The organism is Agarivorans sp. Z349TD_8, from assembly GCF_050870825.2.
Classification (GTDB): Bacteria; Pseudomonadota; Gammaproteobacteria; order Enterobacterales; family Celerinatantimonadaceae; genus Agarivorans.
Genome location: NZ_CP194037.2, coordinates 3,860,950 through 3,918,620 on the forward strand (window position 1 = coordinate 3,860,950; position 57,671 = coordinate 3,918,620).

56 protein-coding genes and 1 pseudogene (2 of these 57 only partly in view) are annotated in these 57,671 nt (G+C 45.1%); 38 read left to right on the plus strand and 19 right to left on the minus strand.

The features are described 5' to 3' along the window. Together ACRRS1_RS17335 and ACRRS1_RS17340 are read left to right on the plus strand one after the other, a co-directional pair. Positions 1-2,831: the 3' portion of a transporter substrate-binding domain-containing protein gene (locus ACRRS1_RS17335; protein ID WP_432467269.1), read on the plus strand. 1,810 nt of this gene lie to the left of the window's left edge; the window shows 2,831 of its 4,641 coding nt (coding positions 1,811-4,641); the start codon falls outside the window, past its left edge; it ends in the stop codon at positions 2,829-2,831. Positions 2,832-2,842: 11 nt separating this feature from the next. Continuing rightward, entirely contained in the window at positions 2,843-3,937 is a 1,095-nt protein-coding gene (locus tag ACRRS1_RS17340) for an HD-GYP domain-containing protein (RefSeq protein WP_432451941.1), read from the plus strand. Positions 3,938-4,205: 268 nt separating this feature from the next. Here the strand turns inward: ACRRS1_RS17340 and ACRRS1_RS17345 are convergent, their stop codons facing one another. From ACRRS1_RS17345 to ltnD, 5 genes are all read right to left on the minus strand, one after another. Continuing rightward, positions 4,206-5,657, minus strand: coding sequence for a GntP family permease (locus ACRRS1_RS17345; RefSeq protein ID WP_432451940.1), 1,452 nt, complete (start codon positions 5,655-5,657; stop codon positions 4,206-4,208). A gap of 102 nt (positions 5,658-5,759) precedes the next feature. Beyond that, positions 5,760-6,536 (minus strand): 2-oxo-tetronate isomerase, encoded by a 777-nt coding sequence (gene otnI, locus ACRRS1_RS17350; protein ID WP_432460007.1) that lies wholly within the window; start codon positions 6,534-6,536, stop codon positions 5,760-5,762. Then, on the minus strand, positions 6,536-7,168 hold the full coding sequence (gene otnC, locus ACRRS1_RS17355; protein WP_432451938.1) for a 3-oxo-tetronate 4-phosphate decarboxylase: 633 nt from the start codon (positions 7,166-7,168) through the stop codon (positions 6,536-6,538). The genes otnI and otnC overlap by 1 nt, the downstream gene beginning before the upstream one ends. Beyond that, positions 7,165-8,421 (minus strand): 3-oxo-tetronate kinase, encoded by a 1,257-nt coding sequence (gene otnK, locus ACRRS1_RS17360; RefSeq protein ID WP_432467268.1) that lies wholly within the window; start codon positions 8,419-8,421, stop codon positions 7,165-7,167. Before otnK ends, otnC begins: the two co-directional genes overlap by 4 nt. Then, positions 8,421-9,329, minus strand: coding sequence for an L-threonate dehydrogenase (ltnD, locus tag ACRRS1_RS17365; protein ID WP_432467267.1), 909 nt, complete (start codon positions 9,327-9,329; stop codon positions 8,421-8,423). Before ltnD ends, otnK begins: the two co-directional genes overlap by 1 nt. A 270-nt stretch (positions 9,330-9,599) precedes the next feature. Here ltnD and ACRRS1_RS17370 point away from each other — a divergent pair, with 270 nt between their 5' ends. The 10 genes from ACRRS1_RS17370 to ACRRS1_RS17415 all read left to right on the plus strand — a co-directional run bounded on the left by ACRRS1_RS17370 (position 9,600) and on the right by ACRRS1_RS17415 (position 20,584). Then, the gene (locus ACRRS1_RS17370) at positions 9,600-10,361 is read left to right on the plus strand and encodes a DeoR family transcriptional regulator (protein WP_432463735.1); all 762 of its coding nucleotides are present in this window, start codon (positions 9,600-9,602) and stop codon (positions 10,359-10,361) included. A 589-nt stretch (positions 10,362-10,950) separates the two neighbouring features. Then, complete coding sequence (locus ACRRS1_RS17375) at positions 10,951-11,697, plus strand: FadR/GntR family transcriptional regulator (RefSeq protein WP_432467266.1); 747 nt, start codon at positions 10,951-10,953, stop codon at positions 11,695-11,697. A 69-nt stretch (positions 11,698-11,766) separates the two neighbouring features. Continuing rightward, the gene (locus tag ACRRS1_RS17380; protein WP_432467265.1) at positions 11,767-12,960 is read left to right on the plus strand and encodes an ABC transporter substrate-binding protein; all 1,194 of its coding nucleotides are present in this window, start codon (positions 11,767-11,769) and stop codon (positions 12,958-12,960) included. A 61-nt stretch (positions 12,961-13,021) separates the two neighbouring features. Next, the gene (locus tag ACRRS1_RS17385; protein WP_432451932.1) at positions 13,022-13,879 is read left to right on the plus strand and encodes a branched-chain amino acid ABC transporter permease; all 858 of its coding nucleotides are present in this window, start codon (positions 13,022-13,024) and stop codon (positions 13,877-13,879) included. 64 nt (positions 13,880-13,943) lie between these two features. After that, positions 13,944-14,876: a branched-chain amino acid ABC transporter permease gene (locus ACRRS1_RS17390; RefSeq protein ID WP_432467264.1), complete on the plus strand. Its 933-nt coding sequence runs from the start codon at positions 13,944-13,946 to the stop codon at positions 14,874-14,876. Further along, a complete protein-coding gene (locus tag ACRRS1_RS17395; protein ID WP_432451930.1) occupies positions 14,873-15,634 on the plus strand; it encodes an ABC transporter ATP-binding protein in 762 nt (253 codons plus the stop codon). Before ACRRS1_RS17390 ends, ACRRS1_RS17395 begins: the two co-directional genes overlap by 4 nt. Continuing rightward, positions 15,627-16,322 carry an ABC transporter ATP-binding protein gene (locus ACRRS1_RS17400; protein WP_432451929.1) on the plus strand — a complete coding sequence of 232 codons (696 nt, stop codon included), beginning with the start codon at positions 15,627-15,629 and terminating at the stop codon, positions 16,320-16,322. Before ACRRS1_RS17395 ends, ACRRS1_RS17400 begins: the two co-directional genes overlap by 8 nt. Positions 16,323-16,343: 21 nt before the next feature. Then, on the plus strand, positions 16,344-17,609 hold the full coding sequence (locus ACRRS1_RS17405; protein ID WP_432467263.1) for a Zn-dependent hydrolase: 1,266 nt from the start codon (positions 16,344-16,346) through the stop codon (positions 17,607-17,609). Then, the gene (locus tag ACRRS1_RS17410; RefSeq protein ID WP_432467262.1) at positions 17,602-19,011 is read left to right on the plus strand and encodes an amidase; all 1,410 of its coding nucleotides are present in this window, start codon (positions 17,602-17,604) and stop codon (positions 19,009-19,011) included. The genes ACRRS1_RS17405 and ACRRS1_RS17410 overlap by 8 nt, the downstream gene beginning before the upstream one ends. Before the next feature lie 544 nt (positions 19,012-19,555). Further along, positions 19,556-20,584, plus strand: a complete 1,029-nt coding sequence (locus tag ACRRS1_RS17415) for a YiiX/YebB-like N1pC/P60 family cysteine hydrolase (RefSeq protein WP_432451926.1) — start codon at positions 19,556-19,558, stop codon at positions 20,582-20,584. 92 nt (positions 20,585-20,676) lie between these two features. Here ACRRS1_RS17415 and ACRRS1_RS17420 read toward each other — a convergent pair whose 3' ends face one another. The 5 genes from ACRRS1_RS17420 to ACRRS1_RS17440 all read right to left on the minus strand — a co-directional run bounded on the left by ACRRS1_RS17420 (position 20,677) and on the right by ACRRS1_RS17440 (position 29,233). Further along, a complete protein-coding gene (locus tag ACRRS1_RS17420; protein WP_432467261.1) occupies positions 20,677-22,287 on the minus strand; it encodes a hypothetical protein in 1,611 nt (536 codons plus the stop codon). Positions 22,288-22,784: 497 nt separating this feature from the next. Beyond that, positions 22,785-24,782 carry a methyl-accepting chemotaxis protein gene (locus ACRRS1_RS17425; RefSeq protein ID WP_432451924.1) on the minus strand — a complete coding sequence of 666 codons (1,998 nt, stop codon included), beginning with the start codon at positions 24,780-24,782 and terminating at the stop codon, positions 22,785-22,787. 402 nt (positions 24,783-25,184) lie between these two features. Further along, positions 25,185-25,571, minus strand: a complete 387-nt coding sequence (locus tag ACRRS1_RS17430) for a DUF2799 domain-containing protein (RefSeq protein ID WP_432451923.1) — start codon at positions 25,569-25,571, stop codon at positions 25,185-25,187. A 523-nt stretch (positions 25,572-26,094) separates the two neighbouring features. Then, positions 26,095-26,508 (minus strand): alternative ribosome rescue aminoacyl-tRNA hydrolase ArfB, encoded by a 414-nt coding sequence (gene arfB, locus ACRRS1_RS17435; RefSeq protein WP_432451922.1) that lies wholly within the window; start codon positions 26,506-26,508, stop codon positions 26,095-26,097. A gap of 241 nt (positions 26,509-26,749) precedes the next feature. Further along, complete coding sequence (locus ACRRS1_RS17440; protein ID WP_432460013.1) at positions 26,750-29,233, minus strand: EAL domain-containing protein; 2,484 nt, start codon at positions 29,231-29,233, stop codon at positions 26,750-26,752. Between the two features lie 522 nt (positions 29,234-29,755). Between ACRRS1_RS17440 and ACRRS1_RS17445 the strand changes: the two genes are divergently transcribed. From ACRRS1_RS17445 to ACRRS1_RS17490, 10 genes and pseudogenes are all read left to right on the plus strand, one after another. After that, complete coding sequence (locus ACRRS1_RS17445) at positions 29,756-30,280, plus strand: DUF3450 family protein (RefSeq protein ID WP_432451920.1); 525 nt, start codon at positions 29,756-29,758, stop codon at positions 30,278-30,280. A gap of 51 nt (positions 30,281-30,331) precedes the next feature. Next, positions 30,332-30,997 carry a hypothetical protein gene (locus tag ACRRS1_RS17450; RefSeq protein WP_432467258.1) on the plus strand — a complete coding sequence of 222 codons (666 nt, stop codon included), beginning with the start codon at positions 30,332-30,334 and terminating at the stop codon, positions 30,995-30,997. Further along, positions 30,922-31,566, plus strand: a complete 645-nt coding sequence (locus ACRRS1_RS17455; protein ID WP_432451918.1) for a MotA/TolQ/ExbB proton channel family protein — start codon at positions 30,922-30,924, stop codon at positions 31,564-31,566. Before ACRRS1_RS17450 ends, ACRRS1_RS17455 begins: the two co-directional genes overlap by 76 nt. Next, entirely contained in the window at positions 31,567-31,782 is a 216-nt protein-coding gene (locus ACRRS1_RS17460) for a hypothetical protein (protein WP_432451917.1), read from the plus strand. Between the two features lie 18 nt (positions 31,783-31,800). Beyond that, positions 31,801-32,100 carry a MotA/TolQ/ExbB proton channel family protein gene (locus ACRRS1_RS17465; RefSeq protein WP_432451916.1) on the plus strand — a complete coding sequence of 100 codons (300 nt, stop codon included), beginning with the start codon at positions 31,801-31,803 and terminating at the stop codon, positions 32,098-32,100. After that, a pseudogene (locus ACRRS1_RS17470) lies at positions 32,101-32,511 on the plus strand (ExbD/TolR family protein). Continuing rightward, positions 32,511-32,897 (plus strand): hypothetical protein, encoded by a 387-nt coding sequence (locus ACRRS1_RS17475; RefSeq protein ID WP_432451915.1) that lies wholly within the window; start codon positions 32,511-32,513, stop codon positions 32,895-32,897. Before ACRRS1_RS17470 ends, ACRRS1_RS17475 begins: the two are co-directional and overlap by 1 nt. Positions 32,898-32,929: 32 nt before the next feature. After that, positions 32,930-33,202 carry an energy transducer TonB gene (locus ACRRS1_RS17480; RefSeq protein ID WP_439036017.1) on the plus strand — a complete coding sequence of 91 codons (273 nt, stop codon included), beginning with the start codon at positions 32,930-32,932 and terminating at the stop codon, positions 33,200-33,202. Next, on the plus strand, positions 33,192-33,653 hold the full coding sequence (locus ACRRS1_RS17485; RefSeq protein ID WP_432467257.1) for a hypothetical protein: 462 nt from the start codon (positions 33,192-33,194) through the stop codon (positions 33,651-33,653). The genes ACRRS1_RS17480 and ACRRS1_RS17485 overlap by 11 nt, the downstream gene beginning before the upstream one ends. Then, positions 33,629-34,399 (plus strand): tetratricopeptide repeat protein, encoded by a 771-nt coding sequence (locus ACRRS1_RS17490; RefSeq protein ID WP_432467256.1) that lies wholly within the window; start codon positions 33,629-33,631, stop codon positions 34,397-34,399. Before ACRRS1_RS17485 ends, ACRRS1_RS17490 begins: the two co-directional genes overlap by 25 nt. On the opposite strand, the gene focA is transcribed toward ACRRS1_RS17490, so the two are convergent. Further along, positions 34,396-35,937, minus strand: coding sequence for a formate transporter FocA (gene focA, locus ACRRS1_RS17495; RefSeq protein WP_432467255.1), 1,542 nt, complete (start codon positions 35,935-35,937; stop codon positions 34,396-34,398). The two genes, ACRRS1_RS17490 and focA, sit on opposite strands and share 4 nt — an antisense overlap. A 188-nt stretch (positions 35,938-36,125) precedes the next feature. On the opposite strand from focA, the gene ACRRS1_RS17500 reads away from it, so the two are divergent. Further along, positions 36,126-37,031, plus strand: a complete 906-nt coding sequence (locus ACRRS1_RS17500; RefSeq protein WP_432451912.1) for a LysR substrate-binding domain-containing protein — start codon at positions 36,126-36,128, stop codon at positions 37,029-37,031. Positions 37,032-37,416: 385 nt separating this feature from the next. Here the strand turns inward: ACRRS1_RS17500 and ACRRS1_RS17505 are convergent, their stop codons facing one another. The 3 genes from ACRRS1_RS17505 to ACRRS1_RS17515 form a co-directional block, all read right to left on the minus strand. Continuing rightward, positions 37,417-37,752, minus strand: coding sequence for a DUF3634 family protein (locus ACRRS1_RS17505; RefSeq protein WP_432451911.1), 336 nt, complete (start codon positions 37,750-37,752; stop codon positions 37,417-37,419). 330 nt (positions 37,753-38,082) lie between these two features. Then, positions 38,083-38,655 carry a YceI family protein gene (locus tag ACRRS1_RS17510; protein ID WP_432463749.1) on the minus strand — a complete coding sequence of 191 codons (573 nt, stop codon included), beginning with the start codon at positions 38,653-38,655 and terminating at the stop codon, positions 38,083-38,085. Continuing rightward, the gene (locus ACRRS1_RS17515; RefSeq protein WP_432460021.1) at positions 38,652-39,227 is read right to left on the minus strand and encodes a cytochrome b; all 576 of its coding nucleotides are present in this window, start codon (positions 39,225-39,227) and stop codon (positions 38,652-38,654) included. Before ACRRS1_RS17515 ends, ACRRS1_RS17510 begins: the two co-directional genes overlap by 4 nt. A gap of 323 nt (positions 39,228-39,550) precedes the next feature. Between ACRRS1_RS17515 and ACRRS1_RS17520 the strand changes: the two genes are divergently transcribed. Both ACRRS1_RS17520 and nhaD read left to right on the plus strand, forming a co-directional pair. Next, positions 39,551-39,727: a PA3496 family putative envelope integrity protein gene (locus ACRRS1_RS17520; RefSeq protein ID WP_432451908.1), complete on the plus strand. Its 177-nt coding sequence runs from the start codon at positions 39,551-39,553 to the stop codon at positions 39,725-39,727. Positions 39,728-40,164: 437 nt separating this feature from the next. After that, positions 40,165-41,412 (plus strand): sodium:proton antiporter NhaD, encoded by a 1,248-nt coding sequence (nhaD, locus tag ACRRS1_RS17525; protein ID WP_432456146.1) that lies wholly within the window; start codon positions 40,165-40,167, stop codon positions 41,410-41,412. Between the two features lie 159 nt (positions 41,413-41,571). Here the strand turns inward: nhaD and ACRRS1_RS17530 are convergent, their stop codons facing one another. Next, a complete protein-coding gene (locus tag ACRRS1_RS17530) occupies positions 41,572-42,459 on the minus strand; it encodes a LysR substrate-binding domain-containing protein (RefSeq protein WP_432463750.1) in 888 nt (295 codons plus the stop codon). A gap of 118 nt (positions 42,460-42,577) precedes the next feature. On the opposite strand from ACRRS1_RS17530, the gene ACRRS1_RS17535 reads away from it, so the two are divergent. The 4 genes from ACRRS1_RS17535 to ACRRS1_RS17550 all read left to right on the plus strand — a co-directional run bounded on the left by ACRRS1_RS17535 (position 42,578) and on the right by ACRRS1_RS17550 (position 44,641). Then, positions 42,578-42,874 carry a carboxymuconolactone decarboxylase family protein gene (locus ACRRS1_RS17535; RefSeq protein WP_432463751.1) on the plus strand — a complete coding sequence of 99 codons (297 nt, stop codon included), beginning with the start codon at positions 42,578-42,580 and terminating at the stop codon, positions 42,872-42,874. 5 nt (positions 42,875-42,879) lie between these two features. Next, positions 42,880-43,269, plus strand: a complete 390-nt coding sequence (locus ACRRS1_RS17540; protein ID WP_432451905.1) for a tautomerase family protein — start codon at positions 42,880-42,882, stop codon at positions 43,267-43,269. Then, entirely contained in the window at positions 43,266-43,748 is a 483-nt protein-coding gene (locus ACRRS1_RS17545; protein ID WP_432467254.1) for a DUF4865 family protein, read from the plus strand. Before ACRRS1_RS17540 ends, ACRRS1_RS17545 begins: the two co-directional genes overlap by 4 nt. Positions 43,749-44,041: 293 nt before the next feature. After that, the gene (locus ACRRS1_RS17550) at positions 44,042-44,641 is read left to right on the plus strand and encodes a glutathione S-transferase family protein (RefSeq protein ID WP_432463753.1); all 600 of its coding nucleotides are present in this window, start codon (positions 44,042-44,044) and stop codon (positions 44,639-44,641) included. A 77-nt stretch (positions 44,642-44,718) separates the two neighbouring features. Here ACRRS1_RS17550 and ACRRS1_RS17555 read toward each other — a convergent pair whose 3' ends face one another. Continuing rightward, positions 44,719-44,994 carry a DUF1330 domain-containing protein gene (locus ACRRS1_RS17555; RefSeq protein WP_432451902.1) on the minus strand — a complete coding sequence of 92 codons (276 nt, stop codon included), beginning with the start codon at positions 44,992-44,994 and terminating at the stop codon, positions 44,719-44,721. 91 nt (positions 44,995-45,085) lie between these two features. On the opposite strand from ACRRS1_RS17555, the gene ACRRS1_RS17560 reads away from it, so the two are divergent. Further along, the gene (locus tag ACRRS1_RS17560; RefSeq protein WP_432467253.1) at positions 45,086-45,988 is read left to right on the plus strand and encodes a LysR family transcriptional regulator; all 903 of its coding nucleotides are present in this window, start codon (positions 45,086-45,088) and stop codon (positions 45,986-45,988) included. Positions 45,989-46,141: 153 nt separating this feature from the next. On the opposite strand, the gene ACRRS1_RS17565 is transcribed toward ACRRS1_RS17560, so the two are convergent. Further along, on the minus strand, positions 46,142-46,573 hold the full coding sequence (locus ACRRS1_RS17565; protein WP_432451900.1) for a DUF3859 domain-containing protein: 432 nt from the start codon (positions 46,571-46,573) through the stop codon (positions 46,142-46,144). 159 nt (positions 46,574-46,732) lie between these two features. Here ACRRS1_RS17565 and ACRRS1_RS17570 point away from each other — a divergent pair, with 159 nt between their 5' ends. Beyond that, on the plus strand, positions 46,733-47,173 hold the full coding sequence (locus ACRRS1_RS17570; protein WP_432451899.1) for a DUF2059 domain-containing protein: 441 nt from the start codon (positions 46,733-46,735) through the stop codon (positions 47,171-47,173). A 130-nt stretch (positions 47,174-47,303) separates the two neighbouring features. On the opposite strand, the gene ACRRS1_RS17575 is transcribed toward ACRRS1_RS17570, so the two are convergent. After that, complete coding sequence (locus tag ACRRS1_RS17575) at positions 47,304-47,954, minus strand: 7-cyano-7-deazaguanine/7-aminomethyl-7-deazaguanine transporter (protein ID WP_432456145.1); 651 nt, start codon at positions 47,952-47,954, stop codon at positions 47,304-47,306. A gap of 276 nt (positions 47,955-48,230) precedes the next feature. Here ACRRS1_RS17575 and ACRRS1_RS17580 point away from each other — a divergent pair, with 276 nt between their 5' ends. From ACRRS1_RS17580 to ACRRS1_RS17600, 5 genes are all read left to right on the plus strand, one after another. After that, positions 48,231-51,938, plus strand: a complete 3,708-nt coding sequence (locus tag ACRRS1_RS17580) for an ATP-binding protein (RefSeq protein WP_432467252.1) — start codon at positions 48,231-48,233, stop codon at positions 51,936-51,938. Further along, positions 51,935-52,594, plus strand: a complete 660-nt coding sequence (locus tag ACRRS1_RS17585; protein ID WP_432467251.1) for a condensin complex protein MksE — start codon at positions 51,935-51,937, stop codon at positions 52,592-52,594. The genes ACRRS1_RS17580 and ACRRS1_RS17585 overlap by 4 nt, the downstream gene beginning before the upstream one ends. Further along, positions 52,591-53,805 carry a phosphoenolpyruvate carboxylase gene (locus ACRRS1_RS17590; RefSeq protein ID WP_432467250.1) on the plus strand — a complete coding sequence of 405 codons (1,215 nt, stop codon included), beginning with the start codon at positions 52,591-52,593 and terminating at the stop codon, positions 53,803-53,805. The genes ACRRS1_RS17585 and ACRRS1_RS17590 overlap by 4 nt, the downstream gene beginning before the upstream one ends. 437 nt (positions 53,806-54,242) lie before the next feature. Beyond that, entirely contained in the window at positions 54,243-54,923 is a 681-nt protein-coding gene (locus tag ACRRS1_RS17595; protein ID WP_432451895.1) for a MaoC family dehydratase, read from the plus strand. A gap of 51 nt (positions 54,924-54,974) precedes the next feature. Then, complete coding sequence (locus ACRRS1_RS17600; protein WP_432460027.1) at positions 54,975-55,964, plus strand: alpha/beta hydrolase-fold protein; 990 nt, start codon at positions 54,975-54,977, stop codon at positions 55,962-55,964. Here ACRRS1_RS17600 and ACRRS1_RS17605 read toward each other — a convergent pair. Further along, complete coding sequence (locus tag ACRRS1_RS17605) at positions 55,961-56,302, minus strand: 5-carboxymethyl-2-hydroxymuconate Delta-isomerase (RefSeq protein ID WP_432460028.1); 342 nt, start codon at positions 56,300-56,302, stop codon at positions 55,961-55,963. The genes ACRRS1_RS17600 and ACRRS1_RS17605 overlap by 4 nt on opposite strands. A 191-nt stretch (positions 56,303-56,493) precedes the next feature. Between ACRRS1_RS17605 and ACRRS1_RS17610 the strand changes: the two genes are divergently transcribed. After that, on the plus strand, positions 56,494-57,099 hold the full coding sequence (locus ACRRS1_RS17610) for an acetate uptake transporter (protein WP_432463759.1): 606 nt from the start codon (positions 56,494-56,496) through the stop codon (positions 57,097-57,099). Between the two features lie 313 nt (positions 57,100-57,412). Then, positions 57,413-57,671: the 5' portion of a hypothetical protein gene (locus ACRRS1_RS17615; protein WP_432460029.1), read on the plus strand. Its footprint extends 194 nt past the window's final position; 259 of the gene's 453 nt are visible here — the first part of the coding sequence; the start codon lies at positions 57,413-57,415; the stop codon falls past the right edge of the window.

Below are 57,671 nucleotides of genomic sequence, written 5' to 3' on the forward strand. Positions count from 1 at the left end.
TTCCCTATGTCGAACAAAATCAACAAGAAACAGCAGAAATGCTGTTCAGTAAGCCCTACCTAACTCGCCCCTATATGATATTTGTGCAGGACAACACCCAATTTGTGAGCAGTGTTGAAGATCTCGTCGGACATCGAGTGGGGGTGCTCAATCACCACAACTTAGAAAACCAACTACAGGTAGATTACCCACTACTCGAACAGTTTCCTTTCTCATCACCTCAACAAGCCTTGTTAAGCTTAAGTGCTGGCGAAATTGATGCCTACATCGGGATCCTGGACTCCACTTCCTTATCATTAACCGAGTTAGGCATCGCCGATATCAAGATAGCCGCACCCAGTCCCTACTCTTACCAAGCATCGATTGGCGTCCGTAAAGATTGGCCTGAATTAATGCCCATCCTCAATCAGGCTATCGACCGAATATCGGCACAACAAATGAAGCAGATCAAGAACCACTGGTTTTCAGTTGACTTTGAGCATCAAGCAAATAACTACTTAATTTGGCGAGCCATTCTAATCACTTGCATGATTGCACTGCCAATTATCATTGTGATTTTCATTTGGAATAGAAAACTTGCTATCGCCAAGGATAAATTAAAGCTGAGTAGTGAAAAGCTCGCACAAGCCAAACAAAGTGCAGAACAGGCCAATAACTTTAAAAGTCAGTTTTTAGCCAATATGTCTCATGAAATCCGGACCCCGATGAATGCTATCGTCGGCTTTACACATCTGATGCTCAGTAGCAAACTGGATGATACCCAGCAAGACTACGCCAACAAAATAAAACGCGCGTCGCTCACCCTACTGGGCGTCATCAATGACATCTTAGATGTGTCTAAAGTCGAAGCTGGCAAGCTAGAAATAGAGCAAATCAAATTCCATTTAAGTGAAATTGTCTACAACCTATCAAATCTCTTGGCACCAAAAGCAATAGAGAAGAACATAGATATCTTCATGGATGTTGATCCGAAAGTGCCCGATATCCTGATTGGCGACCCTCTCAGGCTGGAACAGATCCTGATTAACCTGACTCAAAATGCCATAAAATTTACAGAGCAGGGACAAGTTGTGGTGAAGATCAAACTGCTCGAATCGGTGCCAAACCGGGTTACCCTTGAGTTTTCGGTCAATGACACCGGCATTGGGATCTCCGAAGACAACCTCAGTAAATTATTCCAGCCCTTTGCTCAGGCCGACGACAGCCTCACTCGAACCCATGGTGGTACCGGCCTGGGTTTAAGCATCAGCAAATTATTAGTCGAGCTGATGGGGGGAGAAATCCGCGCCACCAGCATTGAAAATCAAGGCAGTACTTTTAGCTTTCAGCTTAACTTAGCTTACTCCGAAGACAAACAATACGACCAACAGTTGCAAGCCGAACTCAGAGATATGCGAGTTTTGGTGGTCGACGACAACCAATTGGCCAGAGACATTAGCAGCGAAATATTACACTCCTTCTCATTTAGAGTTGATTGCGCGAGTAACGCTGCAACCGCCATCGATATGCTTGACCGACACAACAACATCGAACCGGAAGATCCCTATCGCTTGGTATTAATGGATTGGAAAATGCCACGAATGAATGGCATTGAAGCGAGTAAATACATCAAAGAAATGCCTCTTCGCATGATGCCCGCAATCATTTTAGTCACCGCCTATGGGCGTGAAGATGTATCGCGGCAGGTAGAAAAAGAACAACTTGACGCCTTCTTAATTAAACCACTCAACGCTTCACTATTATTTGATTGCATCATGAAGCTATTTCATCAACAGCCAAGCAGTTCACTGGCAACTCAAGCGATGGTGCCCCACTTACTTGAGGGCAAGGTATTGTTAGTGGAAGATCACCCCATTAACCAAGAACTCGCCAAAGAAATGCTGACCCAAATGGGCCTGCAAGCCAGCATTGCCAAGCATGGTCAACAAGCAATCGATATGCTGCAAGCTGAACCCTTCGATTTAGTCTTAATGGATATACAAATGCCAGTACTCGATGGCTTTGAAGCCACTCGAGCCATTCGCAAAAATAGCCGCTTCGCCACACTCCCGATTATTGCCATGACCGCTCATGCAATGAAAGAAGATCAGCAACGATGTTTCGAAGCAGGCATGAACGCTCACCTAGCGAAACCTATCGATCCCGAGCAATTATTCTCAGTACTAAGCCAATACCTTGCGCCTCAAGCGCAGCCAGATACTGAGCCAGCGCTGGTGATAAACGCTCCAGCCGAAGATCCATTACCAGTCATTGACGGCTTAGATAGCCAATGGGGGATCACCCGAGTCGGCGGCAATGCACAGCTTTACCAAAAACTACTGAGTGATTTTTATAGCAGGCATCACCAAGAATTAGAGACCCTTTCTCAAGCGTGTAGGCTACAACAATTTGACGATGTAAAACGCATTATTCACACCATTAGAGGGGTCGCAGGTAACCTTGGTGCCAAATCGCTTGAACAAGCAGCAACCGATTTTGAACCGCTCATCGCCCAAGCAGAGCAAGCTTTTGCCAGCCAACAATGGCAGGAGTTTCAGCACCAGTTTAAGCACTTGTTCGAACAACTTGCCAGCAGTCTTGCTCCACCCAGCTCAGCCCCTGAAATCGTCAGTCAATCACCAACAACTGTGCTCAATACTAGCGCCGAAGCTCTATTAACGCCGCTTCGAGAATTACTAGAAGAAGGCAATCCACAGGCCAAGAAAACCATTACTGAATTTGAAAATAAGCTACCGCGTATACTCTATGATGAGCTCGTCAGACTGATCAACGAATTTGAGTTCGACAATGCCCTCACGGTGCTAGACGAACATATCAATAAAAAAGGATAGGTTACACCAGCATGCTTAAGCCAACAGAAAAAATACTGATTATTGATGACGAAACATTTTATATCGATGTGCTAGTGGAGTTGCTCGCCCAGAAATTTGTGGTTTCGGTGGCTAAAAATGGCGAACAAGGTTTAGAGCGGATCAGACGTGGCTTCTTACCTGATCTCATCTTATTGGATGTATTAATGCCGGGATTGGATGGCTATCAGGTTTGCCAACAGCTCAAAGCCATGCCCGAAACCAAAGACATTCCGATTATTTTCTTAACCGTCAAAAGCGATGTGGAATCGGAAATTCATGGTTTCAACCTAGGAGCGGCCGACTACATCTCCAAGCCCTTTAGCCTGCCAATCGTGAGTGCTCGAGTGAACACCCATATGGTTTTAGCCAGAATGCACAAAACCTTACAACAGCAGAATTCACAGCTTGAAGAGCTGGTCAATCAAAGAACCAAAGAGATCTCGCGCACCCAAGATGTGGCGATTTATTGCATGGCCTCGGTCGCTGAAACCCGTGATAACGAAACCGGTAAACACCTGCGACGAACTCAGCATTACATCAAACTATTGGCAGAGTACTTAAGAGAGCAAGGATTCTATACCGCTCAGCTCGACAACGACTTCGTTGAACTATTATTTAAATCTGCACCGCTGCATGATATTGGTAAAGTCGGCGTGCCCGATGCAATTCTGCTTAAATCCGGGCCTCTCGATGCAACTGAATGGCAAGAAATGCAAAAACACTCAGAATATGGGCGCGATGCCATCTTAAAGGCCGAGAAAGAGTATGGACCGTCCAGTTTTTTAAGCATCGCCAAAGAGATTGCCTATAACCACCATGAAAAATGGGATGGTAGCGGTTACCCTCGGGGTTTATCGGGGGAGCAAATTCCGCTCTCGGCACGGCTAATGGCCATTGCCGACTGCTATGACGCACTGATCAATAAGCGCAGCTACAAACAAGCTTTTAGTTACCAAAGTGCCAAAGAGATCATCCTCCAGGGACGCGGTAGCCATTTTGAACCCGCTTTAGTCGATGCCTTTATCGCCTTAGAAGCGTCCTTTATAAAAATTGCCCAACAATTTGCCGAAGATGAAGACGAATAAATGTCCTTTGCGCCACTAAGTTTCAGGCAAACCAACATCACTCTGAGCAGTGAAACAACAAACAGGATGGTTCAGAGATAGTTTTCAAGAACTCAGCCCCCCATTGCTAAGTAAAAAACAACCGCCCTCAATAAGCTTCATTCACTTACTGAGGGCAGTTAATCTTCGACCGCCTTTTAATACCCATCTAACTCATTATCGGCAGATTTATTCTGCATAATAAATGGCTCATATAAGTAATCCGATTGGTATAATTCAATGGCTTAAATTAATGCTGCGATACTAAGCTGCCGTGTTTTTCTCTGCTTTTCATCCAAAGCATAATGCCACCGAGTACCGCGAAAGGAACGATCGGATCCACCAGGGTCCCCCCTTGACCAAAAATAAGGTTTAGGAGCATCACAATACTCGCGCCAATTGCCCAAGCAATGGTCGAAGTCACACTCCAGATCTTCAATTGGTCCCCCAACTCGGTAATCCCCAAAGTACGACTGATGATATGAAAGTAAGAGTCATTTAGATGGGAGAAGCCAACCGGGCCAACCGCACATGCCAATGCAACAAAGACCGGATCCAGACCCAAGGTTTCCACCAATGGTAATGCCATGGTGGCAGCAACCATCATTGATGCCGTCGCGGAACCTTGGATCAAACGCAACATCGAGGCTATCGCCAATGGCACCAATAAAGGAGGTATGCCACTACTTGAAATCGCTTCTGCCACCTGAGGGCCAGCACCGGATGCTTTGAGCACTGCGCCCATTGCGCCACCACAACCAGTGACCACTAAGATAAGACCGGTAGTGGCCAGCGAATCGTCCATCGATCCCACCATATCTTTGCGTTCGATATTCCGCGTTAGACCATAGAGCGCCATTAATACGCCAATCCCTACCGCCACGACAGGATTGCCGACTAATGACAATAAGGCGTGGAAAGTCGAATCTCCTTTACCAACAATAGTATTCGCCAAGATCAGCGCTATCGGGATCAGGATCGGTCCAAAAGATAGAAAGTTACTTGGCAGTTTTTTCTCGTCGGCTGCTTGCACGGTATCTAAATTCGCCCAAGCCGCTTCGGAAGTAATCCATTGCTCACCGTTTGGCACGCGGTAGTACTCTTTGCCTATTTTTCGAATATAAAACAAGGACAACAGCATCATCGGAATAGAGACCAATAATCCCCATAACATATATACGCCCAAGTCCACACCAAGAATGCCAGCAACTGCCACTGGGCCAGGCGTTGGCGGCACTAAGGCGTGAGTGATCAGCAAACCAAGCGCTAATGTGACCCCTAAGCCCACGGCAGATTTTCCGGTATTGCGTGAAATGGCACGCACCAGTGAGTGCAAAATGATATAGGCCGAATCACAGAATACAGGGATCGCCACCAGCACCCCTGTGAGACCAAGCGCTATATCTTCACGTCCTTTACCACAGAGCTTCACGAAGGTTTTTGCCATTCGAATCGCCGCCCCGGAGCGCTCAAAACATGCCCCCATGATCACGCCAAACGCGATAATTAAACCAATGCCACCAAGCACTCCACCAAAACCCGCTTTAATCGCACCAATCAGTTCCGTTGGTGCCATTCCGGCAAATAAACCCATGATGATACTGGCAATAACCATCGCCAATGCCACGGGGATCCGTGTTTTAATAATCATCCCCATCATGGCAATGATCCCGACTATAATTCCTATAAGAGCAGCGTCCATTATATTGTCCTACCTATCAGATTATATTTCTTCAGTTGTGTTTAGCTACTACCTCCTTGAAAGGAGGCAGTGAGTTTGGTTGTCGTTCTTATTATGTGTTGCTTAAAGGTAAGGTCTGACCCAGCCTAAACCAGCTTCAGTGCTTGACTTAGGTTTGTATTCGCAGCCAATCCATCCTTGGTACCCCACCTTGTCTAATACTTGAAACAAATATGGATAATTCAGTTCACCATCTGAAGGTTCATTGCGATCGGGAACCGAAGCGATTTGAACATGACCAATATCGTCCGCCAAATCCGCCATCAACACGGTGACGTCTCCATCCATGATTTGTGCGTGATACAAATCAAATTGTAGTTTTACATTGGTGCGTTCAACTTGCTGAATAAGCGCGACGGCGTCCCGCTGATGGGACACAAAATAGCCAGGTACATCGCGAGAATTAAGCGGCTCGATCATCAGCTCAATTCCCTGCTCAGCAAATCGGTCTGCGGCATAACGAATATTGCTGATGAATGTGTCGACATGCTGTTGCTCACTAAATTGCGGATCCACAAGACCTGACATGGCGTGGACTTTTTTGCAGTTGAGTGCCTGCGCATACATCATCGCAGTGTCGACACTTTGCTTAAACTCTTGTTCCCGTCCAGGAATAGCCGCAAAACCCCGCTCCCCTGCATCCCAATCACCCGGCGGCATATTAAACAGCGCCAGCTCAAGGCCAAATTGACTTAACTTATCTGCCAATACTTTTGGTTCATAGGCATAGGGAAACAAAAACTCTACCGCTTTAAAACCCGCTTGATGGGCTTGCTCAAAACGCTCCAAAAAGTCCACGTGGTTGAATAACATCGTTAGATTTGCTGCGAATTTGGCCATTACTTGCCTCTCCCTTTTAGGTCTTCGACTTCTGCGTCGCTGAGATAACGAATTGGATAGTCCTTCAGTAAGAACATTAGTTTTGCTGTTTCTTCCAGCTCCTCGGCATTGTCAACTGCATCCACTAAATCACTACCGGTGATCACCGGTCCGTGGTTGGCAAGTAAAAACGCTCGATAGTCGGCGGCTTGTTTACCCAAGTCTTCGGCTATTTTAGGATCTCCCGGTCTTAAATATGGAAGCACTGGCAGCTGCCCAATTCGCATCACGTAATATGGTGTGAACGGGCGAATGGCATTTTCCACCGTCAAATTATCCAAACACGACAATGCCGTGAGATAAGTCGAATGTAGGTGTACAATGGCGTTACAGTCTGGATTATTACGATAAATAGCCAAGTGAAAAGCGACTTCTTTCGATGCCTTATGCCCAGAAATTAAATGACCGTCGATATCCACGACCGAGAGCTGCTCAGCCACTAATCGGCCAAATGATGATCCGGTTGGCGTCGCCAAGAAGTGCCCATTGGGCAGTTTAACGGATAAGTTTCCCGCGCCACCCGTCGCATAGCCTCGTTCAAACATAGAGCGAGCTAAGTCGACCATTTGTTGTCTAATTTGTTGCTCTATCATGCAAGAAAACCTTGTGCTTTAAAGAAGAACTGCGGATCACCAAAATTGCCCGATTTCAGCGCCAACGACAGCGAGCCATCAAGGGATTTGACCCAAGGCACACCGGGAGCGATTTGAGGACCAATGTGAAAACCCGCAACGTCAAGACTTTGGGTCACCGTACCGGAGGTTTCGCCCCCAGCAACAATAAAATTGACCACACCATGCTCTTTTAGTTGGTGAGCGAGCAAACTAAAAAAGGACTCCACTGCATGGCTTGAGGCTTGAGCACCGTATTGGCTTTGAATTGCACTGAGTGTCTCAGTATCGGCCGTGGCATAAACCATGGGGGCAAATTCACCGTCGAGGTTCGTGATGACCCACTGCATTACACTTTCGCTGTAGGATGGATCATTGATACACGCAGCAACATCCACCGCAAAGTGTGGCGCTCGCGCTTGGTAAGCCACAACTTGTTGATTGGTCATCGCTGAACATGAGCCAGAAAGCACCACCGTTTTTGCTTGACGAGGTAAGCCTTGCGCTTTGGCTGCAGTTTGCTCCGCCACACTTCGCCCCCAATGTTGAGCGATGTCAGCCGCTAAACCGGAGCCCCCGGTCACTAATTTTAGCGACTGAATCGCCTCCCCTATTGTCGCTAAATGCTGCGCATTGAACGCATCAAGCACTGCGTAACGAAAGCCTTGCTGTTGTAGCTCAGCAAATTTTGCCTTGAGTGCTTGGCTACCTTGCTCAATCTCTTGATAATTCACCAAACCAGCATCGCCATCAGACTGCGCATTCATCAGACGAACCAAGTTTGAATCCATCATTGGAGTGACGGGGTGATGACGCATTCCAGATTCATGCAGCGGCTCACCGAACACAAATAAATGCCCGTTAAACACCGTGCGACCGTTCACAGGCAAGGCCGGACAAACAATCGTGAAATTTTCGTTCAGTGCTGCCAACAACGCGTCCGTCACAGGACCAATATTACCTTGTGCCGTGCTATCGAAGGTTGAGCAATATTTGAAGTAAAACTGTTGGCAACCTTTGGCCTGCAACCATGCTAAAGCCAGCAGTGAGTCGGATATTGCCTGATCGACCGGACAAGAACGTGATTTCAAGCTTATCACTACAGCATCTGCTTCAATCTCTATCGGCAAACTCGGAACACCATTTAATTGTACCGTTCGCATACCATTTTCTACCAGAAAACCGGCAATATCGGTGGCACCAGTAAAGTCATCTGCAATCACACCAAGTAACATTATGACTCCTCCATGCCGGGCAATTTGATACCGTCAAAAATTTTAATCACCGCGCTGTCATCTTCTTTGCCAAAACCAGCATTGCTAGCAGCGGTGAACATGTTCAAGGCGGTGCTGGCTAGCGGCAATGGAAATTTAAAATCTTGCGCCGTATCCGCCACCAGATTGAGATCTTTCACGAAAATATCCACCATCGATTTGGGTGTATAATCCCCATCCACCACATGCTTCATACGGTTTTCAAACATCCAAGAGTTCCCCGCAGCATTGGTCACCACTTCATACATCACATCTAATGGGATTTGCGCCCGTGCTGCCAATGCCATAGCTTCGGCCCCCGCCGCAATATGCACTCCCGCCAAAAGCTGATGAATAATTTTCACGGTTGCCCCCAAACCGATGGCTTCGCCAATGTTGTAAACCTTTGCAGCTGTCGCATCCAATACTGGCGCAAGCTTGGTAAACGCCGCACTAGAACCGGCAGCCATAATGGTCATCTCACCCGCTTCGGCTTTCACTGCACCTCCCGATACCGGGGCATCCAACATCAACAGACCATGTTTTTTCAACTCTGCGTCTATTTGCTGCGCATCTTGAGCTGAAATAGTGGCCGAAACCATGACTGCCGTATTTGGCTTTAAATTTTCTGCCAAACCGGAATCAAACAAGATCGATGTCACTTGTTTGGCATTTATCACCAGCAGTAACACTGCATCCAGCAGCGGCGCAAATTGCTTCGCATCTGTCGATACACCTTTGGCACCAAAATGATCTAAGGTCTCTAAAGCCATTGGATTAAGGTCAATCCCATAAACATCGAGACCTGCACGGACACAAGATTTCGCTGCCCCCATCCCCATCGAGCCTAAACCAATCACAGCTACCGATTTAACTATTTGATTATCCATCGTCTTTTCCCAAAACATGTTGAATACAGTGTGTTAATTTATGTTCCATGGTGTGATTATATGTTAATTAATGTGAAGAAACCTGAGATATAACTCACAAACAGCAATATTAATATTAAATTCAGGTAAAAAAATCGCATTACCATTAACAAACCCGCTTAGCATCTGCCAAGACAATATTCTAGCTAACAATTATTAACACAACTTCACAGTTTTATCCCTTACTGTTAAGATACAAACATCACCAACTCTCATAAATAATAAATCTGAATGATCCCAGCAGAACGCCATAAGTTAATCTTGTCACTACTTTCACAGCAGCAGCTCATCAGCATTAACCAGCTGATAGAAAAATTAGATGTTTCGCATATGACAATACGAAGAGACATCGCAAAGCTAGAACAAAAAGGAAAAGTATTGTCGGTTTCCGGTGGCGTTCAACTGACTCAAAAAATCCATCAAGAGGCCTCTCACGATGCAAAAGCCACCCTGCACGCACAGGAAAAAGTCGCCATTGGCGCCCTAGCCAGCCCTCTCATTCCCAAAGCATGTACCGTCTATTTGGATGCAGGAACGACAACCCTAGAAATAGCCCATTTAATTAGTGAGCGTTCCGATTTAGTGATCGTCACCAATGATTTTGTGATTGCCAATTTTCTGATCCAGCATAGTCACAGTGAGATTTACCATACTGGCGGGCGAATTGATCGAGAAAATCAATCTTGTATTGGCAGCAAGGTAGCTGAATTTCTATCTGGTATGAATATCGATATCGCCTTTGTGTCGACGTCTTCTTGGAACTTAAAAGGAATATCCACCCCCAGTGAGCCCAAAGTCATCGTGAAAAAAGCCATCGCGCAAGCCGCGCAGAATGTCGTTTTAGTTTCTGATGCCTCAAAATACGGAAAAGTAGGCACTTTTCACGCCCTAGACATTAATCAATTCAACATCATCATTACCGATTCAAGTTTTCCACAGAGCATTCAACAAGAGTTACAAGAGAAAGGGATCACCGTGCTAACTCCGCGATAGCTGCCCATCAAGCTGACCGCTTCGCAGCCGAGTCCTCGGTTATTCACAACAATCACGCAAACTCATGTTTGAGAAGCGACGCTTAATATGCTTTGCTCGACCAAGCAACGGCAAGACCCCTGCTTGGTCGCGTGCTACTCTTGCTTCAATCGAAGAGCAGCCCTTAATCACGCAGGTATTCCACATGCTGCGGTCAGCTTCACTTCAATTATCTGCAACAATCCACCAAGCAAAACCCTCCCATAAATGTTCATCAATGCACCTAATTGGTTCAATTCGATGATTTTATTTGTTTGATAGGCAACTTTCCTTCCAGCCAATTTTGTCATCTTACCAATTGATTGAATAAATCTTATTTCATATACGAATAAACAAAAAAACATAAAAATTACATAAAATTAATAACTTAAAAACACCCTTAAAATTAAATAATAAGTTACACAATTATTTACCTGCTTATAAAAGCAGCATAATTCAAGTTCTCATTGGAGCTTCGGCACTCAATTTGCAGAAAACCTAACCAAGTAATTAATCATAATGATTTGTATTTAATATTTTGCACTCTGTCATGCATCTTTTGGGAGCTGAAATGACATCCGAATTCAAGAATAAAACCAAACGAAAACTATCAGACTTAATTGTCGATGAAGTAAAACGGCTGATTGTGTCTGAAGAACTCAAGCCAGGGGATCGTCTACCCAGTGAAAAAGATTTGATCGAGCAATATCAGATCTCCAAAGGAACAGTGAGAGAAGCATTAAAAGCCTTGGAAGTTGAGGGTTTGATCAAAACAAAACCAGGTCCAGGTGGCGGTGCATCACTGACTGAAGTTGGCACCGAGCCAGCCAGTAAAGCCTTGCGAAACTACCTTTACTTTCGTCACATCAGCCCAGAACAACTGTATCAAATGCGAAAACTAGTTGAGGTTGAGATAGCTGTGTCTGTGGTCGGACATTTGACGGAAGACGAACTTTCATTGCTGAGAAAGTACACCAATCAGTGCAGTAAAAAACCAAGCACAGAAGAAGAGCAGCGACTGCAGAAAATCGCCGAATTGGAATTCCACAATGTATTAGCGGATGCTTCGCCAAATCCAGTTCTGGGATTTTTTGGACGATTTTTAAACGAATTATTGAGAGATCTCGTCGTATTAAAAAAAGCCTATTTAATCGACTACTACGCATTCACAAAGTCGAATGTTGATTATCACTACGCACTCATTAGTGCGTATGACAAACAAGATAAAACCCAGGTTCGAACCCTGATGGGGGAGCACATGTGTGAAGCAGAAATGCACTTTGTCACGCTTGACGGAGAAATTTCTAAAAAAATGTAAGAGATCTTAAATATAAATTACAAGCCATGAAACCAAGCCTTAAGGCCAACATCACCAAAGGAACTAAAGATGATTAAAAAATATTTGAAACATACTGCACTTGTATTCTCAATAGCATCCGCTTCTTGCCTTGCACTTGCCCAAGACGAAGCCGTAACAATTTATGGCGTAAAATCTCTATCGGGAGGCTTTGCTAGTTATGGTAAGTATGCAGATATGGGGTCGAAATTAGCAGTTGAGCAATATGGAAAATTGCTTGGACAAACAACCACTTATAAAGAGATCGACACCGAAGGTAATGCAGGGAAAGCGCTTCGTAAAGTACAAGAAGCGATTAGCCAAGATAAAGCCAAGTTTTTTGATGGCGGCACCCTATCTTCAACGTCTCTGGCACTGGGTAAGGAAATCAATAAATCTGGCGGCGTCTTTATCACGCCAGCAGGTGCTGATGAGCTAACCGGTGTCGATTGTAACGCCGCCACATTTCGTTGGTCGGTGCCAACTTACGGCGCTATCAGAGAAACCGTGATCCCTTTGTTTAAAGAGCACCCAGAAAAAAAACGGTGGTATACCATCACCCCTCAATATGTATTCGGTGAAGCGCTACTATCTAATGCAGAAGCCGTATTTGATGAACTTGGCATTGAGCATGTGGGTAATAGTTACCACTCGTTACAAGAGCAAGAATTCTCTGGCTACCTCACCAACGCAATGGCGGCTCAACCAGACGTTCTCTTATTACTAAACTTCGGCGCTCAATCCTCTAATGCCTTACGCCAAGCGATTAACTTCGGCCTAAAAAATCGAATGACCATCTTAGTCACTTGGTCATCAGGCTTAGATCAATTCCAAGAACTCGGTGCTGATATCACAGAAAATGTCTACTTCGGCGCACAGTATTGGCACACCGTTGACACCCCATTCAATGCAGCCCTAGTCAAGCAAGTTAAAGATGCATATGGTATCACCCCCAACTACCCATTAGCGGCCGATTACACCAGTACCAAACTTCTGTTAGATGCCATTGCAGATGCAGGCTCAACCGAACCGAGTGCTGTCATCAAGGCTTTAGAGGGCAAGTCTTATGCGGGCCCAACTGGAACCGAAACCGTTCGAGCCGCCGATCACCAAGTCTTGAAAAACTACTACCTATTAAAAGGTAAAGCCGCTTCAGAAATGAAAAATGCAGATGATTTTGCAGACATTATCAGCTATGGACAGTCTTTCCCTGACCAATCATCGCTCAAGTGCAAAGCTCTTTAAAAGTTCCACGCCACTTTGCTCAATTGACGAAGTGGCGCGTCAATATTGTTAGAGGTGAATTATGAACCTGTATTTATTTCAGGCAGTAAATGGGATAGGGCTTGGAATGATTTATTTCCTCTTCTCGGTAGGGCTTACTATCATTTTTGGGCTACTTAACTTTGTGAACTTTGCTCACGGTGCTTTTTATCTTCTGGGAGCATACCTGAGCTATACCGCCGTCGCAGTAACTGGAAATTACTGGCTGGCACTGGTTGCCGTCCCCATTTGTATAGCACTCATTGCCTGGGCATGTGAAAGAACCTTGATCAAAAGGGTCTACCATCTTCCACACACCTATCAAATTCTAGTGACTTTAGGCGTTGCCCTCATCATTCAAGAGCTCTGTATTTCAATATGGGGACCAATAGGGAAGCACGTTGCGCCTCCTGATTCTCTGAAAGGTGTATTTCAAATCGGAGACTTCTTCTATCCAGAATATCGACTCTTTGTGATTGCTTTTTCGGCTGTGGTTGCGATTCTGGTTTGGCTATTACTAGATAAAACCAAATTTGGCGCACTAGTGCGAGCCGGCAGTGAAGACGCAGAAACCGTTTCACTATTAGGAACCCATACCCATCGCTTATTCTCAATTACCTTTGCCTTAGGAGTCGGTCTTGCAGGTCTTGCTGGCGTACTCGCAGCACCCATTAGAGGCGTGAGTCCATTTGTAGGGCCAGAAGTTCTTGGGATTGCGTTCGTGGTGGTCGTCATTGGAGGAATGGGTTCTTTCACTGGCGCGTTAGTCGGCGGGTTATTGGTTGGCTTGGTACAAAGTCTAATGACCACCATTTGGCCGCAAGGTGCCAGCTTAATGATTTATGGCGCGATGGCAGTGGTCATTTTATTGCGTCCTTACGGATTATTCGGGAGAGCATAAGATGAATACGAAGACTTCTATTTTTGGCGGAATAACCATCCTAGCCTTAGCATTGATTGTGTTAATGCCGATATTACTTCCTTCCATCACACTCGCAACAGAGATTCTAATATTTGCTCTCGCCGCATTAGCCTGCAACCTTCTTCTAGGTTATACCGGCCTCTTGTCATTCGGACAGGGGATCTTTTTTGGCGGCGGCGCTTATAGCGCTTCATTAGTCATGATCCATCTAAATTTTGGATTAATAGCAGCCCTAGCCACGGCCATTTTGATTGGTGCATCACTGGCTCTAATCGTTGGCGCTTTGTCGATCAGAAGAACTGGGATTTACTTTGTCATGCTTACGCTGGCCTTCACTCAGATGGCATATTTCTTAGCCTATACATTTAGTCAATGGACTGGCGGCGATAACGGGCTACTCGATGTACCTCGGCCTGCGCTCGCAATCTTTGGAATGACAATCAGCGATCTACAGAGCAGCGAAGCATTTTATGTTTTTGTCGCAAGCCTTTTTGTGATTGTGTTTGTGTTTGCCCGAAGAGTGATCCATTCGCCCTTTGGAACAACCCTTGTGGCAATTCGAGAAAACGAAGGCCGCTCTTCGGCGGTCGGCTTCTCAACCAACCATTTCAAGCTAATGGCCTTTGTCATTTCGGGGGCGATAACCGGCCTTGCTGGGGCTCTCTACGCGCTTCTTTTAAACTTCGCCCCGCTGTCAAACATTGAATTAGCCATGTCAGAAAACATCATGATTATGACCATCATCGGAGGAACCGGCTCATTACTCGGTTCCATTCTGGGGGCTGGCTCAATTGTCTTGATAGGAGATCTACTCTCATCGATATGGCCGAGGTGGATGATGATCTTGGGAGCTGCATTGATAGCGGTCGTATTGTTCCTTCCTGAGGGTTTGTGGGGGGGGCTAAGGTCTTTAAGTTCCAAATTATTGGTATCTAAAAAATCCAAGCAAGAGGCTATTTCCGAGGTGACCAAATGAACTCAAGTTACTTATTAGAAACCTCTAAATTAGGCTTAGATTATGGGGCATTTTCTGCGGTAGGAAGTGTTGATTTAAAGATCAAGAAAGGCTCAATTCATACGGTGATCGGCCCAAATGGTGCCGGAAAAACCTCATTATTTCACTGCTTAACTGGCGAACGAAAACCAACCCGTGGAAAGATCTTTTTTAATGGCGAAGATTTGACTTATCTTGCGGCACATAAACGAGTATCGAAAGGGATGTCTCGCTCGTTTCAGGTAACCAGTCTCTTCCAAAACTTAGATGTACGTGAAAATTTACGTATCGCCGCTCAGGGTCGAGACGGCCTTAGTGCGCTCAAGTTTTGGGTTCCTGAAACCGCCAACCACAAGCATTTGCTAAAAGCCGATGAAGTGATGGAAAGAATTCAATTAGATAAGTGGGCTGACAAACTGGCCGGTGAGTTATCACATGGACAACAACGAATACTGGAAGTTGGTATGGCACTCTGCGGATCCCCATCATTACTATTGCTTGATGAACCGACCTCAGGAATGGGCGTTGATGATATCCCAATGATGACCGGCTTAATTTCAGAACTAGGCAAAGATCATACGGTCATGCTGATTGAGCATAATATGCGACTCGTGATGTCTATTTCCGACCGGATCACCGTGATGCACCAAGGCAATATTTTAATCGAAGGCTCTCCTGAAGAAGTCAAAGGGGATGAATTGGTTAAAAAAGCATACTTAGGAGAAAGTGGCAATGAGTAGATTAGTGATCAACAACCTGCACTCTTTTTACGGTAAAAGCCATATTTTAAACGGAATTGACTTGGCAATAGAGTCTGGTGAAATTGTGACACTGCTGGGACGAAACGGTGCCGGTAAAACCACCACCCTAAAAACTATCGTGAGTATCGTTAAAGCGCAGCAAGGAGAAGTGCTATTAGATGAGGAAAACCTTGTTGGTAAAGAAATATACGAAATCGCACGACGCGGGATTGCTTTGGTACCGGAGCACAGAGGCATTTTTGGCATTCTTTCCGTTGAAGAGAACCTCAAAATTGCAATCAACAAGCGTAGTCCCTGGAGTCTTGAAGACATTTATCAAATGTTCCCGCGCCTCAAAGAACGCAGAAAGAACGGTGGCAACGCCCTATCTGGGGGTGAACAACAAATGCTCGCGATCGCGCGCGCTTTAGTCAATGCCCCAAAATTTCTGCTACTTGACGAACCAACAGAGGGTCTCGCCCCCGTCATCGTTGACGAAATCATCCGGATCCTCGCTCAGATTCGCGCAGCTGGTGTTGGCGTGCTGCTGGTTGAGCAAAATTTATCGGTATGCGAGAAGTTAGCCGACAAACACTACGTGATCGAGCTTGGTGAAATTGTTTACCAAGGCTCTCAAACAGAATTTAGCAAACAAGACGAGATTAAAAATCGATATCTTGCGGTTTAGTGGAAGAAACGCTGTATGCAAATGAATAAACGATCACCTAGCTTAGGGAAGATCAAGGTAAACACCGAACGTCTTTGGGACAGTTTGATGACCCATGGACAAATTGGCCATACCCTAAAAGGTGGCTTAAATCGCTTGGCGCTAACCGAGCGAGACAAACAAGGCAGAGACTTATTTAAGAAGTGGTGTGAAGACGCGGGCTGTACGGTTTTAATCGATGAGATCGGTAATATTTTTGCACGAAGAGCTGGTCAAAACAATCATCTCCCCCCTGTCATGACAGGTTCCCACATTGATACCCAACCAACTGGTGGTAAGTTTGATGGCTGCTTTGGTGTGATGGCTGGTTTAGAAGCAATACGTACCTTGAACGCCCTGAACATACAAACGATTGCTCCGATCGAAGTTGTCGCATGGACCAACGAAGAAGGTTCAAGATTTCCGCCATGCATGATGGGATCTGGTGTATTTACTGGAAAAATTTCACTCGACGAAGCGCTATCCACAAAAGATGATGCAGGGATCTCAGTGCAAGATGCGCTCAATCAAATTGATTATAACGGTAGCAAAAGCCATCTTGGCCATAAAGTCACCGCTTATTACGAGGCACACATCGAGCAAGGTCCAGTACTGGAAGAACAGCAGAAACAGATCGGCGTTGTGGTTGGAGCCCTTGGCCAAAAGTGGTTTGATATAGAAATAACGGGAATAGAAGCTCACGCAGGCCCAACCCCCATGCACCTTCGAAAAGATGCCGCCGTTGCTGGTGCTGAATTACTCCAATTTATACATCAATTAGCCCTGCAAAATTCGCCTCATGGCCGAGGAACAGTTGGCTGTTTTGAGATATTTCCAAGCTCTCGCAATGTGATTCCTGGTCGTGTAAAAATGACGGCCGATCTCAGACACTTAGATTCAATAGTACTCGAAGCAATGACCCAAGACTTATACCGCAAAGTGGATACCTTGGCTCAAAAATACGGCCTTCAAATAAACATAAGCGCAACTGCCGATTTTCCTCCCATCTCCTTTGACAGCCAATGTATCGATCAAGTAAGAACTGCGGCCACCGACTTAGGATGCCCGAATATGGATATTGTTAGTGGTGCGGGACATGACGCTATTTTTATGGCCGACGTGACGTCTGCCGGAATGATTTTCGTCCCTTGTGAGGGAGGGATAAGTCATAATGAACTCGAGAGAGCAAAGGCAGAAGACCTTGGTGCTGGAGCCTCTGTGCTACTGAATGTTCTATTATCTGCTGCTGGGGTCTTCGAAAATGACTAATTCCAAACATACTCATGTAGCAGACATGACAGCGGTCGAACTCAGCCAGCTGTTCCAATCCAAAGCACTTTCTCCGGTTGAAGCGACTCAAGCTTCACTGGAACGGATTGAGCAGTGTAACTCTTCGGTTAATGCATACTGCTTTATTGCTGAGCAGGATGCGCTCAAGGCTGCAAAACAATCTGAAGCGCGTTGGTTTAAAGCAGCCCCGCTCAGCAAAATTGATGGTATACCTAGCTCTATCAAAGACTTAACCTCTGTCGCTAAATGGCCGAGCCGTAGCGGCTCATTGACCAGTTCTGAAGACTTGGCTGTCGTCGATGCTCCGTTTACCCAAAAGATGAGACAGGCTGGCGCGGTGATACTTGGTAAAACAACCACCCCCGAGTTCGGCTGGAAAGGCGTAACCGATAGTCGACTGACCGGTATCACCAGAAACCCTTGGAAAACAACTCAAACCTCTGGAGGATCTTCTGGTGGTGCTGCTGTCGCAGCAGCTTTAAACATGGGGGTTCTACACCAGGCCAGTGATGCTGGAGGCTCGATACGGATCCCCGCTTCCTTCTGCGGAGTATTTGGTATAAAACCGACATTTGGTTACATACCTCAATGGCCCGCAAGCGCGATGACAACTCTTTCTCACCTCGGACCAATCACCAGAACGGTTCAAGACAGCTTGTTAATGATGGATATCGTCGCGACCCCCGACATCAGGGATTGGTACTCAAACAGTGTTTTTAGCGGGACTTGGAGCGATGCCAATAAACAGCCTCTCGATGGCATCAAAATAGCCTACAGCCCAACGCTTGGCTACGTCGATGTTGATCCTCTAATACTCAAACTAATTGATGTTGCTGTCACATCACTTGAGCAACTGGGCGCAAAGGTGGAGCGAGTCACGCCCAACATCCAAGATCCCATCGATACTTTTTCAACGCTTTGGTTTGCTGGGGCTGCGAAAGTAATCTCTGGCTTCAGTCAAAAACAACGCGAATTGCTCGACCCTGGTTTTCTCAAGATTGGTGAACAGGGGAGTAAGATTGACATCGTCGACTATATGAAGGCTGTCGAACAACGAGCCGAATTAGGACGCACCATGCAGGCCTTTCATTCAAACTACGACATTTTAATCACCCCAACTCTGCCTCGTACGGCCTTTGAAGCAGGCCAAAACACCGAGACTCAACAGCAAAAACACTGGATGGATTGGACGCCATTTTCTTACCCCTTTAATCTCACGCAGCAACCCGCATTGTCGATTCCCTGCGGTCAAGTCAACGGATTACCTGTAGGACTTCAAATTGTCGCGGATAGAGGGAATGACTTAATGGCCATAAACATCGCAAAACATATTGAAGATTTAATTCCCACTCAATTTTTGGATGCTCCTAGAATTGCTTGATCTTAGCAAATGGTTAGTTGGATAATTTTTCAAGCTATCTAAATCAAGACAAAGCCGATTGATGACCTCATTCGATATCAATCGGCAATAATGCTGTAGAAATGCGCCACAAATACCAGCCAAAGGGCTCCCCAAAAAATTGGGCTATGCCCTCTATAGCCCGCCACAGCGCTACCCCCCTATCACTTGCATCACCAAAATTAATGGCAAGTAAGGTAAAGCGATATCCAAATACAATGAAGCCATTGGATTGTCAGCTACGCCGCAACAAATCCCCCAAAGAACCAAGAGAGTACTTTCCGTAATACAAAAGATTTCCAGATATTGCGTGCTCAACATGAGATTGCTCGGCCAAGCACAGCTAGCTCAACACGCCCAGCACTGATTCAGATCATATTTTAGGCGCAAAGTTCGAAATTTAATCTACTGATTAATCGCCCATTATATGTTAGCTTTTAAATTATCAATTGAGTTATGTTGGGGAAGTCCCTGAACAATAGAGGATTTTCCCCTCCTGATGAGCTTTTAGTTTAGAGGGTGGTGCATGTATCTCTTAAATAGGGAAAGATTAAAACAAGGGGATATTATTCTTACTTGTTCCGACAAAAAACCAAGTAAAACCATACGAACCTTAACGAGGTCGGCGTATTCACATGTCATATTATATGTCGGTGAATCTAGCTATATTCATTCTGATCCTGAAGGGGTGCATTCCGGAAATTTACAACGGATGATTTTGGAACAACCTGAATATGTCCAGGTGGTAAGAGTTAACGATCCTCAGCCCATCAAGAAAGCCATTGAATTTGCTCGACTACAAGTTGGCTCATCCTATTCAAGATTAAGTGCTGTGAATGCGGGCGCAAAATTTTTTTCCAAACTAGAAACCAAAAAGCAGTTTTGTTCTCGTTTGGTGGCTAAGTCTTATGAATACGCGGGTTTGGCGTTAGTTGCCAATAGTGATACTTGCCTCCCTCAGGATATCGCTGATTCACAGCGTGTCTCGGTGATTAAAGACTGCATATACCAAGCAAGTAAAGAAGAAATTGATTTTGCATTAAGTTTTAACCCAATTAACAAGCAAACTGAAATTACCAATGACATTCTAAAGTCTGTCAGAAAGATAATGGGGAATAAGATTCAGTCATTAGCAGACATCACATCCAGGCTGATTAAAGAACCACATTTTGACCAACAAGTCACCGAGATATATGCCTGTTCAGGCTATCTTGATATGTGGCGTTACGAAAAAGAGAGAAATGCCTGGCGCTACAACGCAAACTTATTCATGGAACTGCGATTAACCAAGCAAGAGATTATTAGACGAGCATATAAAGAACTTGAAGTCGCAGAAAGCTTATTAGCATTGTATAAAAATAACCTTGAGCAATATTTTTATATTAAGGAACAATATAAATTAAAATATGCCGAACAGCAGTTCAATTTGTATCGGCAATTAGTCGAAAACGCATTAAATCATAAGATGACAGCCGAAGCCGTGATAAAAAAGAGCTTTTCAACACCGCGCTCAGAAAATTTTGTTGCAACGACTCAGGCATTTTTATTGAGCTAAGCCAGACCTTTATACAGAGTGCATTCATTATGGCTAAATAAGCAGTGTAAGCCTTAATCCGAAGCCCATATCGCGATACACGAGATTGAGTATTAGACCTTTCCTTTGCTCGCCGAATGATTCAATAAACGATTTAATTTGCTATTCGCATCGCTCAAACTCGCAATATCTTGGTTGGCTTCTTTCACCTCCCGTTGTAACTGGGCATTCAGCAAATCGGCAGCGTTCAACTGCTCGGTAAGCACATTCAACTTGCCTGGAAAAGTACTATTTTCTATCTGCGCATCAAGCAACTGTTCTTCCAGTTGACTTAACGCTAACTTTGTTAAGCGATGACCCTGTTGTTCTTTACCAAACTTAGCCTGTAAATGACCCAACTGTTGCTGAAGTTCTGTCTGCTGTTGTTCAGTCTGCCGTTGACGCTCGTTCTCCGCCATATCCTGGCTCAACTGGAGCTGAGACTTCGCTGCTGCAAGCTGGGTTTTTAACTGGCTCAGTTCAGCCGTATTATCCAAATATTTAGACTCTAGTTGAGCGACATGCTGCTGAAGCCTTACTTCTGTTTGCTGATATTGCTCAAGTTCCGGTAAGACTTGTGCTAGCTGATTTTTCAGCGATTGGCGACGCTCGACTAAAGCTTGCCTCTCCGCCTCTTGTTGAGTCAATTTAGCGACGTACTCTTGCAACTGTTGTTGTAAACGCTCTATTTGCTGAGCAGCAGCGTGCTTGCCCTGCTCTAAAATAGTCAGCTGCTCACGTAACACGGTTTCGCTCTCAATCGCCACTTGCTCCCGCTGAACCTGCTGCGCGGTCTGTTGACTTAACTGCTCAGCCAAAGACTGACATTGTAGCTCTAATCGCTCAATCTGAGACTGTTGTAGGGCCTTACTGCTATCTAAGTGCTGGTTATGTTGTTCCAACTGTTGACAACGTGTCGCAAGTTCGCGAGCTTGATGACTCAATTCACTTTGAGCCTCTCCCCGCAACTTGCCCTGCGCCAACTCTTGTTCGAGCGCTTCTCGGCTGGCTTGTAGTTGCTGACGTAAATGCTGCTCATGCTCTGATTGCTCTAAGGCGGCCTCTTCTTCAAGCTGTTGATAAGCTTCAAGCTGGCTTTGTACTTGCTGTAAGTTTTGGCTTAAGGCCTGATTTTCAGCACTCAAACTGGCATGTTGTTGCTGCGCCTGCATTTGCGCTTGTTCTGCCTCTTCCAAACTTGCCTTGAGCAACTGTTGCTGCTGCTTGGATTGATCAACTTCAGTCTGTAGTTCACTGGTTTTCTCAACCGCTCCTGCTAACTGAGTACGTAAGCCAATCATGTCAGCTTCCAAAGTCTGATACTTAGTGGCTTGTTCGCCTAATTGCTGCTGATGTTGGGCCATTAACTCAAGCCGCCCAGAATCCCAAGACTGTTGTTTTTCTTGCGTCAATCTATCAACCCGCGCCTCGATAGATTGATTGAGCTGGACAAACCATTGATTCAGAGAATCGGCAAAGCCATTGGGTAAGGCGGCGATGGCATGCTGCTGACGATACATTTTATTGAGCTGCTGATGTGTGGCAGTGATCGCTAGCTCAAGCTGCTCTTGGCTAAAGCTTGCGTCTGTATGTTGACTGAGATACTCGGCGAAGGATGACGAGTCTAATGTGCCACCTTCGATCATCAACTGACAAGCTAGAGAGTGTAACTGTTTGCCATCCATGCTATTCCTCGAGCCTCCTGAGCCAGAGACTTATTGCCATCAACTCATATAACAAACTATAAAAATCAAAGGATATGCCGATATAATTATTGACGCCCAATACTACGTATATCAGCAGACCCAAATTAATTATTCAAATCCGCCGAAAATAAGTTGTAAGCAATCAGATGAATCAAACTATCTTGAGGCAAATTGAATTAGAGGGAGAACTATAGCAATGCTTAAATTGGCGAAGCAATGAGCAATATTTAAAAAAGTTATGACTATCAAACTATTATTATAAAGTTGTTCCAGCGATCAGACTTAAGTCCACTATCGTTTCACCTTACACAAGGTAAGTCACTTCAGCCAGAGAGCTTGCTTAGCGGAAATAAAGAGAGGGCAAGCCTTAAGCCCTCAGTAAGCAATGCACTAACCGCTGGGGGAGCGTTTATCATGACTTCGCTGTTTAAACGAACGACTCCATCAATATATGCAGTCGCTCTTAAACAACCAAACTAAGACGCGGCGTCTAAGGTAAAGGTTGCTAGCTGACCAAGTTGTCGTGCCGACTGCGCTTTAAGGGCATGGCTGGCATCTTCGCTGGTTTGAGCATCGCGGTTAGCTAACTCAGCCAATTCGACAATTTTGCTCACGTTGCTGGCAACCCGAGTCGCTACCGTGAGTTTCTCTTCCGCAGTTCTGGCTATATCTTGACTACGTTCGCTAATTTGGCTCAGTAATTCGGCGATTGATTGTAACTGTTGGTCACTTTGCTCGGCCTGCACCATACAACTATCAACCATGGTTTCACCTTGCTGCATCAACTTGGCTGCTGACTCAGCACCTTTTTGCAAGGTATCAATTACTTGAAAAATTTCGACCGTGGAGTTTTGCGTCCGACTCGCAAGACTTCGAACTTCATCGGCAACCACCGCAAAACCGCGACCTTGCTCTCCCGCTCTGGCGGCTTCTATCGCGGCATTTAAGGCTAATAAATTGGTTTGTTCAGCAATCCCTTGAATAACATCCAAAATAGAACTAATGCCATCAGATTGCTGTTTAAGATCAATCACCTGAGAACTCGCTTGAGTAATGGTTGATTGCAATTGATTGGTGGTCTCGCGAGTACTTTGCGCCGCAACCCGCCCTTGCTCGGTTAAAGCCGATACCGCGCTGATTTCATCTCGTGAAACGTTAGCTTGCTGCGACACATCTTGCACACCAACTTCCATCAAAGTGACGGCTTCCGCGACCAGATCGGTTTGCTGTTGTTGGTCACGGATCAAACCACGAGTATGCTGGCTTGCCGCTAAGCCTTGCTGTGCACTCCCCTCTAATTGTGAGGCATTACTAACCATCGCTTCAATGGTTTGACTAAGCTGCGCGGTAAGCGTATTCAATTGGTTAGCAATTTGCCCAAACTCGTCATTACGCTGTAACTTGACTCGCTGACTAAAATCACCGTCAACCAAACGTTTCATTTGATCCAAGGTTCGTTTCAAGGGCAATCGAATACTTCGAGTCACACTCCAGGCAACCACTAAGGCAATCACCAACGAAACTGCAATCGCGGCCAGCATCTGCAAGGTTGCCATATAAGTACTTTGACGAGCCTGCTCACTCGCAGAATGAATGATCGATGAAACCTGCTGATTAATACTGTCCAACATCGCTAAGGCGGTGTCGGTTTGTTGATTTAATTGCGCTAAATTAAGTTGTTGCTGATGTTGTAATTGACTAATGCTAGCGACCACTGCAAATAGGCCCTGTTCACTAAAAGATTTAGCTAATAAATCGAAATAAGCATCTAAGTCACCGGCGCTCACCGGATCATCTTTTTTCAACTGTTCACGCTTGCTTAGCATTGAATCATAGTAGGTATGAATCACGCCTAACAAACGTTGACTATCTTCTGCAGTTTGCGCCGTAAACACATTATTCACCGTGCGGCTCAAACCCATCCCATCACCTAAGATCCCCTTGGCAATCCATTGAGCGCCATCTTCAACACTATCAACTAAGAGTTCTGCATCATCTTTAAAATAGACCCATTCTTGATTATAGTGTTTGCGTAAGCCTGCTAATTTTTCAGTACTGGCTAACCACTGGTGACGCGTTTCGAGTTGTTGCGCCGAAGTGCTGCTAATCAGCTGTTGTTGCTTAGCTAATTCCGAGAGGCCTTCGCTCAATTGCGCATCATCACGTCCCAGCTCTAGTAATTGTTGAAAACTATTTAGATACTGCTGACTAAGCGACGCTAACTTGGTTTCTAAGTCGCTGAGTTCGGAGGCTTGCTTTTTTCCACTATGTAAACCAACCATCCGCGCAGAATTAAGCAATAAGCCCGACAATTGATTAGCGCGCTCGGTCATCGGCGTAAGCTGCTCAACGGTTCTTTTCAGCTGCGCTTCGACACCTCGCATATTGATTTGGCCAATCACAGCCATAACCACTAATAATAGCAACAAGACAACAAATCCTAACAAGGTTCGCATCACTACCGATAAATTCATTTCCATCATTCCTTGTACCCACAACTCGGCCGAGCCGTTCCATTATCTAGCGTTTTCTGCCGTACTTTTTAAGCACATAAGAAAGCTCGTATCAAATACATATCACAAAACCGAGTAAAAGATCGAGAAAAAATACCAATTATGTAGAAATATTCAGACTAATAAGCTATGGGTTAAGAATAATTGTGCTGTTATTGCAGCTTGGATTTAGCACCTTCGAGTTGCTTAAACTTTGTGAGAAGAGAGCTTTAGTCGGCATGACCTGATAGTTCTATGATGACTCGACAGTGTAGATAAACACCCTAAGTACTTTATCCTGCAGATTCGAGAGATACAAAAAAGATCGCGACTGCGATCTTTTTTTGGGGGCTATAAATAACTGCACCATAAACCATGTGCTGATTAATCGCTAAACATGCCCATAACCTCTTCCATTTGCTCATAATCGTACAGCCCTGCTTGCCAGCTAAGTACCAACTCATCTTCATTACTAAAGTTTACGCATTCTCCACGATAAGACTGACCTGAATTTCCAGCCTGATAGGCAGTATCAACGGAACAAAACTGCGTTAATCCTTCGCTATAACCTAATTTGTAACTGGCAACTTGATCTTGGCTCAAAGCTTTGAGTTGACTTAACTCGATGCTGGTACGTTGATGGTGACCATTCTGTCCGTCAAGCACACCCACTTCTTGCCACTGCTCTTGTTGCACCAAATTACTTAGCGATGCAGCATTAACTGAAGCGGCGATGACGAAACTAAATACGATAAAAATAGACCTAAACATGTGAACCTCCTTGGTGGCTCTGGGTAATCAAACTTCACCTTAAATATAAGACTGCCAGAACCAATAAGTAAGCGACTTTACAAAGCTTTAAGCGCCCTTTACAGTGGTTTACAAATTTTGAAACAGCGCCGTTTACTGAGCTAGAAAACAAATGAGAATTCAGTTTTAAACGCCACCAAAGACCATGAAAAAATGTCCTTTTTTTAATGGGTTTATTCTGCGCTCGGTGGTTCATTAAGACAAAGCTTATAAGATGAAAGGTCACATCCATACGCGATTAGTGGGGTCGAAGACTTGGTCTCCATATGTTTGACTCTTTTTCTTTACCAGCAAGAAACCGTTGTATTTGCTTCACATTCAAAGTCATTCTGACTAGATAAAGGCAAATATCCGCAAACAAGGCAAAACCGGACTGCAAAAATACTGCGACATTTCAAACAGAACCAAAGCCATGATGAAATCATAGATGCAAAACAAATCATATGAATCAGCGCAGGGCAGCACCGATCAGAACAAGCGCAACTTAATAATTGATTTTTCCTCGCATTTGCTTGGTTTGACCACGCTGAGTCTTCTGATCCATCCGCCGACGTTTTGAACCCAAGGTTGCTCTGGTGGGGCGACGTTTCTTTTGTACCACTGTCGCATCAAGGATCAGTTCTTTTAAACGTTGTAAGGCTTCTTCCTTATTTCGCTCCAAGGTACGATGGGTTTGTGCCTTAATGATAATGACCCCATCTTTGGTAATCCGTTGATCAGATAACTTTAATAAACGTTCTTTATAGAAATCAGGCAAGCTTGAACGCTTAATATCAAACCTTAAATGGGCAGCACTAGAGACTTTATTAACATTTTGACCTCCAGCGCCTTGAGCTCTGATAGCGGTAAATTCCAATTCCCAATCGGCCAAGCTTAGCTTATTAGATAATTCCAGCATTTCTGATTAAACCATTCCTAAAGAGTATTAATCGGGTTCAAAGTCAATTTAACTTGGGCGATTAATGATGACGCGGATAAATGTGTAATCGCGACAGCTGTCGCGCAGACTAGCACTCTAAGTCTATCACTCGCAACCACCTCGTTATGCCAACAACAGCCATTTAAAGCCTAATTGGTACTCGTATTCCGAGAAACAGAGAATATGCGGCTTAAAGTAAAGTGTACCCCAGTTTAAAATGTCACTCACGAGCGCCACCGTCATGAACCAGGCCATATGACTCACTCGCTAAGGGTAACACTCGAGATGAAGATTTGAGCAGCAATTCAAAACTCTCTTGGCTTAAGGGCTTAGAAAACCAATAACCTTGAGCATAATCACAACCCTCGTTCGCTAACAACTGATACTGATTTTCAGTCTCGATCCCTTCAGCGATCACTTTAATGCCCAATTTATGAGCCATCACTATAATCGCTTTACAAACACTCAAATCATCACTCTCTAAACTCAAGTTTTTAATAAACATACGATCGATTTTTAAATAATCGATGGCAAATTTTTGCAAGTAAGCCAAGGACGAATAGCCCGTACCAAAGTCATCTAGTGCCACTTCAATACCAGCCTTGCTTAAGGTGAGTAATTTTTCGTTAACGGTGGGGCTATTATTCATCAGTAAACCTTCAGTGATTTCCATCACAACCGCACTACTCGACAACCCAGCCTCGCTCAGCTCATTGAGCCAAGCATTCACATCACAGCCGCTCTCAAAATACTGCTTGGGGGAGGTATTTATACTCAATTGCACCGCGGGTAAACCTAATTCTTGCCAACGTTGTAATTGCGCGACTGCACAACTAAATACCCAGTTGCCAATATCTACGACAACCCCAGTTTCTTCTGCAACCTGAATAAAATCATCAGGGCTTATCCAGCCTTGACTTGGGTGTAACCAACGCACCAACACTTCGGCTTTGACTAACTGATGATTGCTTAAATCGACGATGGGCTGAAAACGTAAATGCAACTGTTGTTTGACCAGCGCCATTCGTAAGTCGTTAACCAACAAGCGTCGCAGTTGTGCCTGCTCCTGTAAAGATGCTGTGAAATAGCTGAGACGGTTACGCCCTTGCTTTTTGGCGACATACATCGCTTGATCAGCATGTTTTAGCAAGTCATCGATTGTATCTCCATCCTTAGGAGCAAAGGCAACCCCAATACTTGTCGAGATGTAGACTCGTTCAATTCCAAGTTGAAACGGCGTACTCAGCGTTTTTAAGAGTAACTCACCCAAATTCGTGACTCGCTGCTCGCGACCACTGTCAGTGAGTAAAAGGATAAACTCATCCCCCCCCAACCGAGCCACATGTTCACCTTCGCCAATACAATGTTGGATCCGCTGAGCCGCTATTTGCAATAGCATATCGCCCATATCATGACCAAGGGTATCGTTAATCCCCTTAAACTGATCCAAATCTAACAACATTAAACAAACAGACTCTTGCTGACGACGATTAGCCAAGGCGTCACTGAGTAAACGATTAAGCATGCGCCGATTTGGCAGTTTCGTCAGCGCATCAAAATTGGCTTGTTGCCATATTCTCTGCTCCGCTTTTTTGCGAACCTGCACCTCTTTACTCAGGGCTTCGGTACGTTGCTTCACCCGCTGCTCAAGCAACATTCGACTCGTGTACACTTCACTCGCCATAGCATTAAATTTAACCAGTAAGGCTTCTATTTCGGTTGGCATAAAACGTCGATTAACATTCACATACTTCCCCATTTCTCCATGAGAGATGCCTTGAGCAGCTTCCACGACTTGGCAAATGGGACGGATCAACATACAAGCTAAATACCAACTCACCATCCCCACCACAAATACACATAGCAGCGACAACCAAAAGGTAAACTGCTTTAGCTGGTGAGAAGATAAGAGCAATTCAGAAACAGGCTGCACCACCAATACTCCCCAGCCTGTCTCTGCAACTTTAGCAAATCCAGCGACCATTTCTGTTTGCAAATTAGGGGAATAAAACTGACTCAGCCCATCGCGGTGATGTTTAAGCATGATCACCGGCGCTAAACTCGATAAATCTTTAGCGCGTTGCCACCATTGAGCATTAGGGTGCGCCAATACGCGACCATTTTGGTCGACTAAAATCGCATAACCTTGTTGTTCAAAGCTTATCTCAGCTTGGCTTTGCACTAAAAACTCAGTACTTTGCGCCCCGATCAGAAAGCGATCTTCACCTTGATAAATCACCATAAAGATAGTGGCTTGCGGTAATCCTTCGGTCACCACCGCACTATATGCAACTCGAGTCTTATCAGTCCTCGCCTGCGCCATTGCAGTGCGCAGTTGCAACGGTACGTCATCAAAGATATTCAGCGCTTGATCCGCATAAAAAAAACGCTGCCCACGGCTCATCTGCCACTCAAATAAGGCATAGATATTGGCTTGACGTAGCAAAGTAGAAAACGCTTGGGGGAAAGGCTGAGAAGTGATTTGCTGATTGACAGCACTCAGCATTGCTGCGCTGTCAGTGACATAGCGCGACAAGTTAAAACTAGTCGTCTTGGCCAGCAGTCGATGTTTTTGTTGCACACTTGCGATGTCACTTTGTTGAATTCGATGTTGTAACCAAGAACTCACGATCAAAGTCGGCAGCAAAGCCGCCATCATACAAATAATAAACAAAATATATTTGAGGGAAATCCGCCGAGTCATCCATGCCAGCCAGAAATATGCTAATTAAGTTTAACTCTACATCATATTCAGCAAGATGCGACAACTAAAGTTGTGGCCAATTTCAGAACTCATCATAATTCGAGTCAATATCCAATGGATCAGCAGGCATCGACCCCAGCAATTGAAAATGTAGCCCCCATAATGGCTCCAATCATGCAGAGAATTCAGCTTCATCGAGTCATTTTATCTGATACTAGCGGCTTGTTAAGTTATGAGCCTAAACCGATTTTGGCTGGCTTTGGCTCTCTCAAATTAAGGTATGAATGTGTTGGTAACGACAATTGACTATTCATTGCAAGGACGGAGGATATGAATCAATATTTGATGCTATTTACGTTGTTACTGGCCTCAGCGAGTGTACTAGCAAATAAGCAACACTTAATGCCTTCAAAGCTGGCAGATCAACGCCAGCTCCAACAACTTAATCGAAGCTCACAATAGCAAATCGATCAATTAGATGCACAACGTCAAGCGACCCTCAATGAAAAACGTCAATTACGCTTGCAAAGCGAACTCTTAGAGCAATATAACCTGCACTTACATGCCATGCTCCTTCAGCAGCAACAACAGTTACAGCAACTCAAAGGCGATCTCACGTCCTTAGCCCAAAGCGAACAACATGCCCTTCCCTTGGTGCATCAGATGTTGAATGAACTCACACCATTTGTCGCCAGAGATCTGCCATTTCTGAGCCAAGAACGAGAGCTACGCTTACAGGACCTCGTGCAACTTTTAAACAGAGCTGATATGAACTTGGCAGAAAAATATCGCCAAGTATTAGATGCTTACCAAATCGAAATGGAATATGGGGAGACCATCGAGGCATATCAAGCCATGCTCAACGAGCGTCAGGTCAATTTCTTTCGGCTTGATCGCACCGCTTTATACTATCAAACGCTCAACGCACAGCAGTCGGCACTGTGGGATCCAGCGACGCAACAATGGCAAATTTTAAGCCCTACAGACAACCTCAGTTTAAGGATGCCATCGCTATTGCTTGAGAACGACAAGCGCCTCGCCTACTGAGCTTACCGATACCACCTCCATCAAACCACATCAACAAGTCGGAACCATAAAATGCATTTGTCTCCGGCCAAATTACTGATGATTTCGCAGCTCAGCTTCAATAACATCACTTGCTGGGCGAATAATCAACTCAAGCTCAGCCAAAGCCAAGCACTAAACCAGCAACGCGAACAGCAATTTGAGCAAGCTCTTCAACAACAACGACTGCGATTACAGCAAACTCGCCAACGTTTAGCGCAGGCTGAAGCCACACAACAGCTGTTAAAACAACAGTTTGTGAACAATGAACATGCAATGAGCCTGAGCCAGCAGCAACTTCAACAAAGTAGTGGCCAACTTGGAAAAGTATTTGAACTGATCAAGGCCAAGGCGACAGAAAACCAAATAGCCTTAGATAAATCCTTAGTGGCAGCAGAGTACCCCGATGCCAGCAAGCGTTTAGACTTTGCCAAACGTCAAGGTCTTCCCACTGCGGCCGAGATACAACAATTCCCTCGGGTGTTACTGGCACAACTGCAATATTCAGCCAGTATCAGTTTTTTTGATACCGATATGATCGATAGCGATGGTCAAGTGCAGCGACAGCACTTACTAAGAATTGGTAGCTTTAATATTATCAATCAACAGGGCCAATACTTGGAATGGCAGGCAGCACTAAAAAATTACAGCTCTATCCCCGCCAACCCAAGCAACAAGCCAACTGGCAACAACGACTAAAACAAGCCGGTCCCGTAGCTGGGCTAATCATGGTGCTCGCACTAGTCGACTTAGTAGTCGGTTTATTCCGTCTTTTCATACTCTTACAAAATGAACGGAGAGTACGACAACAATTAAATCATCCCCAACAGCTGTCTACCAATAACGCCTTAGCTCGGGTATTAAGCGCCGCCCAAGGACCAAGCTCTTGCCTAGAGGACTTAGAGCTACGTATCGATGAAGCAATATTAGGCGAACTACCAAAGATTGAGCGAGGCCAAAGTTTAGTCAAGTTGTTCGCTGGGCTCGCTCCGCTACTGGGTCTACTGGGCACGGTGTTAGGCATGATCACGACTTTCCAAAATATTAGCCCTTATGGGAGTAGCGATCCTAAATTTCTAGCGGCAAAGATCTCACAAACCTTGATCACCTCAGTACTGGGCCTACTCGCCGCTATTCCCTTGTTGTTTTGCCATAGCCTGATGAGCGCTCGCAGTCGAATATTACTGCAAGTGATTCAACAGAAAGGTTTAGCGCTGCTTGCTCAGCAACACCGACACGAACCGTCCAGCAATGCTGTCGACAAATAAATGATGAAGCATGGCCTGATGTTGCTGCACTCAAGCCTCGACAGCCTACATCTGCTGTTGCATCTCGGAGGGTGGGTTTTATCGTTGTTACTCGGCCTCTCGGTATTACTAGCGAGCCTATTATTGGAACGTGACTGGTTTCGACTGATCAGCTATCCAGCCCAACACAAGGCTTACCAAACTCAGCTAAAAGGCCTAGAACACCGCGATCAATGACTTAACCTACGCTGCGATATGGAACTTAAACTGAATCAACACCTGAACTTAATCAAAACGCTAATCAGTGTGTGTCCTTTATTGGGCTTGCTCGGCACCGTCAGTGGCATAATTGAAGTCTTTGACAATATGGCCTTGGCGGGCAGCGCCGATCCACGCTTAATGTCTTCAGGCATTGCTCGGGCAAGTTTGCCCACGATGACAGGCATGAGTATCGCCGTCATCGGCTTAATCAATTTTACTTATATTAAACGCTGGACCACTCGCAGTAAGTTAGCGCTGCAACGACGTCCAGCGAATATAAAAAGGGATGCCTAGATGAAACGGCGCGATATCATCAATAAACCGGAAGAAGACGCCGAGATCAACATGACACCAATGCTGGACATCGTATTCATCATGCTGATTTTTTTCATTGTCACCAGCAGTTTTGTCAGAGCAAGTAGTATCGAAGTGAATCCTCCAAGTGCGCAGACTGGCCAATGACAAAATGACTCGGCCAGCCACTTAAGCCTAGCCGCCGATGGTAATATTGAACTCGATGGCCAGCGCACCGACCTACGCTTGGTCAAGACAAAACTTCAGCAATTAACAACGCAGCGGACCAATTTTGCCATCTTAGTCAAGGCCGACCAACAATCCACAACCGGGCAATTGGTGGCACTTTTAGCTCAACTTCGCTTAGCCAAAGTTCCTTATCGCCTAGCAACCCAAGCGAGTCAACCTTAATGTTACGCCTTTTATTCGCCTTTCCCGCAGGCCTGCTCGTAGCGGGCAGTTTTTTTGTATTCCTGGCTAACATCTCGGGACTCAAACAAGTGCCGCTCCCCCAAGCGCAACCCTTAGCTGCTATACAGTTATTTGCTCAACGCCACAGCCGCAAGCCCGAATTGGTTCAGCGTCGACCTCTGGTACCGCCTCATTTAGCGCCAACCACAACGGAGTTTCATTTCAGTCCACCAGCAACCAGTGTTCACCAAACACAAGCAAATATAGAACTCTCGGTTTCAGCGATCGCTCTCCCCCTCGCTAAAGTTAGTCTTAGCCCCCTTAAACTACCGGCTCTTACCGCAAGCGTGACCAAGGCCGAGCTAAGCTCCCCAATAACCTACTGAGCGAAGGCAAGGCGCTTCGCCTCATACTCGGAATTCAACCGAGCTACCAAGTAAAACCGCAATATCCTTTCAATGCGCAACGACGCAACCTCGAAGGCAAGGTTGAACTAGAATTTATGGTCGGCTCCGATGGCAGAGTAAAGGCTTCAAGCATCAAAGTACTAGCGGCCGAGCCTGCCCTGATATTCGAACAGGCTGCACGCCGTGCCGTGCAGAACTGGCGTTTCCCCATTAAGTATCAACAACAACGGTCAGTAAGCTTTATAACGCGCCAGCTGACTGAGTTTAATTTGCATGAACAGTAAATACTTAATCGTACTATCAATTATATTTATTTCATTTAGCAGCAATGCGGCCAAATTAAGTCAAAGCGAAAGCCGTCAGCTACAATCCGCACAACGACTGCGACAACAACGATTCACAGAGGCCGAACACTATCTCAAGCAGTTAAATCATCAATATCAACAACAAAAACGGGCTTACGCACAAACCGTTGCTTTGCTTTATCGAAGTCAAGTTGCTCTGGAACAGCAAACTTATGCTCAAGCGCTCAACAATTTGCAAGAGGCTTACCATTTACAGCAACTTTCCGATGACCAACAAAACAGCACTCTCTACCAAATTGCGCAGCTACAATTACAAGAGCAGCAATGGTCGGCCGCCATTACGTCTTTTTCCCTTTGGCAAGCACAACAGCTCCCCCCCCTGTATTGGCCGATAGTGAATTTTACTTGGCGCAGGCGCATGCTCAGCTAGGACATTGGAATAAAGCAGAACAACACATCGCTCAAGCTTTAACCAAACAACCCGCGGTGCCTCCTTTAATTTGGCTACCACTGGCTGTCAGTATTTATAGCCAACAACAACACTGGCCTTTAGCCATCAGAGTGCAACAGCAAGTATTATTGAGGCAAGGACAGCAACTTCAAGCTTATCTGGTTCTGGTAGCACTGTTACAACAAGCACGACAGCCCGATAAAGCGCTGGCTTACTTACAGCAAGCCTTTCAAGCCAACTTATTTGAAAATAGCGAACCCTACCTTTTACTCAGTCAACGATGGCAAAGCCAAGGCGCGCCTTATCAAGCAGCTTTGGTATTACAACAAGGCATGCAGCAAGGGCGCATGGCAGGGCAAGCCAAACTACGCCAAAAACGCTGCCAATTATGGCTAAGCGCCAAAGACTACCCGCAAGCTTCCAGCTGTTTTAGTCAATCGCTCAATCTTGAGCCGAACGGGAAACATTATCAACAGCTCGCTTATGCACAAGCGCAACAAAGGCTATGGCAGCAAAGTATCAATAGCTTACAGCGAGCGCTTGACTATCCCGACACCGAACCAGCCCACAACGACTTGAACCTCGGTTTGCTCTATCTGGAATTACAACCTTATCCCGAGGCCGAGCAGGCATTAAAAAAGGCGGGAGAATCATCTTCAACCGCCTCTATCAGCCAACAAGTGCTGCGCTATTTACAGCAGCGACAAACGCTTAGTTTACCTTAAGCTACTGATGATTCAGCAACTGCTTTAAAAGTCTCGGCTTCAACTTTGGCTGGCGCACCGAGTGCTGGACGCAAGGCTTTCAGTACTTGATGACGAGTAACAACACCGACTAACTTACCGTTATCAACAACAGGGAAAATCTTCGGACGGTAAACACTGCTGTTACGTAGCCGCTCTTCAAGTGGTTGATGAGTGCTGCTCAACAATACACCTGAATCAGAAACGGGGTACACTTGAGCAACATCAACACTCATATATTCTGCTAGTTTAAGTAAATTATGATTAGGAGCCACGGTCATTACGTCCTTTTGCATGATACTTTCTACGTTAGTCGCACTTGGTTTGCTGTAATCTTCCAGCCATAACTTACGTAAAATTTCTAATTCAGAAACAAACCCAAGTAATTCCATCTGTTGATTCACGACCACAGAGCCAAACAAGCCATTCGCCAACAATGCATCACAGGCTGTCGCCAGAGTCATATCCGGGCTTAAGGGGGTGGTTACCGGTGACATAATGTCGGCAACAGTCATCGATTTTAAGTTTTGCATAATTGGTTCTCCGATAGGACCAGAAATTTGATTTGATAAAACAGATATAGAACTTGAATGGATTTTTGCTTGTGGCTTACGGTGGTAGATTGACCAATAGCCCAAGCCCACAATCACTGCGCCACCAATGATGTTACCGATAGTGACTGGAATGACGTTGTGCCAAAAAAAGTTTGACCAAGTAAGATGAGCAAAAGCGCTGGATTGAATCCCTAAATCGCTCCAAAACGATGGTTCAGCCCAAGTTTTAATTGCGATCCCTAAAGGCACCATAAACATATTGGCCACGATGTGTTCAAAACCGGTACTCACAAACATCGCCACAGGCAAAATCACTAATGCGCCCTTGGCTGCACTCGACGTGGTACTAAAGGTCATCCATACCGCTAAACACACCAACAAATTACACAACATTCCCAACAATACGGCTTGCAAGAAGCTGTGCTCTAATTTGTGTTGTGCGATCGCCAAGGCATTTAAGCCCCACTGTCCATGATCCAATTGATAAAGCTTGGCGCCACTGACAATTCCAACCAGTAAGATGGCACCAATAAAGTTACCTAAATAAACCTTGCTCCAGTTCGCGAGCATCTGCCGAGTATTCAACTTACCGTTGGCCCGAGGAATAATAGACAATACCGTACTGGTAAATAACTCACCGCCACAGACCACTAGCAGTACCAAACCTAAACTAAATGCTAAACCTCCAAATAGGCGGTTAAAGCCCCAGCCCAATTGTTGTCCTGAGCCAGTGGTCACCGTAATGTAGAAAACGAAAGCAAGACCAATAAATATTCCTGCGCTAATTGCTAAACTCAAAGTTTTACCAGTACTGCCACTCGCCTTCTTATAGGCATACTGTTCGGCGTACTGTGTCATTTGATCCGGGCTTAAAGCAGCATTTGAAGCATGAACAGGCAAGGCACTTGGCTTACTTGTTGATACTACAAATGGGGCATTAAAACGCTCGGGTTGCTGTTGATTCATTCCCACAAAAACCTTTATTGAAAGCAGCTCAGCCGCTCGGTAGCTAATCGTGACACTACCTTAAACAGATAATTGCTCCGCAGTAAGCGCATAATTTTTATGACCGCTATCAAAACTATTGATAGCACTTAGCTTTACTATGCTAGGCTTGAAAGTTGGCCGTCATCCGATACTCACTGGAGTGATTAATGCGTTATTCCCTAAAGCAATTAACCGTGTTTGAAGCCGTTGCCACCCATGGTAGTGTCAGCGCAGCAGCTGAACACCTCGCATTAACCCAGTCAGCAGCCAGCATGTCGCTCGCACAATTAGAAAAACTGTTAGGTAAACCCTTGTTTGACCGTCGAGGCAAACGGATGGTATTAAGTCAATGGGGTCTATGGCTAAGACCCAAAGCCAAACAGCTATTACTCGATGCAATGCAAATAGAAGAAGGTTTCGAAAACCAGCACTTGGTGAGTGGTGAACTACAACTTTGCGCCAGCCAAACCGCAGCGGAACACTTGATCCCCGACCTAATTAGCGCGATCGATAACGATTTCCCTCAATTGAGAATTAACTTTTCAGTAGAAAATACAGCTGAAGTGATCAATGGCTTAATTAACTACGACTACCAACTTGGGGTCATTGAAGGGCGTTGTGATGACGACCGTATCGCTCACCACATCTGGTGTAATGATCACTTAGTGATTGTTGCCGCCTCCCACCATCCTTACGCCAAACTCGAAAAAGTCAGCATTGCTCAGTTGGAGCAAGCACGTTGGGTATTACGTGAGCCCGGAGCAGGCACACGACGAGTATTTGATAGTGCCATTCAAGGCACCATCGAAAGCCTAAAAGTGCATCGCGAATATGAGCATGTACCGGTGCTTCGTTCTTTGGTCGCTAACAATAGTTATCTTAGCTGCCTGCCCTATCTGGATGTGATAAAAGCTTTAGAGCGTGGCGAATTGGTCGTACTCAATGTACCTGAACTTAACATTGAACGCTCACTGTCTTTTATTTGGCGGAACGATACACCAGAAAACCCGCTGCGCGACTTAGTCATTACGGAAGCAAAAAGAATGTTTAAGTTACGCACCTCTCACCTATAAACAAAAGTCACTTGTATATTGAGAAAAAGCACTATACACTAAATGCGAATGGTTATCATTTAACATATGGTGCTTTATGAAACATCAATTGACTCTCGCAGCATCGGCTGCAACATTATTTATAGCGAACCCAGCTATGGCCAACCATGGCTGGCCAGCAAAAGAACTCTCAACCCTCGAAAATATAGCGCTCGCCTTATCGATGATGTTCTGCATGATATTTTGTATATGGTTGATAAAAACTATTAAACGCGCTCTAAATCAGCCTCATCTACTCACTTTACCCAAAAAGCTAAAGCGCTAAAAAACAGCCATATATCACAACAGTTGAAGTGATGGGTCGATAACATCACCAGAGTAAAAAAGCTCGGTAATAGGCCGCAGGCTAATCGAGAAAAACGCTACTGCTGGTCTCTGAAGTTTTTTGACTATAAAGTTTGTGCGGAAATTGCTTTTCCAAATAGATCTGGTCTGCCACATCAATAGACGAAGAAAAATGCAAATGTAATCGTTGATTGCTTTCAATCCCTTTGATTAAACCGAGTACTTTTCTTCCCCGCATCATTTGGCGGCAATCATAAATAAATGAGCTCGGTAGATGGCCTTTGATAACATTCACTTTGCCAGAGCGTAGCTCACAGACAAAAGTACAATGAATGTAGCGCAGTCGATAAACCAATACCGCAGCGATGACTAAACCAAACATAATACCAATTATCACACCACACTCCTTGTGTTGAGCTTTCAGCTAATCCGTTCTACATCGCTCAGATATGAAGATAAAAAACTCAATAAGAGTAAATGTGATGCCTCAGAAAGACAATGGCAAACATAAATTTTTGGCTATTAATCAAAAATTTATGTGTTTTTGATAGGGGGAACCACAAATAAATAGACTGAAAACCGTTTCAAGAAAATACTTCTCCATCGGTTAAAAGTCACAACCAAGAAGCAGGGTAGGTTTTGAGAAAATAATGCCCAAGTGAAGTTTAGATATTCACTTGGGCATCTTAGCTAGGAGGCTATGCTGCGCATTTAGGCTACAACAGGATTACTTTTTACGACCTTCGATCACTAAATCCATTTCTACAGAGGTGGATTTAGGGCCTAAATTCATCGGAATACCATAATCTTTCATCACTAACTGGGTTGAACCAACAAAACCAGCACGGTAACCACCCCAAGGGTCTTTACCTTCACCAACTTTGCTCACATCAATCACAATATCTTTCGTCACCCCGCGTAAGGTAAGTTGACCGTACAACTTGCCATGTTCTGCATCACTGGCCTCATACTTGGTGCTCACAAAGCCCGCTTGCGGATATTTATCAACCTCTAGGAAGTCTCCACTGCGGATGTGTTTATCACGCTCAGCGTGATTGGTATTTACCGATTTAGTATCAATATTAACTTTCACCTGAGTCGCCTCTGGAGCAGCCGCATCATAGCTAAATTCACCATCGAAAGTATCAAAGCGTCCAACCACAAAACTGTAACCTAAGTGATTAACCTTAAAGTTAATCGAGGCATGAGCGCCTTGGGTATCAATGACATAATCTGCGGCACTGGCCGGTAAAGCGAACATGCTTGCCGCAAATGCAGCAGCAATAAACTGTTTTTTCATTTTTTTATTCCTTTCATTAGTATACGAGCGGGTTTCAACATCCTAATTAATGTTCGGTCTTTATCTACAAAGTGGTGTTTTACAGCAGCCAAGGCATGCCCGGCCGCCAAAGCGATTAAACTCCAAGCAAGAAACGCATGTACTTTGCCTGCAAATTCTTCTTGCTGAGGAATACCATGCAAGGTAGCCGGCACTTCGAACCAATCAAATACAGAGATGGGACGAGCATCGGCAGTGGAAATCAAATAACCAGAAACCATCAATACAAACATCACAGAGTAAAGCAGAAAATGCCCGACTTTAGCGCCACGTTTTTCCAAGGGATGATGGTTTTCAAGGCTTAAGACCTGAGGATTTAAGTAGCGCCAACATAAGCGAAAAACCATTAAAATAAACAATAAGATCCCAACACTTTTATGGATCATCGGCGCGGTTTGATACCAACTCGAGTAATAGTTCAAATCCACCATGAACAGGCCCAAACCAAACAACATCAGCACAATGATGGTGGCGAGCCAATGGATCATAATCGAGATGAAACCATAGCCATTGGCGGTATTACGAAACTGCATAACAGTCCTTTTTGTTGCTTTAACATTTTCTAGTGGATTAGCATTACCGATAACGCCATCTAATAAAATCGAATTTAATGTTAAGGAATGTTCTATTTATTAGAAGCAAAGATAACAGCAAGACCACATCACACTACATTCAGCTACAAAGGTAATGGAATTCCTGACAAAAGCAAGCTCGACCCACTACGCAAAAGTGTTAAGACTTAACAAAAGCTTCACTTTCAAGGCTATACTTTTAAGGTACATTTTTCGTATCTCACAACAGCCAGAGATAATGAGAGCGCGCTTGAACTCGATGAAGTCAGTGTTGGAGCAGATTTATGAAACAACCAAGCTTTGACGATATGGACGAATGGGACGAACTAGACCTACTCCATAACGCAAAAAGTCATAAAACTCAGCGGGACAAAGCCAAAGCTCGTCGCCGCATTGATGAATACCACGAGCGTAGGCAGTTACAACGCCATCTCGATCAAGATTATGATGACGACTACTAATCGGTAGTAATGCAGACCTTTTATGTAACAATCAGGGAAGCTTCGGGCTTCCCTGATTTTTAACGGTGAAGCAAAAAAGCAGCCAAAATCTTGGCTGCTTGAGTCCCCCTGATCAACTAAGCTTATCATCCTCGCTGAGTTCCTCTCTAACCTCCCAATTAAACTACAGCCAACCGCCCTTTGTTACACCAACCCACAAAGCTCAACACAATTCAAACACCCACAGCGACAAGTAAATGAATAAAAAGAGTTTTGTAAAAAAAATGGATCTAAAATGCTACAAGGCTTTTTCTGCTGGCACTTTAGTCCTATAATTCGCCGTCAATTTATTCTATCAACAGCGCTTCTCCATAGCTGTTTGCCGCACTCATTGGCCGACGATCGCTTTAAGCAATGCCGACCCATTAGCTAATTAACAAGGAAAAAAGATGTCTCCAATCTTAGAGGTAGTACTGATCAGCTTCGCCGTACTGGCGCTGTTAGGTGTAGTTCTAGAAGATGTAATTCACGTCAATAAAGCCAAGGTCACACTGTTTTTGGGGACTTTGGCCTGGATCCTGTTATTCATCTTTCAGGGACAGGGGGAGCAGCATCAACAAGTCATCGATGGGCTTGGGGAAAACATCTCAGAAATTGCTGGATTATGGCTATTCCTTGTGGCGGCAATGACCTTCGTAGCCTATTTAAATAAAAAAGGTATGATTGAAAATCTTATCTATTTTTTCTTACCAAAACAAATTAGTGAAAAAGCGCTACTGTTTCTAACTGCTGTCTTCTGTTTCGTTTTTTCTTCCTTAGCCGACAACATCACCGCCACACTCGTTTCGGTTACCTTGATCCTATCGCTCAACTTAAGCCGCAAGAAAACCCTGCGTTTTGCCACTCTGGTGGTATTTGCAGTCAACTCTGGTGGGGTAGCATTGATCACCGGTGATGTTACAACTTTGATGATTTTCCTTGCCAATAAGGTCACCATTACCGATCTATTATTACTGTCGATCCCTTCGTTCTTCTCGGTATTACTGTTAGCACTAATGCTCTCTGTTGGCATGAAAGATACGATTGAAATCAAACGTCATATTACCGAAGTTCGCAAAGTAGATGCGGTTATTGCGATGATCTTTCTAGCAACTATTGTTTGTACCATTTTTGGCAATGCGCTCTATCAAATCCCGCCTGTGCTTAGTTTCCTATTTGGCATGTCGTTAATGTTCCTCACCGCCCGCTTCTTTAACGAAGACCAAGACGAAGATTCGATTTTGGAATACATTCGAGTCATTGAATTTGAAACCCTACTATTCTTCCTCGGGATCTTGCTATTGGTTGGCATGCTGAAAGAAATAGATGTACTCGACCAGCTGGTTTCGGTATACGAAGTCTTACCACCAATCGCCGCTAACTATCTAATGGGCGCAATGTCTGCCACCATCGACAACGTGCCACTCACCGCGGCCTTATTGAAAGCCGGTATTAGCATGTCAGCGCCAGATTGGCTGGGTTTGACTTACGCAGTTGGTGTGGGCGGTTCCTTACTGGTGATCGGCTCAGCTGCAGGCATTGTTGCCATGAGTAAAATTGATGGTTTAACCTTTGGTAGTTATTTACGCTACTTCCTGTATTTGCTGATTTCTTACACCGTGGGTTATGCCGCAGTGTATTACTTTAGCACGCTAATGATGGGCTAAATACGAGCGCAATTTTGAGTGCCATTTGTGATTCATTAAAGCAAGGGCTGCCCTGCTCAGGGCGGCCCTGAGACGAACCATTGACTAGGCTTAAATGCTTGATCGCGAGCCTGCATCATCACCATGCAACAAACCTCACTCACCATCAACAATGCGGGCTTAAGCCGGCAACTTTAAACAGCGACTAACGACTTGCTGGCGCACAATCTCTCCTAATCGAACAACTTCCGGCTTTTCCGCTCCCTCGGTGCGATGCATTAATAATCCTAAATTCCCCAAGGATGGCAATAAATCATCAATGGCCAAAAGGCTGGCTGGCAAGCCAATGCTGGTGCGTACGGTGACCCCCAAACCCGCCTCCACCGCAGCCCAGATTCCATTCAAACTCTGACTGCTATAAACCACCTTCCAGGGAATTCCCGCTTTATCGAGTGCTGCAGTGGCCTTCTCCCGCATTAAGCAGGGTGCTTCAAACATCACCAAAGGTAGGGCTTGTCGACGTCGCAACAATGACTCCAGCGACAAGTTAGGATGGCTTAACCACAGCAAGGGAAGCGCACCCAAAACTTGTTGATTAGCGCAACTTTGACCGGCATCCCAGGCCAGCGCTAAGTCATATTGCCCTTGCTCAATGCCTTGAACTAACTGTTGATTACGGGTCACACTAGTACACAATTGAACTTGCGGATAAGCGCGACTAAATTGTCCCAGCACTTGAGTCAGAAAGCTCTCAGAAAAGTCTTGCTGCATCGCAAAATGCAGCTTCCCGGTTAACTCGGGAACCACCAAAGCCGCCATCGCTTCATCATTTAATGCTAATAGGCGTCTTGCATAACTAAGCAACTGCTCTCCACTATCAGTCGGCAACAGCTGGCGACCTGATTTTTTAACTAAGGGACAACCCGTCTGCTGCTCTAACTTCTTTAATTGAGCGCTCACCGCAGAACTTGAACGATGTAAGCGCTTGGCAGCAAGCGCGAAATTGTTTAATTCCATGCCCAATACAAAGCTACGTAAGGCCTGAAGATCTAAGGTTTGTTGGCTCACTCAAACTATCCTGAAATTCAAAACAATTAATCAAAAATGTTTTGATTTTATGTATCAACACATCATGCCAGAATCAATGGGTATTTCAAGTAGCAACCCCAAAATTCGAGGAAAGATCATGAACAACACCGAACAACTATTTCGTTATGCCCCAAAATTAAAACAACTGAGCGAGCAAGTCTTATTTGCTGATGTTTGGCAGCGCCCCTTATTAAGTCCACGAGAGCGCAGCCTTATAACATTAGCGGCACTGGCAGCTTTAGGCCGAACCGAACAACTGCCGTTTCATTTAACCCTGGCAGAAAAAAATAGCTTAACCAAGGAAGAGCTGGGGGAACTCTTCACCCACTTGGCTTTTTACGCAGGTTGGCCAGCGGCGGTCAGTAGCCTCTCTCGTATCGAACCACAGGAGTAAGTTCCATGCCAATGGTCAGAATATCTTTACTCCGCGGACACAACCGCAGCTACAAACAAAAGCTCAGCCAGATCCTACAACAAAGCTTAGCGTCTTGCTTTGCAGTACCGACCAATGATTGTTTTCAACTATTTGATGAATATGAGAGCGAGAATCGAGTCATTCACCCCACCTATTTGAGTCCCGGCAGAAGCGATGATTATGTGCTCATTCAAATCACCGCTGGGCGCCCGCGGAGCAGCCTGCAAAAACAAAACTTGTACCAACAATTGGCAGAGCAGTGTCAGCAACAATTGGACCTCGCGCCTGCCGATTTAATGGTGGTCATTTGTTTCAACCACGCTGAAGATTGGTCTTTTAGTCAAGGTCAGATATTCACTACGGAGGCTCTATGATAGCCATGCAATATCGAATTATCCTTCCGGCCGATTACAACATGGTCAATATTCAAACAAGGATTAAAGAAAAAGCCCATCTACTCGATGGCTACCCCGGATTAGTATTCAAGGCCTATTTATATTCAATCAAAGATAGTCCAGACTACTTCAGTACGGTCAATAGTTACGCCTCTTTTTACCTATGGAAAGATACCTCAGCAATGGCGAGCTTTTTGCGCAGTCCTGGCTTTGCCGCGTTGAGTGAGCAATTCGGTCGCCCTTCGGTGAAAAGCTGGCTACTTGAAGGTGAAATAAAGATGCCAGAGCAGCAAGCTTACGCTTGTATCGAATCAACAAGCACAGATACAGCCGATCTGATTGGCTTCGACTGCTCTAACTGGTCTTCGCTGAAGCTGAACTGGCTCAACCAAGCCAGCACCCAGCCAAGTGAGCAAAAACAATATTACCAAATTGGCTATCTCGCTCGCGGCCAATAAAACTCAGCACTTGCGCATCAGCAGTCATTTATCTGCTGATGCGCCCGCAATCACTGCCTATTATCATCCTCCCAAGCAACGACCAGTTCACGGTGAGGTCAGTTAGTATTCTTCATTTTCAGCTTTCTACGAGTCCTTTCCTATGAGCATCTATCGTTTGTCGATATACGTTCAATTCCTTAAAATCCTAATGAAAGTGGTAATATGAGTTTCTCCAACAGCCTTAAAATAGTAAATTCCCTTGTTAGCATAAAGGACTTTATTGAATCAACACTTATACTTTCGGAGGAAACATGGAAGTATTGCTGTATAGCGCGAAAGGATCAAATAGCTCGCAAAGAGTAGAATGGATCCTCAATTTCAAAGCTATCCCACACCAAAAAATTGAGCTTAGCGCCAATGAATTGGCAACCAGCTATCGAGCCATTAACCCTTTTGGCTATGTTCCCTCCTTGGCTGTAGATGGTTTTGTATTTTCGGAATCGATGGCTATCGCCGAATATCTAGAGGAAAAATTTCAGAACGGTCCTTTACTTAGTCAAAATATCAACCAAAAAACCAATATTCGTCGTGTTTGTGAATACGTAAACTCAAGTATTCATTCACCTCAAAATAGAACTGTGCTCAAATTTTTTCGTCCTGAGCTCGATGAACCATCTAAACGAAAACTCCGCGGAGATTGGATTATACATTGCCTTGAACGACTAAGCGCAACTCTCTGTAATGAATCGGGATATGCTATAGGTACACACTTTAGTCTGGCAGATATATTTGTAGCTTCAATATACAAGAAGGCGTTGCAACATGCTTGTATCGAAAGTGAATTTTACAATCAGCACTTGCTGTTCATTCGAAAAAACCAAAGAGTAGCGACCTCGGAACCACCAACATAATCGGCTAGCCGGAGGTCTTTCACCTCCAGCTAGCGCTGCCTACCTCGGTCATGCCACTCCGGCGGTTTAAATCAAATTTAAACGAGATGAAACTGACTGCGCATCCCTTGCTCTCGGATTGGAATAATCGCTTGATATGCTGCACTGTTATACCAATTTTGGGCGCTTTTCTTGTCTGGAAATTCGATGACGGCTTTAATTGGGTGCTCAACTTCACCATGTAAGCTCTCTATTTCACCTCTGGCGATGAAGTGCCCACCAAAGGCTTTCAATGTTTCAGCAGCTAGGGCGCTGTATTTTGATAGTTGCGTTTTATCTATAGGGCTCACATCGACGATCACTAAACTTGTCATTTTCTAAATCCTTAAATGATTGAGTTGACATAGCTTATGCTTACGATTAACACTAAACAATAACCCAATAATTAACTTACTGTTTAAATTTATGAACAGCGTAAAATTAGCGCCTTTACTATTAATTTTTGTTGAAGTGGCCAATCAACGTTCATTTACAAAGGCGGCTAACAAGCTTGGCCTGAGTAAGTCGGCAATTAGCCAACAAATTAAGCGCTTAGAAGAAACAACCGGTCAACAATTATTGATACGTAATACTCGAGGTCTTGTATTAACAGCCGTTGGAGAAGCGTTACTCGCCCGCAGTGAATTATTTAGCGAACAACTAAATATGACCTTAATTGAGTTAAATAGTGCCAAATCGCAGCCTAGCGGTAGCTTTAAAGTATCCGTCCCTCCGTTTTTTGAGCAACATATTGTTATTCCTGCATTAAAACAGTTGAGTTTAGAGTTTCCAAAACTTCAGCCTGAAGTTCTTGTCACGGGAAAATGGCAAGATCTGATAGAGCACAACCTAGATGCGGCAATTTTTGGGGGAAATATAAAAGACTGCAGCTACCGAGCACTATCAATAGGAAAGGTATCAGAGATATTAATCGCTTCACCTCGCTACATCACACAACATGGTACTTTAAAAGATGTTGAACAGTTAATCGAACAGCAGTTTATCGCGACCCCTTGGCAACATGGTGAATTGCAATTATTTGATAATAATCAAGCAAATAAACGACAAGTGAAAGTGACACATCACGCCCGAGTAAATACACTGGCAACAGTACTTGAGATGGTATTGCATGATATGGGGATCGCATTTTTTCCGGAGTTCTTAGCGCAATCTCATCTCGCTAACGGACGAATCATTCGAGTGCTACCAGAGGTGAGAGGAAAAGCTTGGCATTTTTATTTTTTACATCAATATAAAGGCGAGAAACCAATACATGTCACTCGCTTCTATCAATTATTCCGTCACTACTTCGCCAAGGCTAGCCTATAGCGATAACTGCTAGGCATTTTTATCCACTCGTAATTCAAGCGCAGCCTCCCTCGCTTTTAGCTAACAAATAAACGACCGAAAAAATAGCATGAAAGCCAGTATAATAGTTCGGCGAGGGAGCGTAATGGCTAATGCTTGGATACAAGTAAACACTCACATCCCTCGGCGACGATAAAACTGCTGTGGATCTCCGGGTTGGTCTTGGTAGAGTTCAAAGGATTTATCGGCAATCAGCTGGCCAGCCAATTCGATGGTCATTCGCCACGTCCCCAGCTTATTGCTCACTGGTGGCCAAATTGTATCCCCTAAATAGAAGTCCCAATCGTTATTGCGCACATATACTTCCCCATCAAATGGAGGGCGGACTCGACCATGATCATCTGGAATATTAGGATGATAAATGCAATAACGTAACTTTTGCCCCTTGGCTTTTTTGATATTCACAATCAAGCCAAACTCGACATCCACTTGCGCGGCAACTCGCTGCGTAAACTCAACAATTTGTGGTAGCGCCTTGGCCTCACTATCCCACTGATTATAAATTCCGTAACTATGTAGCTTTACTTGAGGTTTCGATTTAGCCATGGACACCTTTTGCAGACTTAAAAATCATTTATTCTAGCCTAAACGAGGCTAAAACTGCCACGCAGATGCTTTCCCCCTTGGTCTAGACAGTGTAGGCTTAGTCCTTATCAAGTGCGACTTTGTGTTGCCCACACTCTCATAGTAATCAGGGATGACCTTATGAAAACCTTTATCGGTGCCGCCTTAATCATTGCCAGTTTCTCACTACAAGCGACCCCCGTTGATGACCTGCTCGCACTCAATGATAGTGAACAACAAATGGCAGCGATCCGCAGTAATCTAAACAAGGCATTAATGCGACAAAACCCGCCCTTAAAAGACTTCCAGGCAATATTAAACGAATGGGCCAATAATTATCTGACCTGGGAAGAAATGAAACCCAAAATTGCCGAAGTCTATTTAAAACACTTCACCGATGAAGAACTGGCGCAGTTGGTTGCATTTTACAAGACCCCTTTGGGACAAAAAACTCAAGCGCTCAACGCAACGCTAATGCGTGAAACGGCTGTCGCCAGCGCGCTGGTCGCCAAGCAGCATCACGGTGAACTCGAGGCCATGTTGAAAAAAGCAATGGCAGCCAAACAATCGGGCCAGCCCTAAGCAAGCACTTTATTTTGACGGGTAGGCATCCAAGCGAGCAGACGCGCCCTAAAACTTAAAGACTCGGAATCTTCTAATAAGAGCTGTAACCAGCTCTTTGGCGATGACTCTCAAGCCATGTTGCGATTAATTAGGCGGGACTAAGCACTGATAAACGGCTTTGTAAGAAGTGCAACAACATACCGTATAGCGGCACAAATAAAGCCAAATTAACTGCTAACTTAAAACCATAATCAACCCATGCTATTTCAAGCCAATGTTGCGCCATAAAGGCATCACTACTGGCATAAAAAGCCACCCCGAAAAACAACAAGGTATCCACTACATTGCCGAATATACTTGAGGCTGTCGGTGCTATCCACCAGCGCTTTAAACGGCGTAAACGGTCAAATACCTTCACATCCAATAGCTGACCAACCGCATAGGCAATAAAACTAGCGAGCGCGATCCGTGCAACAAAACTATTCCAAGTAAGCAAGCCCGCTAAACCTTGAAATTGGCCTTGATAAAACAACACTGAAACCAGATAGCTTACTAGCAGCGCCGGTAACATAGCCGAGAAAATGATTTTCCGTGCGCGACTGGCACCAAATAAACGCACCGTTAAATCGGTGGCAAGAAAAATAAACGGGAAAGTAAACGCACCCCAAGTGGTGTGAAAACCAAAAATAGTGAAGGGAAGTTGAACCAAATAATTACTGGCAGCAATAGTCACAATGTGAAACACAGCCAAGATAAAAACACTGCGGCGTTCAGCCTCAGATAATTGTAAAAACCACATAATAGTACGACCTATCTTTTTGATAATTGGGGTAAGAGAACCCAAGGGCGCAGGATTATTCCACAACAGTGAACGCTCTGCAAGTACTAGTGGCACCTAGGCCTGCAACTTTTTAGCACCTGATTCGCAATTTTTAAGCAAACCAAACACGCAACTCTTTCGCTTCCTAGGCAATCTTAGTTACACTGCGTCATTGCGCTGGCGTGCGGTCATGCCTCTGCGTAGCTATGGTGTAGTTTGACCGTAGTTTATTTAGCTAATTTAAAAGGATGCATTTTGTCTGGCCTATTGCGGATCATCTTGATCGATACCCACCTTCAAGGGGTAGTAGAATTAAAACTCGACCAACATAGTAATATTTGCGGTACCAACGCCTCGGGTAAAACCACCCTTCAGCGATTGATACCGGTATTTTACGGTGAATACCCGAGTCGAGTCGTACCCAGTACCCGAGATAGCTTCGAGCGCTGGTATCTGCCACGCGAAGCCAGCTACATTATTTACGAATACCAACGCTACAACGGTGAACTGGCCCAAGTGGTGTTATCTTCAGGAAGAGAAGATCAAGGGGTAAAATATCGTTTTATTGGCAAGCCCTTTGAGTTAAACGATTTTATTGAACGCCAAGACGAACAAGGAAGCTGGTTTCTCGCGCCTGCTAAGCTCGGCCAACAACTCAAAAAAATCACGCATCAGGGTAAACCTTTAGCCACCACGCGCTTTCTTAATACTCGAGAGTATCGCGCCATTATTCAAAATGACCGCAGCTTACAAAATACCGGCGATTCCGACATCAAAGCCTATGCGCGGCAATTTACTATGTGCGATCCAAAACATAGCTTACGTCACATCGAAAAATTGGCAAAAGCCGTGCACTCCAAAGAAGGCAAGATGGAAACTATCAAATCGATGATTGCCGCTATTTTGGAAGAAGAAGGCGTGACCCTAAAGCCAACATGGGTTGATGCGAATAAAGCACAAGCCTGGATCCAAGAAACCCGACTCATCCAACAGTTTGCAACTATCCGCCCCAAATTTGTCAAACTCGAGCAGATCTACCAGCAGTTGTTGCACAGTGAAAGCTATCTATTACAGCTAGAACAGGGTCTGCAAAATGATGAAGCCGAATTGTTTGCCCAATGTGAACACGGCCAACGCCAGCTCAACCAAACCAAACAGGACTTAAGTCAGCTAGAAAGCCAGTGGCAAGACCAACGCGAAGTGCTCAATCAAGCCGTGTCTGAAGCAAGTGCCGATGTAAACAGTTACGATCGACAATTGAATCACATTGAAGACAATTACCAGAGCTGGCAAGACAAACAAATAGAACAGGCCTTGATGGCTGTCGAACAACTCCCACAGTGGCGAGAACAGCTAAATGAGGTGAGCGAACGCCACCAATTGTTGACCGAGCAGCACAGTGATATTGAAGCCGAACTGAATCAACGGAAGAGCCTGATTAACGAACAGCTCAATGTGGCCTTAAATAAATTACATAAAAACAAAGATCAGTTGCAACAACAGCTCACCCAAGAGCGCCAACAGCAGCAAGCGGATCTAAATAATGAGCAGCAACAGCAACAAAGCCAAGTAAACCAAGCCGAGCAAAAGTTTCAGCAGCAACAACATCAGTACCAATTAGAGCTGGCTCAACTGGAAGCTGGCAGCCTGCAAATGGGGCACACCGAAGAAGAAAGCCGGCAACTCAACATCATGGATAATCGGCTGGATGAAGCGCGTCAACAACAGCAGGTTTTATCGAGCCAGTTACGCCAACACAGTGAACAACTACAGCAGCTAAAACAACAGCGTTACCAAGCCGATCAGGAATTGGCGAATCGCAGCCAGCAAAATCGTCGACTAGAGCAACAACTGGAAAACTTAAAAGCCAGTTTACATCCTGCAGATGGTAGCCTATTGGCACATTTACGCAGCGAACATCCGCAATGGGAACACTCTATTGGTAAGGTGATCGACCCCAGTTTGTTGTCTCGTCGCGATCTAAAACCACATCACGACGGCGACACCCACAGTCTCTTTGGTTTAAACCTTGACCTAAAAGCCATCGAAGCGCCCGAGTGCGCCGCCACCGAGCAACAAATACTGCAACAACTAGAGCAACTCAAGCAGCAATATCAGCAGGCCCAAAAACAACTACAGGAAGCAGAAAGCAACTTAACAACTTATAACAAGGCAATACAGCAACAGGAATTAAGCTGCGCCGAAGCCAGCGCTGCTCACCACAATAGTGAGGACGAATTGAAGCGCCTCCAAGAAGAAAAACAACTACTTAAAGAGAATTGTTCGAAGGCTTTACAGCTGCGCCAAGCGGCCGCGCGTGAGCAACAAAGCCAGCTTAAAAGCTATTTACAAGAGGCCAGTACCCGTCACCAAAACTACCTTGAAGAACTACGCGAACAACATCAAGAGGCCAAGCTAGAAAAGATGGCGTGGTGGGAAGAAAAGGTGGATGTGCTGGCGCAGCAAGTTAGTCAGGCACATGACGCGATTAGCCAACGCCAACAACAAGCAAAACAAACACTCAAACAATTGGACCAATGGTATCGCGGCGAGTTACAAGCACTCGGCTTAGATGATCAGCTGATTGTTGATTTAGCACAGCAGAAACGTGATTTGAACCTGCAAATCCAGGAAGCCGAACAATTTCGCGAGGAAGTCAGCGAATATAAAATTTGGCAGCAACAGGTTTGGCTCAAGCAAAAACCTCAGCTCAACGATGCCCTAGCAAAAGCGCGCCAACAGCAAACCACTGCCAAACAAGCACTCGCTGAGCAACTAAGTGTCTTTAAGCAACAGCGTGATAGCCAACAACAACGGTTAAGCGAGCTAAAGCAACAACAAGAATTCAGCCAACAGCAGCATGCTCAGACGCAAAACTTGGTTCGTCGCATCAAACAGCTGGGCTTAATTAAAACGCCACAGCAAGAGCCGAACAGCGCAACACAACACGCAACCCCTGCCGAACGAGCTCGCGATGCAGAACAGCGGATTAGCCAACGCAATCAACAACTGGAGCAGGTGAACGAATCGGTACGCCATTTCGACACCTTATTAGCCCAGCAAGCTGGCTCCGATTTAAGTGAAACCTGGGAACGCTCTCGGGCCGCTTACCGTCATCTCCAAGAAGATGGCGAAGCAAGCTTAGCCTACCGCGAATTGGTCCCTCATTTGGCCGAATTACTCAATGGCCTGGTCCCCCAAAAAGTTCAAGGGCTGATCGACCACGGCCGTAATTTAGGGATGAGCATTAGCAGCTTCTATCAAAACTTAAGCGATATTGACCAACGGATCCTGAACCAAAGCCGTCGCATTACCCGTGAAATTGGTGAAGATTTAAGTCTCGATGGCGTCTCCGATTCAGCGGTTAAAATTCGTTCTAAGATTAGCGAACTCGAATTCTGGGATGAATTAAAAACCTTCGTAGATAATTTTCAAACTTGGCAGCAACAAGGTTTTAGCCAATTGCCCGATGAAGATTACGCGAACAGCATGCGGGTCGCTTTAGATATTATTGGGCGCAGCGCACTCAAAGAAGGGGTATCCCGGCTATTACTGATCGAACTCACGCTGCGCGAAGGCAACAGTGACTTGGTGATCCGCACCGACCGTCAGCTCAACGAGTCCAGTAGCCACGGGATGGCTTACCTCATCTTGTGTAAGTTCTTACTCGCCTTTACTCGCTTGCTCCGAGGGAATGCCAGTACCTATATCCACTGGCCGATTGATGAGCTAGGCACCTTACACCAGAGTAATGTGAAGAAAATTTTTGACGCCTGTGATCACAATCAAATCCGCATTTTAGGAGCTTTCCCCAACCCTGAATCGGAAGTATTGGATCTATTCACTCACCGCTACATCATCAACCGCGACAAACGCCAATTACAAGTGGTACAACCAAGAGTTAACTTGCTACAACAAAAACTGAAAGCGGCCAAAGCTAAACAAATGGAGATAGAGTCATGAGTCGATTATCTGCCACGGGGATGAGCGAAACCGGCAGGGTGCTTGAAGCCTTACTCAGCGGCCAATTTATTTGTCAGATCAGCGATGAAGATGGCTTTAGTTATCTCAGTAACGAAGCCAACCGTGAACGTATCGACAACCACCTGCATGTATTAAATCGGCGTTTAGCCAAAGCCTGTGAAGGCGAACTGTACTTCTGTGCCTATCGCGAGTTAGGAGATCAGGAGCACAAGGTAATTAGCCAGCAATTTAATGATATAGCAAGCAGCTTACTACCGCTCACCGAATGGTTGATTCTAAGCCAAGAAGCCCTTGGACAAGATAGTCCGATTAGTGCTGGTGCAGCATTACGCCTCAATGAGCTACAAAGCGTGGTCGAAGATACACCAGCGCTACGCGAACAACTGACTAAAATCGCTCAATATCGACTATTTGGCTCAACCAGTAGTCAAGTGGATGGCCAACTTAAGCAGGTATTTAAACGCCTCTGTGAGCAGGGATACTTGGTTCGCCCCAACCAAGAAAAACAGATCTACATTGCGACCGCCAAGGTTGACTATATCTTCGAAGTGATTAGCTTTATCGACGAGGCTGAAGGTTTAGGCTTGGAACAACAAGCAATGGATGCGATTGGCCAGCAGGAGTCGCTACTGTGAATCAACATCTGCAACAGGCTGGGCTTAAATTATTTAAACTGCTCGCTCGTCATGGCGAAAGCTTGATGCATGCCTATATCAACGGCAAGCTAGATGAAACCAAACTCGGTAACAAACAAGTCGAGGCACTATTAAAAAGTGGTGTCATTTGGCGCCCCGCTGCCGATGAGGGTTTACATCTCAGCTCTAACCTTCGGGCCCTACTCGAAGAGGCCCTCAGCGATACCCGTAATCGACAGATTGATGCCAATGTCGGATCTCGACTCGAAACCATAAAAACCTTGGCCGCCCACTATAAAGAAGCCTTACATCATGATGACTTAGCCGCCAGCGATGTCTACCTAAGTGATTTAAGCGAACATTGCTATAGCCTCACCGAGAGCTTACGCCATAGTTCACGAGTCTTATGGAGCAGAATTAATAACGAATTTGGTTATGTCCCTAGCCTTAGTGCCAAGATCCGCGAAAACGAATTGGCCCAACAACAAGTCAGCGAGTTACTCGATAGCTTATCCTTGCTGAACTTCGACGCCCTTAGTCAAGTTGCCGGTGATATTCGTGAACTGAGGCGGCTGTTAGTGATAACCCTCAGTCAAGCAGTATATGACTGCACTCAAGAGCTTGCTGTGGTGCAAACCCGACTACTCACGCTGCTTGGCCGGTTTAGAGAGTTACGCGGCAAATCTCGACTACTCAAAGGCTTACAGATATTCCATGCCCAGCACCCCGATTTTAGCCCACGCGATCCAACGGTCCAATTAGATGTTGCGCCATTGTTTAACCAAGCCCCACCGCTGATGCGCAGTGCTAGCATCGATATTCATAACTCTGAACATGAGCATGAGCTACTCCAGGTGGTGAGTCAGCTCCAGCGGCAACATCGTTCCAACCAAACCTTCAGTGATACCGAACAGGCGGTCTCTCTAGAAAATGTCGCCGAGTTCACCCTGCGAGAACAACAAATTAAGCGCGATGTAGAAGATTATTTATTAGCGGTCATCGAGCACGCCAAAGGACAAACCGCTTTAGAATATTATCAACAACATCAGCTCAATTGGGATGCCGAAGCGTGGCTATATCAGGTGTGGGGCAGCTATCATGCACTCCCTGAAGAACAGCGCGACTATTTTGCTCTCGATCCAATTGAGGATCTGCACCCTATTTTTAGCGGCAATCGCATCGTACGTGATTTACAAATATGGCTACGCTAATAAGCAAATTTAGAGTAAAATTCATTTACACTGCTCATCACTCCCGAAGACCTATTGCCCTTCGGGAGTTGTTTTTATGCAATGCTCGATGATGAATACAAGGCAGAAAGGATAGCATTGAGTGGCTCAAGTTCAGCGGACAATCACCAACGAAAAGCGTCCAACACTGCCGCCAGATAGTTTATTCAGATAAACACTGCCACCATTGATCGGCCGCTCCTAGAAACAGCATCACAACAGCAGGAAATCAGGTCGACTATTGACAGTCCATAGCTGACATAAAAACGCAATAATTCATTGACACAAAAGACTAAATCAGAAGTAAGTGCTTACATTTAGATACAATCGCTTACAATTTGAATTCATATTTATTTGACTGACTAGTCGAATATTTTAGAATAACGGCATTGTTGAGCCAAAAGCAGTAGGAAGTAAAAGTGAAAGTTGTCGATTTTCTTAAGAAAAAACGTGAAATGCTGGCTCAAAATCCCTTTGAACTCAAAGATTGGCTATCTCCTGCTATTCGTGACCATTGGATTGAATTTCTGAATAAAGCGCATGACAGCCAACTGATAAACTGGGTGAGAGAATACCAGTTAAGTGCCAACAGTGAGCAACAAGCGAGTTTTAAAGAAACGATCGAATTACACCCCAAGGCCGAAGCACTCCTAGAAGAACTGTCGATGCAACTGGGGGAAGAAGTGCATGTGGGTGAATGGCTCACCATTACCCAAGAGCGAATTAACCAATTTGCCGACGTGACCAAAGATCATCAGTGGCTACATACCAATCCCCAGCGAGCCGCCGAAGAGTCTCCCTTTAAGACCACCATTGCTCATGGCTTTTTAACCTTGTCTCTTCTGCCTGCATTAACCGAGAGTGTCGACCCCGAGCAACCACTCTATCCTTCGGCGAAAATGATGGTCAATTATGGGATCAATCAAGTCCGCTTCCCTTACCCGGTCAAGGTGAATAACCGGATCCGAGCACGCACTCGACTCACCCGAGTGGCACCAGTAAAACGCGGTTTAGAACTGGTCAAAGAAATTACTGTAGAAATCGAAGGCTGTCGTCGTCCTGCCTGTGTTGTGGAATCGGTGGTTCGTCTCTATTTTTAAGCGACTAAAATCGCTATGATAGTTCACGTTGGGTAAGACAAGGAGCTTAACGTGAATAACCCCCACCCTCATCAAATTTCACTGCAACAACATTACCACCAACAAAGGCGCTCTTATCAGTACTTGTTGAGCCAGCCGAAAAAGCGCGACAAGCATCAAGCCTTACCGTTGATATTATTTTTGCATGGCCGTGGAGAAATTGGCGATGATATTCACTTGTTACTGGATTTTGGCCCCAACAGCTATTTAAAACAGCATCAACTGGATGCTATTTGTGTTAGCCCACAGGTTCCCAAAGGGCGTAATGGCTGGGCAATCGCTGAATTAATCAGTTTATTAGATGAACTCGAACAACAACATCATATCGACCGCAGTCGAGTCTACCTCACAGGTTTAAGCATGGGGGGATTTGGCGCACTCAACCTAGCACTTGCACAACCGCAGCGGTTCGCCGCTTTGGCTGTACTGGCTGCAGGAGACCCAAACCGCCTAGCACCTTGGTCCATGAATATGCCTGCCCGGCCAGTATGTGCCGAACTCTATCAGCGCTTGGCGCAGTTACCCATTTGGCTGGCTCATGGCCTAAAAGATGAAACCATCCCAGCAGACTTTTCTCAAGAACTAGTCGATAAGCTCTCGCAACTCGAACGCACCGCCAGCCTGCAATTTACCCAATATCCACAGCATGGTCACAATATTTGGGATGAGCTATACAACCGTCCTAGTTTTTGGCAGTGGTTGTTAGAACAAGAAAATTTGCATCCAAATCAAACTGCAACGGTGTCCGGTAAATTTGACGCCTTACTCGGCGACTATGGTAACCATCAGGATTATGTGTCGATAACTCAGGAACCTCAGGGTTTATCATTAGTATGCAAAGACTTACAAGATAAGACACTACAATTTTCGCTTCACCCTGTGGCCGATAAGCTGTTCTTCTGCGAAATTGGCTGTGTGCGATTTATTCAGCAAGCGGAAGCCCCCATACAATTGGCTCTAACCCGACTCACCTTGCTCGATAAATTGCCAAGCCGCGATTAAAGCACCCGCTTGGCATAACTTTCGCGATCCATATCGACCACTTCGACGGTGAGGCTTTTTACCATATTTAAGCTAGCAGACAACTGGCTTAATAGTGAAGCGCTGAGTGCTTGCTTTTGCTGGGTGCTTCGTCCCGATAAAATGCATAAACGGATATGCACCAAGCTATGCTCACTTAATCCGCTATAAACATCCTCATAAGCGATTGCCCGCAATTTTATACTGGCGGGCTCAAATTCACCGCTATCTCGGATGATCTCAAAGGTTTTCCGTAACAACTTCGGGACTTCAATTTGCTCGGCAATCGACGCCGAATACTCAACAATACAATGGGGCATCGTTACTTTTCCTCTCTGTTGCGACAGTGTTAATAAGCTGCAATTACATTAAACAAAAATATTTAGTAATACAATTAAAAAATAACCACACGAAAGTTGATCTAGATCACGCCTAAGTATTAGACTCGCTCAGATAATGCTCGCCCGACCAGCTCCGGCGTTTTTAGCTACTTTTATTTGGAATATACACAATGACCAACACTACTCCCGCGAACCCAGCACCACTAGGATTAATGGGTTTCGGCATGACCACCGTTTTACTTAATATTCACAATGCAGGTTTTTTCCCCATCGATGCCATGATTCTCGCAATGGGGATTTTCTACGGCGGAGTATCACAAGTGATCGTTGGAATCATGTGCTTTAAACGCGGTGATACTTTTGGCACCACAGCATTTACTTCTTATGGTCTTTTCTGGCTAACACTGGTTGGGTTAATCGTACTCCCTAAAATGGGCCTCGCAGAGCCAAGCCCAGCAGGTTTCATGGCTTGGTACCTAACCCTATGGGGCCTATTCACCGCCTTCATGTTTGTGGGCTCATTGCGCTACCCTACCGCCAAACAAATTGTATTTGGTAGCCTTACCGTGTTATTTGCTTTACTAGCATTACATGATTTTACTGGCAATGAAATCATTGGCACCATCGCTGGATTTGAAGGTATTTTCTGTGGCTTATCGGCAATGTACTTTGGTATGGCACTGGTTCTTAACGCCGAATATGGTCGTACCATCTTACCTGTAGGACGCCCATTTGCATTACAAAACAATAACGCACCACTCAAAGTAGCCGCCTAATCGCGCTGCTGGTTTCAAGCTAATTTTTGGTACAAACCTGGCGTCTTGACACGCCATGATCGTGGTCGACATGAGCCCCTTTCTTATCAATTCGAGATTGGGGCGATTAATATCAACGCTTACTGCGCCACAATCCCTTCCTTGCCACTGGTCACTGCTTTCTCTTACAAATAAGCTCTCAGCGCCTCTATCGAACAAAAAAACCTAAGCAAGTAGACTATTTCAGCATTAAGCCTTGAGAGATCATTTCAAGCGGAGTAAATTAGCCTAGCTTTACCATGGCTTAACATTATGATGACAATGGATTGTTTAATTGACTGGTTCAACTAAGAGTGTTTTTCTGGTACTCACGATTGTGTGTAGTGCTTTTGGCTTAGGTCTGGGCTTTAGTTATTGGCAAGACCCGAGTACAAAACTTAGTTATCTTGATTGCCCAACGCTCAAGTTGGGGCAATGTCAATGGCAAGACCAGCAGCAACAGTGGTTACTCAAGCTACCCGGAGATAATCTGGCCGCCATGCTGGTCCACCCGATCCGTTTAACCACCAATATCACTCAGCCACCGCCACTAG

Excerpts from the sequence above, each read along its gene's own strand:
- ACRRS1_RS17610 (WP_432463759.1), top strand. The coding sequence starts at position 56,494 with ATGACCAACACTACTCCCGCGAACCCAGCACCACTAGGATTAATGGGT.
- arfB (WP_432451922.1), bottom strand. The coding sequence starts at position 26,508 with ATGCTGGAATTATCTAATAAGCTAAGCTTGGCCGATTGGGAATTGGAA.
- ACRRS1_RS17565 (WP_432451900.1), bottom strand. The coding sequence starts at position 46,573 with ATGGCTAAATCGAAACCTCAAGTAAAGCTACATAGTTACGGAATTTAT.
- ACRRS1_RS17550 (WP_432463753.1), top strand. The coding sequence starts at position 44,042 with ATGGAAGTATTGCTGTATAGCGCGAAAGGATCAAATAGCTCGCAAAGA.
- ACRRS1_RS17440 (WP_432460013.1), bottom strand. The coding sequence starts at position 29,233 with ATGACTCGGCGGATTTCCCTCAAATATATTTTGTTTATTATTTGTATG.
- ACRRS1_RS17390 (WP_432467264.1), top strand. The coding sequence starts at position 13,944 with ATGCCGATATTACTTCCTTCCATCACACTCGCAACAGAGATTCTAATA.
- otnI (WP_432460007.1), bottom strand. The coding sequence starts at position 6,536 with ATGGCCAAATTCGCAGCAAATCTAACGATGTTATTCAACCACGTGGAC.
- otnK (WP_432467268.1), bottom strand. The coding sequence starts at position 8,421 with ATGTTACTTGGTGTGATTGCAGATGACTTTACTGGTGCCACCGATATT.
- ACRRS1_RS17605 (WP_432460028.1), bottom strand. The coding sequence starts at position 56,302 with ATGCCCCATTGTATTGTTGAGTATTCGGCGTCGATTGCCGAGCAAATT.
- ACRRS1_RS17500 (WP_432451912.1), top strand. The coding sequence starts at position 36,126 with ATGCGTTATTCCCTAAAGCAATTAACCGTGTTTGAAGCCGTTGCCACC.
- ACRRS1_RS17555 (WP_432451902.1), bottom strand. The coding sequence starts at position 44,994 with ATGACAAGTTTAGTGATCGTCGATGTGAGCCCTATAGATAAAACGCAA.
- ACRRS1_RS17510 (WP_432463749.1), bottom strand. The coding sequence starts at position 38,655 with ATGAAAAAACAGTTTATTGCTGCTGCATTTGCGGCAAGCATGTTCGCT.
- otnC (WP_432451938.1), bottom strand. The coding sequence starts at position 7,168 with ATGATAGAGCAACAAATTAGACAACAAATGGTCGACTTAGCTCGCTCT.
- ACRRS1_RS17380 (WP_432467265.1), top strand. The coding sequence starts at position 11,767 with ATGATTAAAAAATATTTGAAACATACTGCACTTGTATTCTCAATAGCA.
- ACRRS1_RS17570 (WP_432451899.1), top strand. The coding sequence starts at position 46,733 with ATGAAAACCTTTATCGGTGCCGCCTTAATCATTGCCAGTTTCTCACTA.
- ACRRS1_RS17540 (WP_432451905.1), top strand. The coding sequence starts at position 42,880 with ATGCCAATGGTCAGAATATCTTTACTCCGCGGACACAACCGCAGCTAC.
- ACRRS1_RS17410 (WP_432467262.1), top strand. The coding sequence starts at position 17,602 with ATGACTAATTCCAAACATACTCATGTAGCAGACATGACAGCGGTCGAA.
- ACRRS1_RS17520 (WP_432451908.1), top strand. The coding sequence starts at position 39,551 with ATGAAACAACCAAGCTTTGACGATATGGACGAATGGGACGAACTAGAC.
- focA (WP_432467255.1), bottom strand. The coding sequence starts at position 35,937 with ATGAATCAACAGCAACCCGAGCGTTTTAATGCCCCATTTGTAGTATCA.
- ACRRS1_RS17485 (WP_432467257.1), top strand. The coding sequence starts at position 33,192 with ATGAACAGTAAATACTTAATCGTACTATCAATTATATTTATTTCATTT.
- ACRRS1_RS17375 (WP_432467266.1), top strand. The coding sequence starts at position 10,951 with ATGACATCCGAATTCAAGAATAAAACCAAACGAAAACTATCAGACTTA.
- ACRRS1_RS17405 (WP_432467263.1), top strand. The coding sequence starts at position 16,344 with ATGAATAAACGATCACCTAGCTTAGGGAAGATCAAGGTAAACACCGAA.
- ACRRS1_RS17345 (WP_432451940.1), bottom strand. The coding sequence starts at position 5,657 with ATGGACGCTGCTCTTATAGGAATTATAGTCGGGATCATTGCCATGATG.
- ltnD (WP_432467267.1), bottom strand. The coding sequence starts at position 9,329 with ATGGATAATCAAATAGTTAAATCGGTAGCTGTGATTGGTTTAGGCTCG.
- ACRRS1_RS17535 (WP_432463751.1), top strand. The coding sequence starts at position 42,578 with ATGAACAACACCGAACAACTATTTCGTTATGCCCCAAAATTAAAACAA.
- ACRRS1_RS17370 (WP_432463735.1), top strand. The coding sequence starts at position 9,600 with ATGATCCCAGCAGAACGCCATAAGTTAATCTTGTCACTACTTTCACAG.
- ACRRS1_RS17400 (WP_432451929.1), top strand. The coding sequence starts at position 15,627 with ATGAGTAGATTAGTGATCAACAACCTGCACTCTTTTTACGGTAAAAGC.
- ACRRS1_RS17560 (WP_432467253.1), top strand. The coding sequence starts at position 45,086 with ATGAACAGCGTAAAATTAGCGCCTTTACTATTAATTTTTGTTGAAGTG.
- ACRRS1_RS17460 (WP_432451917.1), top strand. The coding sequence starts at position 31,567 with ATGATGAAGCATGGCCTGATGTTGCTGCACTCAAGCCTCGACAGCCTA.
- ACRRS1_RS17585 (WP_432467251.1), top strand. The coding sequence starts at position 51,935 with ATGAGTCGATTATCTGCCACGGGGATGAGCGAAACCGGCAGGGTGCTT.
- ACRRS1_RS17575 (WP_432456145.1), bottom strand. The coding sequence starts at position 47,954 with ATGTGGTTTTTACAATTATCTGAGGCTGAACGCCGCAGTGTTTTTATC.
- ACRRS1_RS17515 (WP_432460021.1), bottom strand. The coding sequence starts at position 39,227 with ATGCAGTTTCGTAATACCGCCAATGGCTATGGTTTCATCTCGATTATG.
- ACRRS1_RS17415 (WP_432451926.1), top strand. The coding sequence starts at position 19,556 with ATGTATCTCTTAAATAGGGAAAGATTAAAACAAGGGGATATTATTCTT.
- ACRRS1_RS17475 (WP_432451915.1), top strand. The coding sequence starts at position 32,511 with ATGTTACGCCTTTTATTCGCCTTTCCCGCAGGCCTGCTCGTAGCGGGC.
- ACRRS1_RS17420 (WP_432467261.1), bottom strand. The coding sequence starts at position 22,287 with ATGGATGGCAAACAGTTACACTCTCTAGCTTGTCAGTTGATGATCGAA.
- ACRRS1_RS17465 (WP_432451916.1), top strand. The coding sequence starts at position 31,801 with ATGGAACTTAAACTGAATCAACACCTGAACTTAATCAAAACGCTAATC.
- ACRRS1_RS17455 (WP_432451918.1), top strand. The coding sequence starts at position 30,922 with ATGGCAGGCAGCACTAAAAAATTACAGCTCTATCCCCGCCAACCCAAG.
- ACRRS1_RS17450 (WP_432467258.1), top strand. The coding sequence starts at position 30,332 with ATGCATTTGTCTCCGGCCAAATTACTGATGATTTCGCAGCTCAGCTTC.
- ACRRS1_RS17425 (WP_432451924.1), bottom strand. The coding sequence starts at position 24,782 with ATGAATTTATCGGTAGTGATGCGAACCTTGTTAGGATTTGTTGTCTTG.
- ACRRS1_RS17545 (WP_432467254.1), top strand. The coding sequence starts at position 43,266 with ATGATAGCCATGCAATATCGAATTATCCTTCCGGCCGATTACAACATG.
- ACRRS1_RS17395 (WP_432451930.1), top strand. The coding sequence starts at position 14,873 with ATGAACTCAAGTTACTTATTAGAAACCTCTAAATTAGGCTTAGATTAT.
- ACRRS1_RS17430 (WP_432451923.1), bottom strand. The coding sequence starts at position 25,571 with ATGTTTAGGTCTATTTTTATCGTATTTAGTTTCGTCATCGCCGCTTCA.
- ACRRS1_RS17385 (WP_432451932.1), top strand. The coding sequence starts at position 13,022 with ATGAACCTGTATTTATTTCAGGCAGTAAATGGGATAGGGCTTGGAATG.
- ACRRS1_RS17340 (WP_432451941.1), top strand. The coding sequence starts at position 2,843 with ATGCTTAAGCCAACAGAAAAAATACTGATTATTGATGACGAAACATTT.